This window comes from Nonomuraea maritima (assembly GCF_900100395.1).
Classification (GTDB): domain Bacteria; phylum Actinomycetota; class Actinomycetes; order Streptosporangiales; family Streptosporangiaceae; genus Nonomuraea; species Nonomuraea maritima.
The window spans coordinates 1-57671 of the sequence record NZ_FNFB01000016.1; the positions used below are offsets into that span (position 1 = coordinate 1).

The 57671-nt window shown below is 70.5% G+C and carries 43 protein-coding genes and 1 tRNA gene (1 of these 44 running past the window's edge); 30 read left to right on the forward strand and 14 right to left on the reverse strand.

Features of this window, described 5'->3' with window-relative positions; translation table 11 throughout:
- Positions 1 to 129 precede the first annotated feature (129 nt).
- The 9 genes from BLR04_RS23555 (at position 130) to trpA (ending at position 9236) form a co-directional block, all read left to right on the forward strand.
- The gene (locus BLR04_RS23555; protein WP_176903262.1) at positions 130 to 1944 is read left to right on the forward strand and encodes an ABC transporter ATP-binding protein; all 1815 of its coding nucleotides are present in this window, start codon (positions 130 to 132) and stop codon (positions 1942 to 1944) included.
- The gene (locus tag BLR04_RS23560) at positions 1941 to 3722 is read left to right on the forward strand and encodes an ABC transporter ATP-binding protein (RefSeq protein ID WP_090769116.1); all 1782 of its coding nucleotides are present in this window, start codon (positions 1941 to 1943) and stop codon (positions 3720 to 3722) included. The genes BLR04_RS23555 and BLR04_RS23560 overlap by 4 nt, the downstream gene beginning before the upstream one ends.
- Positions 3723 to 3864: 142 nt before the next feature.
- Positions 3865 to 4212 (forward strand): phosphoribosyl-AMP cyclohydrolase, encoded by a 348-nt coding sequence (gene hisI / locus BLR04_RS23565; RefSeq protein ID WP_090769118.1) that lies wholly within the window; start codon positions 3865 to 3867, stop codon positions 4210 to 4212.
- A 17-nt stretch (positions 4213 to 4229) separates the two neighbouring features.
- Positions 4230 to 4817, forward strand: coding sequence for a Trp biosynthesis-associated membrane protein (locus BLR04_RS23570; protein WP_176903252.1), 588 nt, complete (start codon positions 4230 to 4232; stop codon positions 4815 to 4817).
- Between the two features lie 110 nt (positions 4818 to 4927).
- Positions 4928 to 5605: a DUF4190 domain-containing protein gene (locus tag BLR04_RS40830; protein WP_176903253.1), complete on the forward strand. Its 678-nt coding sequence runs from the start codon at positions 4928 to 4930 to the stop codon at positions 5603 to 5605.
- A gap of 31 nt (positions 5606 to 5636) precedes the next feature.
- Positions 5637 to 6062 carry a DUF2752 domain-containing protein gene (locus tag BLR04_RS23580; protein WP_090769122.1) on the forward strand — a complete coding sequence of 142 codons (426 nt, stop codon included), beginning with the start codon at positions 5637 to 5639 and terminating at the stop codon, positions 6060 to 6062.
- 143 nt (positions 6063 to 6205) lie between these two features.
- Positions 6206 to 7045 (forward strand): indole-3-glycerol phosphate synthase TrpC, encoded by an 840-nt coding sequence (gene trpC, locus BLR04_RS23585; RefSeq protein WP_090769124.1) that lies wholly within the window; start codon positions 6206 to 6208, stop codon positions 7043 to 7045.
- 23 nt (positions 7046 to 7068) lie between these two features.
- A complete protein-coding gene (trpB, locus tag BLR04_RS23590) occupies positions 7069 to 8289 on the forward strand; it encodes a tryptophan synthase subunit beta (protein ID WP_393492370.1) in 1221 nt (406 codons plus the stop codon).
- Between the two features lie 152 nt (positions 8290 to 8441).
- Entirely contained in the window at positions 8442 to 9236 is a 795-nt protein-coding gene (trpA, locus tag BLR04_RS23595) for a tryptophan synthase subunit alpha (RefSeq protein WP_090769126.1), read from the forward strand.
- Between the two features lie 12 nt (positions 9237 to 9248).
- Here trpA and BLR04_RS23600 read toward each other — a convergent pair whose 3' ends face one another.
- Positions 9249 to 9803, reverse strand: a complete 555-nt coding sequence (locus BLR04_RS23600) for a TetR/AcrR family transcriptional regulator (protein ID WP_176903254.1) — start codon at positions 9801 to 9803, stop codon at positions 9249 to 9251.
- A 246-nt stretch (positions 9804 to 10049) separates the two neighbouring features.
- On the opposite strand from BLR04_RS23600, the gene BLR04_RS23605 reads away from it, so the two are divergent.
- The 7 genes from BLR04_RS23605 (at position 10050) to BLR04_RS23630 (ending at position 16080) form a co-directional block, all read left to right on the forward strand.
- Positions 10050 to 10523 (forward strand): MauE/DoxX family redox-associated membrane protein, encoded by a 474-nt coding sequence (locus BLR04_RS23605; RefSeq protein WP_245740434.1) that lies wholly within the window; start codon positions 10050 to 10052, stop codon positions 10521 to 10523.
- Positions 10520 to 11287, forward strand: a complete 768-nt coding sequence (locus BLR04_RS23610) for a DsbA family protein (RefSeq protein WP_245740435.1) — start codon at positions 10520 to 10522, stop codon at positions 11285 to 11287. The genes BLR04_RS23605 and BLR04_RS23610 overlap by 4 nt, the downstream gene beginning before the upstream one ends.
- 27 nt (positions 11288 to 11314) lie before the next feature.
- Positions 11315 to 12397 (forward strand): prolipoprotein diacylglyceryl transferase, encoded by a 1083-nt coding sequence (lgt, locus tag BLR04_RS23615; protein WP_090769133.1) that lies wholly within the window; start codon positions 11315 to 11317, stop codon positions 12395 to 12397.
- Entirely contained in the window at positions 12397 to 12564 is a 168-nt protein-coding gene (locus BLR04_RS40835) for a hypothetical protein (RefSeq protein ID WP_176903255.1), read from the forward strand. The genes lgt and BLR04_RS40835 overlap by 1 nt, the downstream gene beginning before the upstream one ends.
- Before the next feature lie 314 nt (positions 12565 to 12878).
- Positions 12879 to 14516 (forward strand): hypothetical protein, encoded by a 1638-nt coding sequence (locus tag BLR04_RS23620; RefSeq protein WP_090769135.1) that lies wholly within the window; start codon positions 12879 to 12881, stop codon positions 14514 to 14516.
- A gap of 25 nt (positions 14517 to 14541) precedes the next feature.
- A complete protein-coding gene (locus BLR04_RS23625; protein ID WP_218129129.1) occupies positions 14542 to 15042 on the forward strand; it encodes a hypothetical protein in 501 nt (166 codons plus the stop codon).
- Between the two features lie 447 nt (positions 15043 to 15489).
- Positions 15490 to 16080 (forward strand): hypothetical protein, encoded by a 591-nt coding sequence (locus BLR04_RS23630; RefSeq protein WP_143022160.1) that lies wholly within the window; start codon positions 15490 to 15492, stop codon positions 16078 to 16080.
- Between the two features lie 240 nt (positions 16081 to 16320).
- Here BLR04_RS23630 and BLR04_RS23635 read toward each other — a convergent pair whose 3' ends face one another.
- Positions 16321 to 17865: a bis-aminopropyl spermidine synthase family protein gene (locus tag BLR04_RS23635; protein ID WP_090769139.1), complete on the reverse strand. Its 1545-nt coding sequence runs from the start codon at positions 17863 to 17865 to the stop codon at positions 16321 to 16323.
- Between the two features lie 251 nt (positions 17866 to 18116).
- On the opposite strand from BLR04_RS23635, the gene gltB reads away from it, so the two are divergent.
- The 6 genes from gltB to pyk all read left to right on the forward strand — a co-directional run bounded on the left by gltB (position 18117) and on the right by pyk (position 29959).
- Entirely contained in the window at positions 18117 to 22622 is a 4506-nt protein-coding gene (gltB, locus tag BLR04_RS23640) for a glutamate synthase large subunit (protein ID WP_176903256.1), read from the forward strand.
- Between the two features lie 13 nt (positions 22623 to 22635).
- Complete coding sequence (locus BLR04_RS23645; RefSeq protein WP_090769141.1) at positions 22636 to 24105, forward strand: glutamate synthase subunit beta; 1470 nt, start codon at positions 22636 to 22638, stop codon at positions 24103 to 24105.
- Between the two features lie 100 nt (positions 24106 to 24205).
- Positions 24206 to 24787, forward strand: a complete 582-nt coding sequence (locus tag BLR04_RS23650; protein WP_176903257.1) for a TetR/AcrR family transcriptional regulator — start codon at positions 24206 to 24208, stop codon at positions 24785 to 24787.
- 144 nt (positions 24788 to 24931) lie between these two features.
- Positions 24932 to 26338 (forward strand): MDR family MFS transporter, encoded by a 1407-nt coding sequence (locus tag BLR04_RS23655; RefSeq protein WP_176903258.1) that lies wholly within the window; start codon positions 24932 to 24934, stop codon positions 26336 to 26338.
- Between the two features lie 214 nt (positions 26339 to 26552).
- Positions 26553 to 28178, forward strand: coding sequence for a S8 family serine peptidase (locus BLR04_RS23660; RefSeq protein WP_245740436.1), 1626 nt, complete (start codon positions 26553 to 26555; stop codon positions 28176 to 28178).
- A gap of 350 nt (positions 28179 to 28528) precedes the next feature.
- Positions 28529 to 29959: a pyruvate kinase gene (pyk, locus tag BLR04_RS23665; RefSeq protein WP_090769149.1), complete on the forward strand. Its 1431-nt coding sequence runs from the start codon at positions 28529 to 28531 to the stop codon at positions 29957 to 29959.
- A gap of 572 nt (positions 29960 to 30531) precedes the next feature.
- Here pyk and dapD read toward each other — a convergent pair.
- The 3 genes from dapD to BLR04_RS23680 form a co-directional block, all read right to left on the reverse strand.
- A complete protein-coding gene (gene dapD, locus BLR04_RS23670; RefSeq protein ID WP_090769151.1) occupies positions 30532 to 31494 on the reverse strand; it encodes a 2,3,4,5-tetrahydropyridine-2,6-dicarboxylate N-succinyltransferase in 963 nt (320 codons plus the stop codon).
- Between the two features lie 25 nt (positions 31495 to 31519).
- Positions 31520 to 31942 (reverse strand): pyridoxamine 5'-phosphate oxidase family protein, encoded by a 423-nt coding sequence (locus BLR04_RS23675; protein WP_090769153.1) that lies wholly within the window; start codon positions 31940 to 31942, stop codon positions 31520 to 31522.
- A 279-nt stretch (positions 31943 to 32221) separates the two neighbouring features.
- A tRNA-Leu gene (locus BLR04_RS23680) sits at positions 32222 to 32295 on the reverse strand.
- 112 nt (positions 32296 to 32407) lie between these two features.
- On the opposite strand from BLR04_RS23680, the gene BLR04_RS23685 reads away from it, so the two are divergent.
- Together BLR04_RS23685 and BLR04_RS23690 are read left to right on the forward strand one after the other, a co-directional pair.
- Positions 32408 to 32992, forward strand: a complete 585-nt coding sequence (locus BLR04_RS23685; protein ID WP_281191618.1) for an ANTAR domain-containing response regulator — start codon at positions 32408 to 32410, stop codon at positions 32990 to 32992.
- Between the two features lie 795 nt (positions 32993 to 33787).
- Complete coding sequence (locus BLR04_RS23690; protein WP_090769157.1) at positions 33788 to 35077, forward strand: ABC transporter substrate-binding protein; 1290 nt, start codon at positions 33788 to 33790, stop codon at positions 35075 to 35077.
- Positions 35078 to 35080: 3 nt separating this feature from the next.
- Here BLR04_RS23690 and BLR04_RS23695 read toward each other — a convergent pair whose 3' ends face one another.
- Positions 35081 to 35587 carry a hypothetical protein gene (locus BLR04_RS23695; RefSeq protein ID WP_090769159.1) on the reverse strand — a complete coding sequence of 169 codons (507 nt, stop codon included), beginning with the start codon at positions 35585 to 35587 and terminating at the stop codon, positions 35081 to 35083.
- Between the two features lie 536 nt (positions 35588 to 36123).
- On the opposite strand from BLR04_RS23695, the gene BLR04_RS23700 reads away from it, so the two are divergent.
- On the forward strand, positions 36124 to 37419 hold the full coding sequence (locus BLR04_RS23700) for an ABC transporter substrate-binding protein (RefSeq protein ID WP_090769162.1): 1296 nt from the start codon (positions 36124 to 36126) through the stop codon (positions 37417 to 37419).
- A 78-nt stretch (positions 37420 to 37497) separates the two neighbouring features.
- Here BLR04_RS23700 and BLR04_RS23705 read toward each other — a convergent pair whose 3' ends face one another.
- From BLR04_RS23705 to BLR04_RS23730, 6 genes are all read right to left on the reverse strand, one after another.
- Complete coding sequence (locus tag BLR04_RS23705) at positions 37498 to 37902, reverse strand: hypothetical protein (protein WP_143022161.1); 405 nt, start codon at positions 37900 to 37902, stop codon at positions 37498 to 37500.
- 67 nt (positions 37903 to 37969) lie between these two features.
- Complete coding sequence (locus BLR04_RS23710) at positions 37970 to 38764, reverse strand: ABC transporter ATP-binding protein (RefSeq protein WP_090769166.1); 795 nt, start codon at positions 38762 to 38764, stop codon at positions 37970 to 37972.
- Positions 38761 to 39639: an ABC transporter ATP-binding protein gene (locus BLR04_RS23715; protein ID WP_245740457.1), complete on the reverse strand. Its 879-nt coding sequence runs from the start codon at positions 39637 to 39639 to the stop codon at positions 38761 to 38763. The genes BLR04_RS23710 and BLR04_RS23715 overlap by 4 nt, the downstream gene beginning before the upstream one ends.
- Positions 39640 to 39688: 49 nt before the next feature.
- A complete protein-coding gene (locus tag BLR04_RS23720) occupies positions 39689 to 40687 on the reverse strand; it encodes a branched-chain amino acid ABC transporter permease (RefSeq protein ID WP_090769170.1) in 999 nt (332 codons plus the stop codon).
- 16 nt (positions 40688 to 40703) lie between these two features.
- Positions 40704 to 41846, reverse strand: a complete 1143-nt coding sequence (locus tag BLR04_RS23725) for a branched-chain amino acid ABC transporter permease (protein ID WP_245740437.1) — start codon at positions 41844 to 41846, stop codon at positions 40704 to 40706.
- Positions 41847 to 42394: 548 nt separating this feature from the next.
- Positions 42395 to 42739: a PaaI family thioesterase gene (locus tag BLR04_RS23730; protein WP_090769362.1), complete on the reverse strand. Its 345-nt coding sequence runs from the start codon at positions 42737 to 42739 to the stop codon at positions 42395 to 42397.
- A 131-nt stretch (positions 42740 to 42870) separates the two neighbouring features.
- Between BLR04_RS23730 and polA the strand changes: the two genes are divergently transcribed.
- Both polA and rpsA read left to right on the forward strand, forming a co-directional pair.
- Complete coding sequence (gene polA / locus BLR04_RS23735; protein ID WP_090769176.1) at positions 42871 to 45561, forward strand: DNA polymerase I; 2691 nt, start codon at positions 42871 to 42873, stop codon at positions 45559 to 45561.
- 928 nt (positions 45562 to 46489) lie between these two features.
- A complete protein-coding gene (gene rpsA / locus BLR04_RS23740) occupies positions 46490 to 47974 on the forward strand; it encodes a 30S ribosomal protein S1 (RefSeq protein ID WP_090769178.1) in 1485 nt (494 codons plus the stop codon).
- A 550-nt stretch (positions 47975 to 48524) separates the two neighbouring features.
- Here rpsA and BLR04_RS23745 read toward each other — a convergent pair.
- Positions 48525 to 49553, reverse strand: a complete 1029-nt coding sequence (locus tag BLR04_RS23745; RefSeq protein WP_090769180.1) for a hypothetical protein — start codon at positions 49551 to 49553, stop codon at positions 48525 to 48527.
- A gap of 81 nt (positions 49554 to 49634) precedes the next feature.
- Here BLR04_RS23745 and BLR04_RS23750 point away from each other — a divergent pair, with 81 nt between their 5' ends.
- Genes BLR04_RS23750 through coaE form a run of 3 tightly spaced genes read left to right on the forward strand, consistent with a single transcriptional unit; the run spans position 49635 to position 52264 of the window.
- Entirely contained in the window at positions 49635 to 51161 is a 1527-nt protein-coding gene (locus BLR04_RS23750) for an alpha/beta hydrolase (RefSeq protein ID WP_143022162.1), read from the forward strand.
- A 16-nt stretch (positions 51162 to 51177) separates the two neighbouring features.
- Positions 51178 to 51645 carry a GNAT family N-acetyltransferase gene (locus BLR04_RS23755; protein ID WP_090769364.1) on the forward strand — a complete coding sequence of 156 codons (468 nt, stop codon included), beginning with the start codon at positions 51178 to 51180 and terminating at the stop codon, positions 51643 to 51645.
- 16 nt (positions 51646 to 51661) lie between these two features.
- Positions 51662 to 52264: a dephospho-CoA kinase gene (gene coaE / locus BLR04_RS23760; protein WP_090769183.1), complete on the forward strand. Its 603-nt coding sequence runs from the start codon at positions 51662 to 51664 to the stop codon at positions 52262 to 52264.
- Positions 52265 to 52279: 15 nt separating this feature from the next.
- Here the strand turns inward: coaE and BLR04_RS23765 are convergent, their stop codons facing one another.
- Positions 52280 to 57671: the 3' portion of a WD40 domain-containing protein gene (locus BLR04_RS23765; RefSeq protein ID WP_090769185.1), read on the reverse strand. It continues 182 nt past the right edge of the window; only the last 5392 of its 5574 coding nucleotides appear in the window; its start codon lies off the right edge, out of view — the gene reads right to left on this strand; the stop codon is at positions 52280 to 52282.

The window sequence follows — 57671 nt, forward strand, 5'->3', positions numbered from 1 at the left end:
CCAGGACTCGATGTCCAGGAACCCAGAGTGCTCACCTGTCAGCGGCTACCACCAGGAGTCTGCCGGATGGCTTACTCCCAGAACTGATTAGGAACCGATCGCGTGGCGACCAAGGTCACCTCGGCCGTGATGCGTCAAGGGCTCCGCGTCCTTGGGGTGGCCATCAGGACGGAAAAGGCGGTGTTCGCGCTGGCCGTCCTGTCCAGCGCCGTCTATGGCGGCATGACCGTCGCCTCGGCGTGGGCGCTGGGCTGGGCCACGCAGAACGTGGTGCTGCCCACCTTCGCCGACGGACGGGTCGCCGCGGGCGCCGTGTGGACCGGCGCACTGCTGATCTTCGGCACGGCCCTGCTCAAGGCCGTCGGCGTGGCCGGGCGGCGCATCCTCGCCGGGCTCCTGCAGTACCGGATGCAGGCCAGGTCACGGCGTGACGTGACCAAGCAGTACCTGCGGCTGCCGCTCTCGTGGCACCACCGGCACCCGACAGGGCAGCTGCTGTCGAACGCCAGCGCCGACGCGGAGGCGGCCTGGGCGCCGCTCGCCCCGTTACCGATGGCTGTGGGCGTGATCGTCATGCTGATCACCGCGGCGGTCGCGATGCTGCTCACCGACCTGGTGCTCGCCCTCGTCGGGTTCCTCATCTTCCCGGCCATCGCCGTGCTCAACCTGGTCTACCAGCGCCGGCTGAGCCCGCTCGCCACCCGCGCCCAGCAGCTGCGGGCCGAGGTCAGCGAGATCGCGCACGAGTCCTTCGACGGCGCGCTCGTCGTCAAGACGCTCGGCAGGGAAGACCTCGAGACCGAGCGGTTCATGCGGCGCGCCCACGAGCTGCGCGACGCCAACATCGCCGTGGGGCGCGTGCGCGGGCTGTTCGACCCGCTCCTGGAGGCGCTGCCGACGCTGGGCGTGCTCGCGGTGCTGGCCATGGGCGGCCTGCGCCTGTCCACGGCCGCGATCGACGCGGGCGACCTGGTGCAGGTGGCGTACCTGTTCACGCTGCTCGCCTTCCCGATCAGGGCGCTCGGCTGGGTGCTGGCCGAACTGCCGCGCAGCGTCGTGGGCTGGCAGCGGGTGCAGGCCGTGCTGGACGCGACCGGCTCGATGGAGTTCGGCTCGGAGAACCTCACCTCGCCCTCTCCTGCGGCGCTGGAGGTGCGGGGCGTCTCGTACGCCTACGGCGAGGCCGAGGTGCTGCACGACGTCAGCTTCGACGTGCCGGCCGGGCGCACCGTCGCCGTCGTCGGGCCCACCGGCTCCGGCAAGTCGACCCTGGTGCAGCTGCTCGCCCGCCTCGTCGATCCGACGTCAGGGCAGGTGCTGCTCGACGGCGTCGACGTGCGGGAGGTCGCCTACGGCGGCATCGCCGAGTCGGTCGCGCTCGTGCCGCAGCAGACGTTCCTCTTCGACGACACCGTGCGCGGCAACGTCGCGCTCGGAGCCGACGCCGCCGACGAGGACGTGTGGGCGGCCCTGCGCCTGGCCCAGGCCGACGGGTTCGTGGCCGGGCAGCCCGCGGGCCTCGACACGCGGGTCGGCGAGCGCGGCGCCACCCTGTCCGGTGGCCAGCGCCAGCGCCTCGCGCTGGCCCGCGCCGTCGTCCGCCGCCCGCGCCTGCTCATCCTGGACGACGCCACCTCCAGCGTCGACCCCCAGGTCGAGGCCAAGATCCTGTACGGCCTGCGCGACGCGGCCGAGGCGTCCACCGTCGTGGTCGTCGCCTACCGGATGGCCACCATCGCCCTGGCCGACGAGGTCGTCTACCTCGACCGGGGGCGGGTCGTCGACCGCGGCAGGCACGAGGAGCTCATCGAGCGCTGCGCCGGCTACCGCAACCTGGTGACCGCGTACGAGCGGGAGGAGGCCGAACGCGCCGCCATCGAAACCGAGCCGGTCACCGGCCCGGTGAAGGACACCCCCCTGGACGAGGAAGAGGTCAGCGCATGACGGCGCAGAGCATCCGGCGCGACGCCGAACGGTCGGCGCTGGGCACCATCAGGTACGGCCTGTCGCTCACGCCCGAGTTCCGCAAGGGGCTGGCCGGCACGCTGCTCCTCGCCGTCGTCGCCACCATCGGCAAGATCATCGTGCCGATCGCGGTCCAGCAGGTGATCGACACCGGGCTCAAGACCGGCGTCCCCGACCTGCCGTACATCACGACCGCGGTGTCGATCTGCGCCGCCGCGGTCGTGCTCACCGCGCTCGCCGCCTACCTGATGAACGTGCGCCTGTACAAGGCCACCGAGTCCTCGCTCGCGAGCCTGCGCGTCCGCGGGTTCCGGCATGTCCACGACCTGTCGGTGCTCACCCAGAACAGCGAGCGCCGCGGCGCGCTGGTCTCCCGCGTCACCAACGACATCGACCAGATCAGCAACTTCATGCAATGGGGCGGGCTGATGATCATCGTGTCGCTGGGGCAGGTGATCGTGGCGACCGTGCTCATGGTGGTCTACTCCTGGCAGCTCACCCTGCTGGTGTGGGCCTGCTTCGTCCCGCTGATGATCGCGCTGCCGCGCTTCCAGCGGCTGCTGTCGCGGGCGTACACCATCGTGCGCGAGCGCACCGGCGACATGCTCGCCGCGGTCAGCGAGTCCGTCGTGGGCGCGGCCGTCATCAGGGCGTACGCCTCCGAGCGCCGTACCGCGGAGCGCATCGACAAGGCCGTGAACGCCAACCGCAGCGCCCAGATCAGGGCGCAGACGATCGTCGGCTTCGTCTTCCCGCTCACGGAGATCGTGGCGGCCCTCGCCATCGCCGGCATCGTGCTGCTCGGCGTGCAGCTGGGCCTGTCGGGCGGCATCAGCCAGGGGGAGCTCGTCGCGTTCCTGTTCCTCGTGACGCTGTTCATCTCGCCGCTGCAGACCGCGACCGAGGTGCTGAACGAGGCCCAGAACGCCGTCGCCGGCTGGCGGCGCATCCTCGGCGTCATCGACACCCCGCCGGACGTGCGCGACCCCGGCGAGAGCGGAGTGGACCTGCCCAGGGGGCCCATCTCGGTCGCGTTCGAGGAGGTCGGCTTCTCCTACCCCGGCGGCGCGCCCGTCCTGCACGACATCACGGTGGAGATCCCGCCGCGCACCCGCCTCGCCGTGGTGGGGGAGACCGGCTCGGGCAAGACCACGTTCGCCAAGCTCCTGACCCGGCTGATGGACCCGGTCGGCGGACGCGTCACCGTCGACGGCCACGACCTGCGTGACGTGCGCTTCTCGTGCCTGCGCGAGCGCATCGTCATGGTGCCGCAGGACGGGTTCCTGTTCGACGGCACGCTCGCCGACAACGTCCGGTACGGCAAGCCGTCGGCGACCGACGCCGAGATCGAGCTGGCGATGACCGAGCTGGGCCTGGCCGACTGGGTGGAGGGGCTTCCCGCCGGGCTGGCGACGCCGGTCGGGCAGCGCGGCGAGTCGCTGTCGGCGGGCGAGCGCCAGCTCGTGGCGCTGGCCCGCGCCTACCTCGCCGACCCTGACCTGCTGCTGCTCGACGAGGCCACCTCCGCGGTCGACCCCGCCACCGAGGTACGGCTCGCGCGCGCACTCGAGGGCGTCACGCGGGGGCGCACCGCGGTCTCGATCGCGCACCGGCTGTCGACCGCGGAGAACGCCGACGAGGTGCTGGTGTTCGACGCCGGACGCCTCGTCCAGCGTGGCCCGCACGCGCAGCTGGTCGCCGAGCCCGGCGTCTACGCCGACCTGCACGCCTCGTGGGTGTCGGCCGCCCGCACATGACCCGCCGGCCGGGCGGCGGCACGAGCCGCCCGGCCCGGCACCCCGCGACCCACCGCGGCGGTGGCGCAGGCTGTTGACCCGACACCCCGCGACCCACCGCGGCGGTGGCGCGGGCGAGGGGAGGTGCTGGTTGAATGGCGGCATGTCCCTTGACCCCGAGATCGCCGCACGGCTGAAGCGCAGTCCCGACGGCCTGGTGCCCGCCATCGCCCAGCAGTACGACACCGGTGAGGTGCTCATGCTGGCCTGGATGGACGACGAGGCGCTGCACCGGACGCTCACCACCGGCCGGGCCACCTACTGGTCGCGCAGCCGCCAGGAGTACTGGGTGAAGGGCGCCTCCTCCGGCAACGTCCAGCACGTCAAGTCCGTGGCCCTCGACTGCGACGCCGACACCGTCCTGGTGCAGGTCGACCAGCTCGGCGGCGCGTGCCACACCGGCGACCGCACCTGCTTCGACGCCGGACGCCTCGAGATCACGCTCGGCTAGGCGACCGAATGGAGAACGTGAAGACCCGGACCGGACGCCGGGAGCTGTGGGTCTGGACGGCCGCGACCGCTCTCGGAGGCGTGCTCGTCCTCGCCGCCTCCGGCCAGGCGTGGGTGCGGATCCTGCAGGGCGGCGGCTCTGGCGCGGAGGCGCCCACCGGCGGCGCACTCGGCCCGGCGCTGACGCCCGTGGCGCTTGCCGGGCTGGCCGGAGTGGTGGCCGTGCTCGCCACCAAGGGCGTGGGACGCCGGATCGTCGGCGCGCTGCTGGCCCTGTGCGGCGCCGGCGCCGGCGCGGCGATCCGATCCGCGCTCGACACCGGCACCGTCACCGGCTGGCTGAGCGAGCAGAACGCCGTCCACGCCATGACCGCCCCGCGCTGGGAGATCGCCTTCCTCTGGCCGTCCGTCGCGGCCGCGGGCGCGCTGCTGCTGTTCGCCGGCGGTGTGGTCGCGATCGTCCGCGGCGCCGCGTGGGCGGGCATGTCGGCACGCTACGAACGCGACCCCGGCAAGGCCGCCCAGCGGGAGAGCTCGCAGGTCACCGGCGACCGGGAGCTGTGGGACGCGCTCGACCGGGGCGACGATCCCACCGACGCGCGCTGAGAACGCGATGGTGACGAAATCTCCACGGTTCTGATTCCTTGTCGGCTCGGCAAACCTTTTCTCAATAAGCTGCCGTTGCAACACGCCACGACCATTTGAGGAGCCTGCTCATGAGCTACGGGGATCAGGGCGGTAACGGCGGCTACGGCGGCCGGCCACCCGGCGGAGGATACGGTCAGCAGCCACCCAGCCAAGGCGGTGGCCAGCAGCAGCCCGACTATGGGCAGCAGCCTCAGAGCGGCGGTTACGGTCAGCAGCCCGGTTATGGCCAGCAGCCCGGCTACGGTCAGCAGCCCGGTTATGGTCAGCAGCCTGGTTATGGTCAGCAGCCGCAGAGTGGCGGCGGCTATGGTCAGCAGCCCTCCAGCAGCGGTGGCTACGGCGAGCAGCCGTCCAGTTACCCGAAGGATCTCGGCTACGGCCAGATGCCCCAGAGCGGCGGTTACGGCGCCCAGCCCGCCGGCTACGACCAGTACGGCCAGCCCTACGGGGCCTACGGCGCGCCGCAGTCAAGGCCCACCAACGGCATGGCGGTGACGTCGCTCGTCCTCGGCATCATCGGCCTGGTCTTCTGCGGCCTCACCAGCATCCCGGGCGTCATCTTCGGCCACGTCGCGCTCAACAGGGTCAAGCGCACGGGCGAGGAAGGGCACGGCATGGCCGTGGCCGGGCTCATCACCTCCTACATCACGGTCGTGATCTGGGTCCTGACCTGGTTGATCTTCGGTGGGCTGATCCTGACCATGATGGGCATCGCCTCGCAGGTGCCCACCTACAGCACGTCATGAGCCCGCACGGGCTCGGGCGGATACTGAGACCATGACATCTGTGACGACCGGACGGCGCGGCGGAAACCGCCTGCGGGCCCTGCTCGCGCCGCTCGGAGTGGCGGCCGGCACAGGCGCGCTGTTCGCGTTCGTCGGCGCGGTCGACCCCAACCAGCCGGGCCACTACCCGACCTGCCCGTTCCTGTGGGCCACCGGTCTGTACTGCCCCGGCTGCGGCACGCTGCGCACCATCCACGCGCTCTCCCACCTCGACCCGCTCGCCGCGCTCGGGCTCAACCCGCTGATCGTGGTCATGGTCCCCGTCCTGGTGTTCTGGTGGGGCAGGTGGGTCGCGTACGCCTGGAGAGGCCGTAGCGCGCCGCTTCCGCACCCCGCGTGGCTGTGGGTGTTCATCGGGGTGGTCATGGTCTACTGGGTGGTTCGTAACCTGCCTTTCGGGGCGTTCCTCGCGCCGTAAGTCCTTTTCCGCCGGGTGGTCGGGAGGGGACCGGCGGCGGGCGGGCGCACGAAGGCCGATAGCATGCAGGGCATAGGCCGAGAGCGGACGCGACGCGAACTCTCGAGCCGCCCCCAGATGCCGACCGGAGGGACCTCAAGGGCGTGAGTGAGCGGACGGATGGGCCGAGTGTCCTCGACGACATCCTCGACGGGGTGCGCGCCGACCTCGCCGCACGTCAGCAGGCTGTCTCCATCGACGAGCTGAAGCAGCGGGCCGAGCGGGCGCAGGCGCCCCGTGACGCCATGGCCGCGCTCGGCGGCGACCGGGTCTCGGTGATCGCCGAGGTCAAGCGCTCGAGCCCGTCGAAGGGGGCGCTCGCGGCCATCGCCGACCCGGCGGCCCTCGCGGCCGACTACGAGGCGGGCGGCGCCCACGTCATCAGCGTGCTGACCGAGCGGCGCAAGTTCGGCGGCAGCCTCGACGACCTTTCCGCGGTCCGTGCCCGGGTCGACATCCCGATCCTGCGCAAGGACTTCGTCCTCACCTCCTACCAGCTGTGGGAGGCCCGCGCGCACGGCGCCGACCTGGTGCTGCTCATGGTCGTCTGCCTGGAGCAGGAGGCGCTGGTGTCCCTGATCGAGCGGGCCGAGTCGATCGGGCTGACCCCGCTGGTCGAGGTGCACACCGAGGAAGAGCTCGAGCGGGCGCTGGCCGCCAACGCGCGGGTCATCGGGGTCAACGCGCGCAACCTGAGGACACTTGAGGTCGACCGCGAGGTCTTCACGAAGATCGCGCCGAAGATCCCGGATAATGTCATCAAAATCGCCGAGTCGGGTGTGCGTGGCCCGCACGACCTGCTCGCCTACGCCCGGGGCGGCGCCGACGCCGTCCTGGTGGGCGAGAGCCTGGTGACCGGCAAGGACCCGCGCAAGGCAGTGGAGGCGTTGGTGACCGCCGGCGCTCATCCGTCGACGCGCCCCGACCACTCAGCAGAGGGATAGCAGTGGCAACTGAAGGCACCATCCTGACCGCCGCCGACCTGGCGGGCAACGGCGTGCACGGCGACGACCCCGACGTGCACGGCAAGTTCGGCATCTTCGGCGGCCGATACGTGCCCGAGGCGCTCATCCCGGCGCTCGACGAGGTCGCCGCGGTCTACGAGAAGGCGAAGAACGACCCGGAGTTCGTCCGCGAGTTCGACCATCTGCTGCGCACGTACGCGGGCCGGCCCACCACGCTGACGGACGTGCCGCGCTTCAGCGAGCACGCCGGCGGGGCCAGGATCGTGCTCAAGCGCGAGGACCTCACCCACACCGGCGCCCACAAGATCAACAACGTGCTGGGCCAGGCGCTGCTCACCAAGCGGCTGGGCAAGAAGCGGGTGATCGCCGAGACCGGCGCCGGCCAGCACGGTGTGGCCACCGCCACCGCCGCGGCCCTGCTCGGCCTCGAGTGCGTCATCTACATGGGCGCGGTCGACTGCGAGCGTCAGGCGCTCAACGTGGCCAGGATGAAGCTGCTCGGCGCGACCGTGGTGCCGGTCACCAACGGCTCCCAGACGCTGAAGGACGCCATCAACGAGGCCTTCCGCGACTGGGTCACCAACGTCGACTCCACCCACTACCTGTTCGGCACGGTCGCCGGGCCGCACCCGTTCCCCGAGATCGTGCGCGACTTCGCGCGCATCATCGGCGTCGAGGCCCGCCGCCAGATGCTCGACCTGGCCGGCAAGCTGCCCGACGCGGTGTGCGCGGCGGTCGGCGGCGGCAGCAACGCGATCGGCGTCTTCCACGCCTTCATCGGCGACGAGGGCGTCCAGCTGCACGGTTACGAGGCCGCCGGGCACGGCCTGGAGAGCGGCGAGCACGCGCTCACGCTGACCGCCGGCTCGGTCGGCGTCCTGCACGGCTCGCGCACCTACGTGCTGCAGGACGACGAGGGCCAGACCATCGAGTCGCACTCGATCTCCGCCGGTCTCGACTACCCGGGCGTCGGCCCCGAGCACGCCTGGCTGAAGGACTCCGGTCGCGCCACCTACCACGGCATCACCGACGACGAGGCGATGGCCGCGTTCTCGCTGCTGGCCCGTACGGAGGGCATCATCCCGGCCATCGAGTCCTCGCACGCCCTGGCGGGCGCGCTCAAGCTCGGCCGCGAGCTCGGCCCCGAGGCGACCATCCTGGTCAACCTGTCCGGGCGCGGCGACAAGGACATGGGCACGGCGATGAAATACTTCAACCTCTGACACCGCGTGACGCCCGCGGCCGCGCCGCCTGACGGAGCGCCGTCGCCGGACGGTGCAGCGGGGGAGCGAAGCCACCACAGCGACGGCTCCGGGCCGGCCGCACGGCCGTGGGTACGCACCCTGGTGAGACTCGACCTTCGAAACGGACAGACATGACGACTCTTCAGACGGTCTTCGCCAAGGCGAAGGCGGACAACCGCGCCGCGCTCGTCGGCTACCTGCCCGCGGGCTTCCCGTCCAAGGACGGCGCCGTCGCCGCCGCCGCGGCGCTGGTGGAGGCCGGCTGCGACGTCATCGAGATCGGCCTGCCCTACTCCGACCCGCTGATGGACGGGCCGACGATCCAGGACGCCGTGCACCGCTCGCTGTCCAACGGCACGCGGATCGCCGACGTCCTGCGGACGGTCGAGGGCGTCGCCGCCACGGGCGCCGCCACGCTCGTCATGACGTACTGGAACCCGATCGACAAGTACGGCGCCGACCGGTTCGCGCGCGACCTCGCCAACGCGGGCGGCGTGGGCACCATCACGCCCGACCTGACGCCCGAGGAGTCCGGGCCGTGGCGCACCGCCTCGGCCGACGCGGGCATCGACACGGTGTTCCTGGTGGCGCCGAGCTCGACCGAGGAGCGCATCAAGGCGGTCGTCGAGTGCTGCACGGGCTTCGTGTACGCCGCCTCGCTCATGGGTGTCACGGGCGCCAGGGAGAGCGTCAACGTCGCGGCCGAGGGCCTGGTCGAGCGCATCCGCGCGCACACCGATCTGCCGGTGTGCGTCGGCCTCGGCGTCGGTACGGGTGCCCAGGCCGCCGAGGTCGCCGCCTACGCCGACGGTGTCATCGTGGGGTCGGCGTTCATCCGTCGCATCCTCGACGCGCCCGACGGGGCCGCGGGCCGGGCGTCCATCTCGGTCCTGGCCAGGGACATGGCGCAGGGCGTCCGCCGCTAGCGTGCGGCGGGCTCACCGCCGGAACGTGTCCGCGGGTGCGTGGCCCGTGGCGCGGGCGTAGAGCGCGGCCAGCTCGTCGGCGTAGGCGTCGAGGTCGGTGCCGGGGCTCGCGTCGAGGAGGAGCGGCAGGCCGTCCAGCGTCCGATGGATCGCCATCGCCATCACCCGGGTGTCGAAGGCGGCGAACTCGCCGCCGTCCCGGCCGCGGGCCAGCAGCCGCTCGAGAAGTGACGACCCGGCAGGACTCTCCGGCCGCCGATGGTGGTGAATCTCCGTGGCCGCGCGCATCTCGGCCGGGTGTTCCTTGACGTACGCGACCGTCGAGCGGATGTAGGAGTCCAGCGCCTCGCGCGCGGTCGTCGCGCCGCCGACCCGTCGTTCCAGGTAGATCGCCAGGTCGCCGTGGACGGTGGCGATCACCTGACTCATCAGCTCGTCCTTGCTGTCGAAGTGGTACGAGATGAGCCTGGTGCTGCTGAGGCGCGCCCGTTCGGCTATCCGGGCGAAGGAGGCCTGGTGGTATCCGAGCTCGGCGATCGTGGCGATCGTGGCCTTCACGATCTGCATCCGTCTGGCGGAACCCGTGATCGTACCCTCCTTCTTTACCTGCATGGGTAACTTTTACCTCAGGTAGGTAAATGGGGCAATCCTTCGAGTGGGAAGGTGAAAGCCGGCTTAGCCGGCGCTTATCCGGCGCGTGGTCGGATGATGTTCCGGGTACTGTGCGCTTCTCGGCGCAGAGACAGAGGAGAGACACTCGTGACCGCGTCACCGTTCCTGTTGTCACGGAAAGCGACAGTGACGATACCCTGGGTGACGACCGTCGCCCGGCTCGTCCTGGGTGGAGTGCTGATCGTCGCTGGTGGGCTGAAGATCGGCAATCCCGCTGACTCCGTCGTGGCGGTCAAGGCCTATCAGCTGCTGCCCGACTCGATCGCCATCGCGGTGGGTTACGCCCTTCCGATCCTGGAGATCGTCGTCGGCCTGCTGTTGGTCGTCGGTCTGCTGACCAGGGTGGCTGGAGTGATCGCCGGTCTGCTCATGTTCGCGTTCGTCTTCGGCATCGCCTGGGCGTGGGCGAACGGCCTGCGGATCGACTGCGGCTGCTTCGGCGGCGGCGGCCAGCTGGGCGCGGGACAGGAGCCGACGTACCTGCTCGACATCGTGCGCGACTTCGGCCTGATGCTGCTGGGCGTGTGGGCCGTGAGTTTCCCGCCGGGCCGGTTCGCGCTCGACGGAGCCCTCGGCATCGAGGGTGGCGCTCGTGATGACGAGGAGGATCAGTGAACACCAAGGGCGGACGGACGAACACCATGCCGAAGTCGGCACGCGAGAAGATCAAGGAACAGCAGGCCGCCGCTCGTGCCCGTGATCGGCGCAAGCGCATGGTGACCTACGTGACCGCAGGCGTGGTCGCGGTGGCCGCGGTCGGGGCCGGTTGGTGGTACTCGGCGATGAACTCCAAGTCGGAGCAGGCCGCCGCCCAGCTCGCGCCGGTCACCATACAGCCCGACGGCAGCATCGCGATGGCCCAGGCCGGCGTGAATTCGCCCGTGGTCGACATCTACGAGGACTTCCAGTGTCCCGCCTGCCAGGAGCTGGAGCGGGTCAGCGGGCCGACGTTCAAGAACCTCGCCCTGGAGGGCAAGGCCAAGGTCGTCTACCACCCGATCACGATCTTCTCGCAGGAGCCGACCCGGTCCAACTCCCTGCGCGCCGCCAACGCGGCCCGCTGCATCACCGAGGGCAAGCAGTGGATGGCCTTCCACGACCTGCTCTTCCGCAACCAGCCGGTCGAGACCGAGACCGGTTTCACGCCCGACCAGCTGAAGGAATGGGGCAAGGAGGCCGGGGTCACCGCACCCGACTTCGACGCCTGCGTCACCGGCGAGAAGAACCGCGCCGCGCAGGACGCGTACAGCCAGAGGGTCATCGCCGATCAGAAGATCGATCACACGCCCACAGTGAAACTGAACGGTACGGAAATAGACAATGGGGTAGTCTTCAGCCCGCGGCAGCTGCGCGATGAGATTACCAAGGCGGCCAAGTAGTCTCCGCTTCCGCTAATGTCACCTGACATGCCCCTTGCCTCGATTCCCAGCCCTTCCCAGGGCGTCTGGTATCTCGGAATCATCCCTATCCGGGCTTATGCACTGTGCATCGTGCTCGGCGTCGTCGTCGCCGTCTGGCTGAGCGAACGGCGCTGGCGCGCTCGCGGTGGCCAGGCGGGGACGATCATCGACATCGCGGTTCCCGCGGTCATCTTCGGTCTGATCGGCGGCCGTCTCTACCACGTCATCACCGACTGGCAGACCTACTTCGGCAGCCGTGCGATCAAGCAGCCGTACCAGGCGCTGTTCATCTGGGAGGGCGGCCTCGGCATCTGGGGGGCGGTCGCGCTCGGCGCCGTCGGCGTGTGGTGGGCCGCGCGCAAGCGCGGCCTGTCCATGAGCGCGATCGCCGACACGGTCGCGCCCGGCATCGCCTTCGCCCAGGCCATCGGCCGCTGGGGCAACTGGTTCAACCAGGAGCTGTACGGCGCGCCCACGACGCTGCCGTGGGGTCTGGAGATCGACGTCAACCACGGGGGCGAGCCCGGCGTCCTGTACCACCCGACGTTCCTGTACGAGTCCATCTGGAACGTCATCCTCGGGTTCGCGCTCATCCTCGTGGGCCGGCGTTTCGCGCTGCGCCACGGGCGGCTGTTCGCCCTCTACGTCGCCGGTTACACGTTCGGCCGCTTCTGGATCGAGGGGCTGCGCATCGACCCGGTGGGCGGGGTCGACCACGCGGTCGAGTTCCTGTCGCTGCGGCTCAACCAGTGGACGGCGATCGTGCTGTTCGTCCTCGCGCTGGTCTACTTCTTCGCCACCCGGAACAAGTCGGGTGAGGAGATCGTGCTGCCGCCGTCCGACCCGTCGCAGGACTCCGGGGCGGCGGTCGATCCGGCGCACCCGTCCGGCCAGGCAGATTCCGGCACGGCTGAGTCCTCCGACGGTTCCGAGGCGGGTCCGTCCGAGGGAGGGTCTTCCTCGGACGGCTCCGAAGGCGGTGAGCCGCGATCCGCCGGCTCGGATGATGCGGCGTCGCAGGCGGGCGACGAGCGGGCGGTCTCGGCGTCCGATGCCGCAGGAGCCGTGACGAAGGAGAAGAACTCCTGATGCGTGGTCGCGCGGAGGCCCTTCACCGCCGCCGCGACGTCACCGGGGGCCTGTCCGGGCTCTCGGTGGTCGGCGCGCTGTCCGGTGCGGTGGGTCGTTCGGTGCGGGCCTTCGCGCTCGGCACCTCGGCAGAAGTCTGGGGTCCGATCCGGACGCCGGGCCTGTGATGGCCCGCAGAAGGAGCGCACCAGGTCCCGGCGGCCGCCCGTCCAGGGGGGCCGCGGGCAGCAACAACCGTGGCGACGACCGGGCCGCCCCGGGCACTGACAGCGGCGCCTGGCCGCCTCCCGCAGAAGGCTTCGACGCCTGGCGATCGCACGCCGGACCGGGCGCGCCCGAGGGTGACGGCCGATCCCCGAGCGTCGCCGACGGCGCCGGGTTCTCCGGCGGCGAGCACGATGCGCCCGGCGCGGGCCGGCGTGGGCGCTCGGCCGGTGGACGTGGCCGGCGGGCGGGGCATACCCGTGGACGTCCCGAGCCCATGACGGGCGCCGGTGACGGCGACTGGCAGGCGCCGGGTGACGAGAGCCTGTTCGCCGACAACCGTGACCGTGGCACTCGCCCGGCGTCCCCGCCCGACAGCGGTGGCTGGGGCGCGGCACAGCCGACGAGCGGCGCCTGGGAAAGCGCTCACCCGGCGAGCGGGGAAGACGCGCGCCCGGCGAGCGGCGGTTGGGACGTTGCCGAATCGCGCGGCGGGCGGCGGCGCGCGCGTACGGCCGACATGCCCCCTGAGGGCGCGGGCCGGCAGTCGGCGGGCCCGGACAGCGGGGCGTGGCGGCAGGACAGAGCCGACGGAGGACGCCGGCGGCAGGACCGCGCAGCGGGCAGCCGCCGTGGAGACGACCGCCCGGCGGAGGCGTATGCCGAGGGGCAGGAGGCGCATCCCGGCTCGTGGGGTCCTGCCGACAACGGCGGGCCCGACAACTGGGCCCAGGCCGACAACTCCGGCACCGCCCGGTCCGAGCGAACGTCCCGGCGCGGCCGTCGTGGCAGGGGCGAGGGGGCCACGCGGGCGGCTCACACGGACGGGTTCGAGGACGTAGGAACCGCGCGGGCGGCTCGTACCGACGGGTTCGAGGTCGCGGGGCGCGCACGGGCGGCCGGGACCGATGGGTTCGAGGCGGTAGGACAGGCGCGGCGGGCTCGTACCGATGGGTTCGAGGCTGCCGGGCACGCGCGGGCGGCCGGGACCGATGGGTTCGAGGCGGTTGTCGCCGGTGAGGGCGGGGACGGGTTCGACGCGTATCCCCGGGTCGGCGGGCCCGCCAGGGCCGAGGCGGCGTCGCGGGAGATGGCGGCGCAGGCGGCCGGCGGCGGGAGCCGTAAGCGGCGGCGTCCGCCACCATCCGACTGGCAGTTCCCCTTGCTCACCGGCATGGGGCTGCGTCCGGAACAGCAGCGGGTGATCGTCATCGTCGCCATGGTCGTCGTGGTGCTCGCGGGCGGCGTGGGTCTCGTGGCGGCCATCAACTCGATCGGCAGCTACACGCCCGCAGAACGGTCCGGCGCGACCGTGCTCACCCCGAACGAGGCGCTGCCGCAGGTGTTCCACGGCTGGGACTCGCCCGAGCTGTTCGCGCCGCTCAGCGAGCGTGCCAAGGACGGCAAGCCGCTCACCGACAAGGAAGTGTTCGGGCAGACCGAGCTGCCGGTCGCCAAGAAGCTCAAGCTCAAGCTCGTCGCCAAGAAGCTCGACGCCGAGTGCGCCGCCGCGCTGCTGGGCGAATCCCTGATCGAGCAGGTGGACGACGCCGGCTGCACGCAGGCCGCGCGGGGGCTGTACGTGAGCTCCGACCGCCGCTACGTCGGGCAGTACACCCTGCTGAACCTCAAGGACAGCGAGTCGGCCGCGGAACTCGTCGACGCGTTGGAGATCCAGTACCGCGGTGGATGGACCCGGCCCCTGAAGTCGACCAAGGCGGTCTTCCCGGCGGGCGGCTACTCCGAGGCGGGCGGCTACGCCCTCGGACACTACGTCGGCCTGGTGTGGCTCGGCAGGGCCGACGGCACCGAGCCCGACGCCAAGGACGACTTCGTCTCGCTGACCCTGGCGCTGCGCGGCGCCGAGAAGGCCATTTATCGCCGCGTCGTCTCCATCACCGGGCCGTCCTCCTGACGCGTGCGTCCGACGGGCTGATCACGTGACGGGCCTCGGTGTCCGGTTCCTGGATCGGCGCGAACGGAAGTACGGGTACGACGTCATCGACGAGGTGCTGGTGCGCTGTCCTCGGTGTGACGGGTGCGCTGCCGTCCTGGCGCATCCGACCACCCTTGAGGAGGCCGAGGCCGCTTCCACCGTGAGGGGTCTCCGCCGACGCCTGCGCCGCAGGGAGTGCGGCTACCGCAAGGACGAGACGGTCGGCTCCGCTGTCGTCGGCGGTCCTGTCGACCCCTTCTTCCGGCGACCGGTTCGGTTGCAGGAGGGGTGCCGCGGACGAGTGCTGTGGGCGTACGACGTCCGGCACCTCGACCTCCTGGAGCGCTACGTGGCCGCGAAGCCGCGCGAACGTGGAGAGCTTGCGCATGGGGCTCCGGCGAGCCTGGTCGAACGCCTGCCCACGTGGCTCACGACCGCCAAGAACCGAACCGAAATCTTGCGGACGATCGTGTGCCTGCGCCCGACGCTGCCCGCTGACGGATAGCGGGGGGCACGAGCTGTCTTCCCCGACTTCTGAGGACGCCGGAGTCGCCGAGGCCGAGCGGCAGGGCCGTCGGCACGGCGGCATCGGTGCGTCTGAGGTCACGGTGATCACTTGTGGGAGATCCGGTGGTGGACCGCTACCGCTGGGTGGCCCGCTCCCTGTGGGCGGGCCGCATCGATGGGTGGGGCGCTCCAGGTGGATGGCCTGCTTCCGGTGGGTGGGTCGTACGATCAGCGCGAGGGAGCCCGGGGGTTGGGCTTCACACGCGGGCGGGGTTGGTGGGCTGGTGGTGCTTTGCCGCTCGATGCCCCTTCTCGGCGGGCGCGGTTGTGCTGGGGTGCCGGCAGCACGCGGACTGTCGGTGCGGCAGCGTAGGTTGTCACTGGTCGGGGGGCCGGTGTCGCGCCGGTCGTCGGTGGATGTCGTGAGTTCGAGGGGTGCTGTTTGATGTCCCGTCGTGTGGTGCTGCCCGCAGTGACGGCCGTAGTGGTGGTGATCGCCGCCGTGGCGGGGTGGCTCTGGCTGCGCAAGGAGGAGCCACGGCCGGCCATGTTCCACGCCGAGTCGACGTCCGCCTTCTACGCGACCATCGCGACCCGGCAGGCCGACGCCGCGCCGCTGACCGTCCAGGAGGTCCTCACGCCGGCCGCGCGTGCTCTGGGCAAGCTGACCCTCGACGCCACGGCGCAGTTCGACGACTGCGACGACGCTCTGCAGGGCCTCTCGGCCGACGGGTGCACGCAGGCGCTGCGTGCCACGTACAAGGGGGAGGGCATGGCGGGGCAGTTCGTCATCTTCAACCTCGGTGACGGGAAGGCGGCGGACGCGCTGGTGGCGGGCCTGAGCAAGGACGGGTTCGTCCGGCAGGGCATCCCGTTCGACGCGGCGAGCAGCCAGGCGCAGGTCCGCGCGATGGGCCACTACGTGACCGTGAGCTGGGTCGGCGGGACGGCCTCCGCCGACGACCTGGTCCAGGCGCTCGTCGCACTCGACGGCCTCGGCCAGGTGGTCCAGACCCGCGTGGTCGCCGCCGGCTGAAGCCCACCCGCCGCCCGAAGCCCCAACCGGCTGCGGTGCCCGGTGACGGTCACAGCCGGCTGTCGGGCCGTGAGGGCCACAACGGGCTGCGGGTCGGGTCCGGGTCACCCCTTGCTGTGGAGTCTCGGAGGCGAGAGAGCGCTATCCCGCATGTCCTCTGAGCGCGCCATCTGCGGAGGTGTCGCGTTGCGGGTGTTCTGCGGGTGTGTTGCCCGTGGGGGTGTTACCGGTGGTGAGGCCTTAGGTGGTTGAGGTGAGGGCGGTGGTTGTGGTCGTGATGGCGTCGGGGAGGGCGGCCAGGCGGTGGAGGGGGGCTTCCAGCGGGGTCAGGTCGTCGGACCAGTCGGCGGCGCTGCGGATCAGGGCGCGGGCGTCGTTCTTGGTCAGCGTTGAGCCCTGGGCGCGGGCGACCGCGATGAGGGCCTCGCGCCAGGTGTTGGCCAGCTTGGCGTGCCCGTTGTCGAAGATGCGGCGCAGAACGGCGGCCGCCTCGCCGTCGGGTTGCGGCAGGCGTACGGCATCGAGGACGCCGTCGCCGGGGCGCAGGTCGTACACGCTGGACAGGATCGGCGGCAACGGCGGGACGTCGGAGAGCAGGACGCGGACGTGGGCGGCGCGGGTCGCGAGGAGCAGGCGGGGGAGCGCGGCCTCGAGGCCGGGAGGGACGGCCACGGCGACGCGCTCGGGCGCGGCGGCGTGCGGCTTGGCGAGCCACGTCGACACCTTGACCCGCGGCTGGGTGAACTCCTTGGGCCACTCGCCCACCAGAAGGTCGGGTGCGAAGCCGGACAGCGCCCTGGCCGGCACCGACAGCGGGCCGGCGGCGCTCTCGACCGACTGGGGGCCCTGGGTGTAGATCGCGGTGGCCTGGCGGCTGAGGCGCGACTGCACGGCCGGAGCGGTCTTGGAGGTGGGGCGCAGGATGTACAGGTCGGCGGCCGAGCCGATGGCCTCCGCTCCGAAATACCGGTTGAAGTCGGGGTAGATCGCCTCGTTGAGCAGGTTGAGCTGCGACAGCTCCTGTTGCACCTTCAGGGCCAGCATCGGGGTGCGCTCGCTCGCGCCGTACGCCAGCAGCACCCGTCCGTCGTGCTTCAGCCCCTCCAGGGCGCGCGCCACGAACAGGCCGATGCCCTCCGGCGTGTACGGCGGGTCGGTGAGCGCCAGGTCATGGTCGCGCGCGGACGGCGGCAGGCCCAGCCGTAGGTCGGCCCAGCGCGTGCGGACCCCGAGCCGCTGCTCGTCGATGTAGGCGAGGATGCGCTCGTCGACGTCGACCACCGTGACGTCGGCCTCGGGATGGACGAGCTTGACGGCCAGCGAGGTCAGGTCGTGGTCGCCCACGCACAGCAGCCGCGCGCCCGGCAGCCAGAACCTGGCGCCGAGCAGCAGCGCGCGCCGCAGCACCGTCTCGGGCGTGGCGGAGACGTGGTCGAGCACGTGACGGGCCCGAGGGGCCTTCGCGATCAGGTCGGTGAGACGGTCGAGGACGTGGCCGTAGTGGGGCACCAGGTGGGCCACCGGGTCTTCCGGCGGTGGGGCGACGGCCAGGAGGTGCTGGTAGGCGGGCGTGTGGACGAGCGGCATCAGGAACCGGGCGCCGTCGTGCTCGAGGGGCAGCTCGCGCAGGAGTGACTCGATGGTGCGCCGGGACGTGGCGCTCTCCCTGACGAGGTCGGCGAGTGTCCACCACTGGCCGTCGCTCAGCAGGGCCAGGGCGTGCCGCAACCGCCTGCTGTCGACTCCGGCTTCGGCGAGCAGCCGCTCGACCCCCTCATGTTCCATGGTCGAACCCTATCGATCGGCGCGCTGACCTCGTCCATGGGCGTCGGTGGCGGGGAATTCAGCGGGCCTGTTCCGAGTTCTGGGATAGGGGAGTTCGCATGCTGGGATCACGCGAATGTTCGCAATGTGGACGTGGCGGGCACCATTCCGGCAGGGTGCGGTAATCTCTACGCACACATATATGCAGCAGGGCCAACGTCGTCCCCGCCTGTACAGCAGTTGATGACAGCGATGACGACGGGAGGGATTCAATGCCTGCTGCCCACCTCGGTCTCCCCGAGCCTCAGGGCCTGTACCACCCCGCCAACGAGCATGACGCCTGCGGTGTCGCCATGGTGGCCGACGTCGCCGGGCGACGTGACCACGGGATCCTGGTGAAGGCGCTGACGGCGCTGTGCAATCTCGACCACAGGGGTGCCAAGGGTAGCGAGCCGGACACCGGCGACGGCGCCGGCATCCTGACGCAGATCCCCGATGCGTTCTACCGCGCGATCGTGCCGTTCGCGCTGCCCGCCGCCGGCTCGTACGCGACCGGCATCGCCTTCCTGCCCGCCGATGACGAGACTAGGGCCGCCGCGGTCCGGCAGGTCGAGCAGATCGCGGCCGAGGAAGGGCTCGCGGTGCTCGGCTGGCGCGAGGTGCCGGTCGACCGGGAACTGCCGGGGCCGAGCGCCCGGGCCGCCATGCCGCACTTCGCCCAGCTGTTCGTGTCGGACCCCGGTGGACGCGACGGGCTCGAACTCGACCGGCTCGCCTTCTGCCTGCGCAAGCGCGCGGAGCACGAGGCGAAGGTGTACTTCCCCTCACTGTCGGCGCGGACGGTCGTCTACAAGGGCATGCTCACCCCCGAGCAGGTCGAGCCGTTCTTCCCCGACCTGAGCGACGAGCGCTACGACACCGCGATCGCGCTGGTGCACTCGCGTTTCTCCACCAACACCTTCCCCAGCTGGCCGCTGGCGCACCCGTACCGCTACATCGCGCACAACGGTGAGATCAACACCGTCAAGGGCAACCGCAACTGGATGCGGGCCCGCGAGGCGATGCTGCAGTCCGCCCACATCCCGGGCGATATTTCACGACTTTTCCCCATCTGTGACCCGGATGGCAGCGACACCGCCAGCTTCGACGAGGCTCTCGAGCTGCTCCACATGGGCGGCCGGAGCCTGCCGCACGCCGTGCTCATGATGATCCCGGAGGCGTGGGAGAACCACACCGAGATGGATCCCGCCCGGCGCGCGTTCTACGAGTTCCACTCCACGATGATGGAGGCCTGGGACGGCCCCGCGTCGATCACCTTCACCGACGGCACCCTCGCCGGCGCCGTTCTCGACCGCAACGGCCTGCGGCCGGGTCGCTTCTGGGTGACCGCCGACGGCCTCGTCGTGCTCGCCTCCGAGGCGGGCGTGCTCGACATCAAGCCCGAGGACGTCGTCCGCAAGGGCCGCCTGCAGCCGGGCCGGATGTTCCTCATCGACACCGCCCGCGGCAAGATCATCGAGGACGACGAGATCAAGGCCGAGCTGGCGGCAGAGCTGCCGTACGGCGACTGGCTGCACGCCGGGCTGGTGCGCTTCGAGGAGCTGCCCGCCCGCCAGCGTGAGATCCCCACGCACGAGGCTCTCGTCAAGCGCCAGCAGACCTTCGGCTACACCGAGGAAGAGCTGCGCATCATCCTGTCGCCGATGGCGAAGACCGGTGTCGAGCCGATCGGCTCCATGGGCACCGACACGCCCGTCGCCGTGCTGAGCGAGAAGCCGCGGCTGCTGTACGACTACTTCACCCAGCTGTTCGCGCAGGTCACGAACCCGCCGCTGGACGCCATCCGCGAGGAGCTGGTGACGTCGCTGGCCAGCACGCTCGGGCCGGAGGGCAACCTGCTCGAGCCGGGTCCTTCGTCGTGCCGGCAGCTCGTGCTGCCCTACCCGGTGCTCGACAACGAAGAGCTCGCCAAGATCATCCACATCAACGACGAGCACGATCTGCCGGGCTTCCACCCGTACGTGATCAGTGGTCTGTACGAGGTGGCGGGCGGCGGCGAGGCGTTGCTGCACCGGCTGGAGGAGATCAGGGCCGAGGCGTCGCGGGCGATCGCCGACGGGGCGCGCGTCATCGTGCTGTCGGACCGCGGCTCGTCCGAGTCGCTGGCACCGATCCCGGCGCTGCTGCTCACCGGCGCGGTGCACCACCACCTGATCCAGGAGAAGACCCGCACCAAGATCGGTCTGGTGATCGAGACCGGTGAGGCGCGCGAGTGCCACCACATGGCGCTGCTCATCGGCTACGGCGCCGCCGCGATCAACCCGTACCTCGCCATCGAGACGATCGAGGACCTGGTCGACGCCGGCACGCTGAAGCTCGACAAGCGCAAGGCCGTGCGCAACCTGATCAAGGCGTACGGCAAGGGCGTCATCAAGGTCATGTCCAAGATGGGCGTGTCGACGGTGGCCTCCTACACCGGCGCGCAGATCTTCGAGGCGCTGGGCCTGAGCCAGGAGGTCATCGACTCCTGCTTCGCCGGCACCACCTCGCGCCTCGGCGGCGTCGGCTTCGACGTGCTGGCGCAGGAGGTCGCGCAGCGGCACCGCCACGCCTACCCGCGCGTGGACAACCCGCACCGCGGGCTCAAGGTCGGCGGCGAGTACCAGTGGCGGCGCGAGGGCGAGCCGCACCTGTTCAACCCCGAGACGGTCTTCAAGCTGCAGCACGCCACCAGGACCCGCCGCTACGAGATCTTCAAGGAGTACACGAACCTCGTCGACTCGCAGGCGGAGCAGCTGATGACCCTGCGCGGGCTGTTCAGGCTGCGCAAGGGCACGCCGATCCCGATCGAGGAGGTCGAGCCGGTCTCCGAGATCGTCAAGCGGTTCTCCACCGGCGCGATGTCGTACGGCTCGATCTCGGTCGAGGCGCACGAGACGATCGCCATCGCGATGAACCGGCTGGGCGGCAAGTCCAACACCGGCGAGGGCGGCGAGAACCCGGAGCGGCTCCGCGACCCTGAGCGCCGCAGCGCCATCAAGCAGGTGGCCTCGGGCCGGTTCGGCGTCACCTCCGAGTACCTGGTCAACGCGGCCGACGTGCAGATCAAGATGGCGCAGGGCGCCAAGCCCGGCGAGGGCGGCCAGCTGCCCGGCCACAAGGTCTACCCGTGGATCGCCAAGACCCGGCACTCCACGCCCGGCGTCGGCCTCATCTCGCCGCCGCCGCACCACGACATCTACTCGATCGAGGACCTCGCCCAGCTCATCCACGACCTGAAGAACGCGAACCCGGAGGCCAGGGTCCACGTGAAGCTCGTGGCCGAGGTCGGCGTCGGCACCGTCGCCGCCGGCGTGTCGAAGGCGCACGCCGACGTGGTGCTCATCTCCGGCCACGACGGCGGCACCGGCGCCTCGCCGCTGACGTCGCTCAAGCACGCGGGCGCGCCGTGGGAGCTCGGCCTGGCCGAGACCCAGCAGACGCTGCTGCTGAACGGCCTGCGCGACCGCATCGTCGTCCAGGTGGACGGTCAGCTGAAGACCGGTCGCGACGTCGTCATCGCGGCGCTGCTCGGCGCCGAGGAGTACGGTTTCGCCACCGCTCCGCTGGTCGTGTCCGGCTGCGTCATGATGCGGGTCTGCCACCTCGACACCTGCCCGGTCGGCGTGGCCACGCAGAACCCCGAGCTGCGCAAGCGCTTCTCCGGCAAGCCCGAGTTCGTGGTCAACTTCTTCGAGTTCATCGCCGAGGAGATCCGCGAATACCTGGCCGAGCTGGGCTTCCGCTCGCTCGACGAGGCGATCGGCCACGTCGAGATGCTGGACGTCACCGCGGCCGAGGACCACTGGAAGGCCGGCGGCCTCGACCTGTCGCCGATCCTGCACCAGCCCGAGCTGCAGGCGGGTGCGGCGCTGCGCCGGATCACCAGCCAGGACCACGGGCTCGACCAGGCGCTCGACAACACGCTGATCCAGCTGGCGGAGGGCGCGCTCAACGCGGGCGACCCGGTCACGCTGGAGCTGCCGATCCGCAACGTCAACCGCACGGTCGGCACCATGCTCGGCTACGAGGTGACCAAGCGGTACGGCGGTCAGGGCCTGCCCGACAACACCATCGACATCTCGTTCACCGGTTCGGCGGGCAACTCGTTCGGCGCGTTCGTGCCGCGCGGCATCACGCTGCGGCTGACCGGCGACGCGAACGACTACGTCGGCAAGGGCCTGTCGGGCGGCCGCATCTCCGTGCGTCCGCACGAGTCGGCCCCGCTCGACGGGCAGATCATCGCCGGCAACGTGGCCCTGTACGGCGCCACCTCCGGCGAGGTGTTCGTCCGCGGTGTCGTGGGCGAGCGGTTCTGCGTGCGCAACTCCGGAGCCACGGCGGTCGTCGAGGGCGTGGGCGACCACGGCTGCGAGTACATGACCGGCGGCAGGGTCGTGGTGCTCGGCTCGACCGGGCGCAACTTCGCGGCCGGCATGTCGGGCGGCGTCGCGTACCTGCTCGACCCGAGGCCCGAGCGGGTCAACCGCGAGATGGTGGCCATCGAGCCGCTCACCGAGCAGGACGCCGAGTTCCTCAAGGAAGCCGTGGAGAAGCACTTCGCGGAGACCGGATCGACGGTCGCCAAGCAGCTGCTGGCCGACTGGAACGGGGCGCTGGACCGGTTCGGCAAGGTCATGCCGACCGACTACAAGAGGGTGCTGGAGGCCGCCGAGGCCGCCCGCATCGAAGGCAGGGACATCGACGAGGCCGTCATGGCGGCCGCGGTGCAGGGCTAAGGGAGGCGTACCGATGGCTGACCCCAAGGGTTTTCTCACGCACGACCGGGAACTGCCGGCACGCCGCCCCGTCGACGTGCGGATCGGTGACTGGCGCGAGGTCTACCATGACTTCTCGGCGGAGAAGCTGACCAAGCAGGCGGCTCGCTGCATGGACTGCGGCATCCCGTTCTGCCACAACGGCTGCCCGCTGGGCAATCTGATCCCCGAGTGGAACGACCTCGTCTACCGCACCGACTGGCGCGAGGCGATCGAGCGGCTGCACGCCACCAACAACTTCCCGGAGTTCACCGGGAGGCTGTGCCCCGCCCCGTGCGAGGCGGCGTGCGTGCTCGGCATCAATTCCGACCCGGTGGCGATCAAGCAGGTCGAGGTCGAGATCATCGACCGGGCGTTCGACGAGGGCTGGGTGACCCCGCAGCCCGCGGCCGTCAGGACCGGCAAGCGGGTCGCGGTCGTCGGCTCCGGCCCCGCCGGGCTGGCCGCCGCCCAGCAGCTCACCCGGGCCGGGCACGACGTGGTGGTGTTCGAGCGGGCCGACCGCATCGGCGGGCTGCTGCGCTACGGCATCCCCGAGTTCAAGATGGAGAAGCGCCACATCGAGCGCCGCCTGGAGCAGATGCGGGCCGAGGGCACCGAGTTCCGTACCGGCGTCAACGTGGGCGTCGACATCACGGCCGCCGAGCTGCGTGCGGAGTTCGACGCCGTGGTGCTGGCGGGCGGCGCCACGCAGTGGCGCGACCTGCCGGTGGCGGGGCGCGAGCTCAAGGGCGTCCATCAGGCGATGGAGTACCTTCCGCTGGCCAACAAGGTCCAGGAGGGTGACCTCGACAGCTCGCCGATCTCGGCCGAGGGCAAGCACGTCGTGGTGATCGGCGGCGGCGACACCGGCGCCGACTGCATCGGCACGGCGATCCGGCAGGGCGCGGCGTCCGTGACCCAGCTGGAGATCATGCCGATGCCGTCCCGTACGCGGCCGGACGGCCAGCCGTGGCCGACGTACCCGACGCTGTTCAAGATGGAGAGCGCCCACGAGGAGCTCGCCGACCGCGGCGGGCAGCGCGTGTACGCGGCCTCCACCACCGCGTTCGTCGGCGACGACGAGGGCAACGTGCGGGCGCTGCGGCTCGTCGACGTCGAGGGGCCGCAGAAGGGGTTCCAGCCGATCCCGGGCACCGAGCGGGAGATCCCGGCCGACCTGGTGACGCTGTCCATGGGCTTCGTCGGGCCGGAGAAGGGCGCGCTGCTGCAGGACCTGGCCGGTGACGGCTTCTACGACGCCAGGGGCAACGTGGCGCGCGACAAGGCGTACATGTCGAAGGTGGACGGCGTGTTCGTGGCCGGTGACATGGGCCGCGGGCAGTCGCTCATCGTGTGGGCCATCGCCGAGGGGCGCGCCGCTGCTTCAGGCGTCGACCGGTTCCTCACGGGGGACACGGCTCTGCCGTACCCGATCCTGCCGACGGCTCGCCCGCTGGTCTGACCTGCGTTCACGGAGCGCCCGCCCTTGGTGGCGGGCGCTCTTCTTTTTGCAGGACGTGCAGGACTTGCAGACTGTGCAAATTATGCATACAGTGCAAGGCATGGAGAGTCCGCAGGAGCGGCGCGAGCGTCGCCGGGCCGAGAAGCGGCAGGCCATCAGGATGGCCGCTGTCAAGATCGCGCTCGACGACGGGCTCGAGGCCGCCACCGTGGAGGCGATCAGCGCGGCGGCCGACATCTCGCCGCGCACGTTCTTCAACTACTTCGCCTCCAAGGAGGAGGCGCTCGTCATGGAGCCGGTCTGGCGTCCCGACGAGCTCCTTGAACTGCTCGAGCGCCGCCCCGGCGACGAGCCGGTGTTCCAGTCGCTCCAGGCCGTCATCCGTACCGTCGCGGTACGGGTGCGCCAGGCGTGGCAGGACATGAAACCCTTCGGCGAGCTGCGCCGGCGTCATCCCGAGCTGGCGGCGAGGGCCGCGGCGGTCGACGAGACGAAGGTCATCGAGACGATCTTCGAGGCCGTCAGGGCCCGGCCGGGCGTGACCGGCCGGATGCACGCCAGGCTGCTCATCATCGGCTCCTTCGGCGCGTTGATCTCGGCCGTCCAGGAGTCGCTGGAGACCGGCGAGGCGCTGGAAGATCTGCTCGACGAGGCGTTCACGCTGCTCGAGAACGGACTCTGAGCCACATCAAGAAAAGCGGCGACCGGGGTGGCACCCCCGATCGCCGCGAGTTCCTCCTGCCCTCTGCGAAAGGAAGCAAGGAGTCATCTCATGGTAGCGACACAAGCGCAGCCGTCCGCCCCAGGGCGATCACTGTGGGTGAGCATGGGCTCACTCCTCCTCGCCATGTTCCTGGCCGCCCTCGACCAGACCGTCGTCTCCACCGCCATGCCCACCATCGTCGGCGAGCTGCACGGCCTCGAGAGCATGTCGTGGCTCGTCACCGCGTTCGCCCTGGCCTCGGGCATCGCCACGCCGCTGTTCGGCAAGCTCAGCGACATGTACGGCCGCCGCACCCTCTACCTGGCGGCCATCGTCCTGTTCGTCGCCGGCTCGGCCCTGTGCGCGGTCGCGCAGTCGATGGGCCAGCTCATCGCCTTCCGCGCCTTCCAGGGCGTCGGCGCAGGCGGCCTCATGGTGCTGACCATGACCATCGCCGCCGACCTGGCCACACCCCGCGAACGCGCCCGTTTCCAGGGCCTCTTCGGCGGGGTCTTCGGGCTGGCGTCCATCGCCGGGCCGCTCGTCGGCGGCTACCTCACCGAGCACATCTCCTGGCGCTGGATCTTCTTCGTCAACCTGCCGCTCGGCGCCGTCGCTTTGGCCGTGGCCTTCACCGTGCTGAAACTGCCGCGCCGTACCTCGCCGCACCGCATCGACTGGCTCGGGGCCGCGCTGCTCGCCGGGCTGCTGACCTGCCTGACCCTGTTCGCCTCGTGGGGCGGTAGCGTCCACCCGTGGTCCTCGCCGGTCGTCGTCGGGCTAGGGGTGGGCGCGGTGCTGCTTGGGGTGCTGTTCGTCCTGGTCGAGCGGACGGCGGCCGAGCCGATTCTGCCGCTGCGCCTGTTCCGTTCGGCGTCCTTCACCATCCCCGTCGTCACGGTCGTGCTGATGGCCACCGCGATGCTCGGCCTGGCGACCTTCCTGCCCATGTTCCTGCAGCTCGCGCGCGGAGTCGGTGCGTCCGAGTCGGGGCTGCTGCTGCTTCCGCTCGTCGGCGGCATGATCGTGGCCTCCACGCTCGGCGGGCAGATCGTGACCAAGCTCGGGCGTTACAAGTGGCTCATCGTGGGCGGCGCGGTGAGCGCCGGGGTGGCCGGGGTCCTGTTCGCCACCATGGGCCTGCACACCAGCGCGTTCGTGTCCGGGACGTACATGGTGCTGTGCGGGCTCGGACTCGGCGTGATGGGGCAGAACCTGCTGCTGGCCGTGCAGACCACCACACCGGAGACCGACCGGGGCACGGCCACGTCGGTCGTCACCTTTGCGAGGGGCGTCGGCGGCGCCGTGGGCGTGGCCGTGCTGGGCGGCGTCTTCGCCGGCGGGCTCGCGCCGGGACAGGCCGCGCTGACTCCCGCCGCCGTCCAGGCGCTGCCCGAGGCCGCGCGACAGGCGACGCAGCTGGCCTTCGCCGACGCGATCACCGGGGTGTTCGCCTGGACCGGGCCGATCATGCTGGTGGCCGCCGTCCTGCTGGCCTGGCTGCCCGACGTACGCCTGCGGCACGACTGACGGCGGCTCTGACCTATATCCGCGCGCCGCGCGCGGATATAGGTCAACATCGTCCTGTATTGGCCGAAATTCCATGGCTAAGTTGCTTCACTCGCCGAGTGTCGGGAACATGTCAGCTCTGCGGCATATTGGGGTTGATGGGGGAACTATGCGGCGGGATGTCTCGTGCTTGGCGGCGTTGGCCGCCTTTTTCGTTGTCGGCGCCTGTACGTCGGTGGCCCCTCGGGAGTCACCGGCGGGGCAGCCCACGACCGCCGCCAGTGAGCCCACCGCCACGATCAGCACCGCCACCGCCAGCGCCCGGCAGGCCGAGTACCTGGTCTTCTACGCCGACGGCAAGCAGCGTGAGGCCGAGAACGCCGTAGCGCGGGCCGGCGGCACCGTGGTGTCGGTCGACTCCCGGCTCGGCTACCTCATGGCCAAGGCGGGCACCGCCGCGTTCCCCGAGAACGCCGGCGCGGACCCGTCCGTCGTGGGTGTCTCTCCCGACCGGCGCATCGGCGCCGCCACGGTCACCCCCACCGCCGGCCGTCCTGCCGCCGCGCACCGCGCGTCCGGGAAGCAGGCCCGCACCGAACCCCTGGCGGGACGCCAGTGGGACATGCGGATGATCGGCGCCGACCGGGCCAACCTCAAGGTCCCCGGCTCCAGGCAGGTGCTGGTCGGCGTCATCGACACCGGCGTGGACGGCAAGCACCCCGACATCGCCCCCAACTTCAACCGCGAGCTGAGCCGCAACTTCGTCATCGACCGGCCCACGGACGACCGCGGCGAGACCCTCGACGGCCCCTGCGAGGTCAGCAGCTGCATCGACCCCGTGGACGTGGACGACGACGGCCACGGCACCCATGTGGCCAGCACGATCGCCTCCCCGATCAACGGGATCGGCATCGCAGGCGTCGCGCCCGGCGTGCAGATCGTCAACATCCGGGCCGGCCAGGACTCCGGGTTCTTCTTCCTCAAGCCCAGCCTCGACGCCCTCACGTACGCCGGCGACATCGGCGTGGACGTCGTGAACATGAGCTTCTTCGTCGACCCGTGGCTGTTCAACTGCCCCGACAACGCCTCCGACAGCAAGAAACAGCAGCTGGAGCAACGCGCCGTCATCGTCGGCATGCAGCGCGCCCTCGACTACGCCCGCGCGCGCGGGGTCACGCTCGTGTCGGCCCTCGGCAACGGCGCCACCGACCTCGGCCACCCCACGGTCGACCGGCAGAGCCCCGGCTACCCGAAGGGCTCGGAGAGGGTGCGCCGGGTCGACAACTCCTGCCTCAACGTCCCGGCCGAGTCGCGCGGCGTCATCTCGGTCGCCGCCGTCGGCCCTACCGGCCGCAAGGCGATCTACAGCGACTACGGGCTGGAGCAGACCGACGTGGCGGCGCCCGGCGGTGACTCGCTGGACGGTCCTGGCGGCGCGAGCCCCACCCGTGGCATCCTCGCCGCCGCCCCCGAGCACGTGCTGCGCGCGGCCGGCCGGATCGACGCCTCGGGCAAGCCCAGGGGCCCCGACGTGGTCAGGGACTGCACGGGCGGCTCCTGCTCGTACTACCAGTACCTGGAAGGCACCTCGATGGCCGCGCCGCACGCCACCGGCGTCGCCGCCATCCTCATCAGCCGCTTCGGCAAACCGGGGAAGGGCGGCCTCAACCTCGCCCCGGCCACGGTCGAGAACCTGCTCTTCCGGACCGCGGCCCCCAGGTCGTGCCCGTCGCCGCGCAACTTCGTGTACCGCTCGTACGGTCGGAACGTCACGCACGACTGCCGCGGCGGGACGGACGACAACGGTTTCTACGGTCACGGCATCGTGGACGCGTGGAAGGCGGCCACCGTCGAACCGTGATGTATCGCCTGCCGGCGGACATGGCGGCGCTGTCACACCTGTTTTTCCTGGTCCACCTGGTCGTGGGTGGGTTCCTGGTGTGGCGAAGGCGGCGTACGATCGGGAGACGTCTCGCCTTCGCGGCCCGGGGGTCGCCCACGTCGAGGACTGACGACGGCACTCCGCCGGGCTGACGGGGGCCGCCGCCGAGCGGATCAGTCGACCGCTGCCACAGGGGGCGCCATCCAGCCGGAGGAGTACGCGAACGTGACACGGATGGGAAGTTCCGTTCGCGTTCTGTTCTCCTACGTCGGATACGTTCTCCGGCATCAGTGACTGGCAAGTGGTCTGTACCAATTAAGGTAGGAGTCGTGACTCGTCGCGCGAAAATCGTCTGCACGCTAGGCCCCGCCACATCCTCCAAAGAACGGCTCCGCGATCTCATCGCGGCCGGCATGGACGTGGCACGGTTCAACCTCAGTCATGGCACCCATGACCTGCACAAGGAGATCTACGACCGTGTCAGGGAGGTAGCGGCCGATCTCGGCCGCGGCGTAGGCGTTCTCGCCGACCTGCAGGGCCCCAAGATCCGCGTCGGCACCTTCGAGGAGGGGCCGGTCCGGCTGGGCTTCGGTGACGTCTTCACCATCACCACCGAAGACGTGCCGGGTGACCGCGAGCAGGTCTCCACCACCTACAAGGGCCTGCCGAACGACGTCCGCCCCGGTGACACGATCCTCGTCGACGACGGCCGTCTCGTTCTCGAGGCGACCCGCGTCGACGGCGAGCGCATCATCACCCGCGTCGTCATCGGCGGCATGATCTCCAACAACAAGGGCCTCAACCTGCCGGGCGTCAACGTCAGCGCCCCCGCCCTGACCGACAAGGACGAAGCCGACCTGCGCTGGGCCCTGCGCACCGGCTTCGACATGATCGCCCTGTCGTTCGTCCGCCGCCCGTCCGACGCCGACGTGGTGCGCAACATCATGGAGCAGGAGGCCGTGCGCCTCCCGCTGCTCGCCAAGATCGAGAAGCCGCAGGCGGTCGACCGGCTCCCCGAGATCGTCGACGCGTTCGACGGCGTCATGGTGGCCCGCGGCGACCTCGGCGTCGAGCTGCCGCTCGAAGAGGTGCCGATCGTCCAGCGGCGCATCATCGAGCTGTGCCGCGAGAAGGCCCACCCGGTCATCGTCGCGACCCAGATGCTCGACTCGATGATGAACTCCCCGCGCCCCACCCGCGCCGAGACGTCCGACGTGGCCTACGCGGTCATGGACGGCGCCGACGCCGTGATGCTGTCGGGCGAGACCTCCGTGGGCAACTACCCGATCGAATCCGTCTCCACGATGGACCGCATCGCCTGCGCCGCCGAGAAGTCGTCCCTGCAGGCCACCCACACGCTCGACCGCATGCCGGAGACCACCGGCGGCGCCATCGCGCGTGCCGCGGCCGAGGTGGGGGCGATCGTCGGGGCCAAGGCGCTCGTGGCGTTCACGATGTCGGGCGAGACCGCGCGGCGGCTGGCCCGCTACCGCTCGCCGATCCCGCTGCTGGCCTTCACCTCGTCGCCGCACGTGCGCGGTCAGCTGTCGCTGACGTGGGGCGTGGAGACGTTCCACGTGCCGTTCGTGCACCACACCGACGACATGGTGCGCCAGGTGGAGGCGTCGCTGCTGTCGCTGGGGCGGCTGGAGAAGGGCGACAAGGTGGTCATCGTGGCCGGCTCGCCTCCCGGCACGCACGGCTCGACCAACGCGCTGCGCGTCCACACGATCGGCTCCGCCGTCTCGCACGCGCACTGACAACCTTTTTCCTTACGCTCCGCCGTGGCCGACCACCCGCCGTAGGTTGCTGGTGGCCTTCCAGGAAACGCCCGCTGACCCTTCACCAGCGGGCCACCGCAACGCGAGCGCCCTGTGGGCCCTTTCCGTGGCCCACAGGGGCTGTGTGGCCACCACACCTGAGCCCACCGCAGAACCGCCCAACGGTCCCGTCCCCCGGGTCAGTAATTTATGCCCCGGAGGTACACGGGCCGGCAGCTCCCAGACCGCTCGTTGACGGGTACGGCGCTTGCAAGGTCGGTGATTTTCTGGCGTTCGATCGCCGACAGGTGGGGCGCTTTCAGGAGCGGTCGTGACGGATCCGGCGTTTCCAAGGTCCGCCGTTCGCGGGCGGCAGCTCAAGGCCGGGCGTTGACGGCTCTGGCGCTCTCTGGGGCGGTTGGTCGCGGGGTTGGGTGCTCTCAGGGGCGGACATCGCATGTCGGCTGCCTAGGGCTCGCCCCGCCACACGGGTCGTCCCCGTAGGGCCGGTAAGTCCGTTGGCGTGCAGGACTCAGGGCCCGCCCCGACACGGGCGGGCCCCGGAGCGGGTGTCAGTTGGCGTGCAGGGCGGCGTTCAACTCGATGGTGTTGCCCTTGCGCGGGACTGCCTCCACCGCGCCCGTCTGGGAGTTGCGCCGCAGGAGGATCCCGTCGGAGCCCGACAGTTCTGCCGCCTTGACGATCGTGCCGTCGGGCAGGGTGACCTTCGTGCCGGCGGTCACGTACAGACCCGCCTCGACCACGCAGTCGTCGCCGAGCGAGATGCCGATGCCGGCGTTCGCGCCGAGCAGGCAGCGCTCGCCGATCGAGATGACCTGCTTGCCGCCGCCCGACAGCGTGCCCATGATCGAGGCGCCGCCGCCGACGTCGGAGCCGTCACCGACGACCACCCCGGCCGACACCCGGCCCTCGATCATCGAGGCGCCCAGCGTACCGGCGTTGAAGTTGACGAAGCCCTCGTGCATCACCGTCGTGCCGCTGGCCAGGTGGGCGCCGAGGCGCACCCGGTCGGCGTCGGCGATCCGCACGCCCGACGGCATGACGTAGTCGACCATCCGCGGGAACTTGTCGACCCCGTACACCGTCACCAGGCCCTTGGCGCGCAGCCGCAGCCGGGTGCGCTCGAAGTCGGGCACCGGGCAGGGGCCGAAGTTCGTCCACACGACGTTGGCGAGCAGGCCGAACACGCCGTCGAGGTTGACGCCGTGCGGCCGCACCAGACGCGCCGAGATCAGGTGAAGGCGCAGGTAGACGTCGTGGGCGTCGACGGGAGCCTCGGAGAGCTTGGCGATGCCGGTGCGTACCGCCACCACCTCCACGCCCCGCGCGATGTCGGGGCCGGTGAGCTCGGCCAGTTCGCCCGCCTCCTCGGCGGAGAGCCGCTGCGTGCCCGCGACGGGCGCGTCGCCCAGCTCAGGAGCCGGGAACCAGGTGTCGAGAACGGTGCCGTCGGCGGCTACAGTGGCGAGGCCGACGCCGAAGGCGCCGGTCGAGGTGGGATCGATAGCAGTCACGGGCCCAAAAATACCGTTCCGCGGCTCACGCGACGGCGCCCAGGTCGGCCGACAGCCAGTGTTCGGGCCGCATCCGGAACGTCACGAGCACCTTGAGGTCGGAACCGTGGACGTAGCCGCTGACGGCGTCGGGCGGCAGGTAGCGACTGGAGATGCGGGTCAGCTCCTCAAGCGTCGACGGGTTCGAACGCACGACGGGCCCCTCCACCGACACGTACCGGTAGGTCGGGCTGGTGCGTTGCACCAGGATGGAAAGCCGCCCGGCCTTCGCGATCAGCTGCGCCTTGAGGGAGTCGCCGTCCGTCAGGAACCTGATCTCGCCTCCGGGGCTGTAGTCGTACCAGACCGGCACGGTCAGCGGCGCCCGGCCAGGGCCTGCGTCGACCGCCAGGCTCGCGATGTGCGCCTCCGCCAGGAACGCCTCCCGGACCGCCGTGCTCAAGGCCATCTCGCCCCACCTCGCTGTCCACTTGATCGTGAACGGGCTATTCCCGGTGGGAGCCGTCCCGAAAAGTCATCGTGGTCGTCCCTGCCTCGGGGGTGCAGCGGCTCTACCGGTCAGGACAGGCCCGGCTCGGCAGGCGGTCGGGTGCGGCGAAGAGCCTCCGGACGTTCGGCTCGGCGGGGGAGTGACCGTGCGGGGTGCGCTTGGGAGGTGGGGGAACTTTTGCTCGTACGCGACAAGGCGAAAGCCGCCCGGCTGGAGGAGCCGAACGGCTTGTGACGGTGCCCCGGGTGGGATTCGAACCCACACTGTGCGGGTTTTGAATCCGCTTTCTCTCCCAGTTGGAATACCGGGGCATGTCCGAAGTCTCCGGACGTATGGGTAACGCGTGATCGAAGCTTAGCCCAATGCGGGCCCAGACCGACACGGCGTGGCTCCAATCTACCGGACGTCTGTACTCTTCTGCTCGTGAGTACGCAGCGGCGAGTAGTGATCGCGGAAGACGAAGCCCTGATCCGGCTTGACCTCAAGGAGATGCTCCAGGAGGACGGCTACGTCGTCGTGGGCGAGGCCGGTGACGGTGAGCAGGCGATCAGGCTGGCCGCCGACCTGAGACCCGACCTCGTGATCCTCGACGTCAAGATGCCCGTGCTCGACGGCATCTCGGCGGCGGAACGCATCGTGGCCGACCGGATCGCCCCGTGCCTCATCCTGACCGCTTTCTCCCAGCGCGAACTGGTCGAACGGGCGCGCGACGCGGGGGCGATGGCCTACCTGGTCAAGCCGTTCACGAAGGCCGACCTGGTGCCGGCCATCGAGATGGCGGTGAGCCGGCACGAGGAGATGGTCGCTCTGGCGGCCGAGGTGTCGAGCCTGTCGGAGCGTCTGGAGACCAGGAAGCTGGTCGAGCGGGCCAAGGGCAAGCTGATGGCCCAGCACGGCTGGACGGAGCCGCAGGCGTTCCGATGGATCCAGAAGGCGTCGATGGACCGGCGGCTGAGCATGCGCGAAGTGGCCCAGATCGTCATCGACGACACAGGCGAACGCTCCTGACCCAGAACCAGCCAGGCGCTCACGCCTGACACGAGCGTCCCTGCTCCTGGCTGCCCAGGACTCGTCGAGCGCCCACTCCGGACGGCGTCTCGCGCTGCCCACCGGCCCGCTGGGCGGGTCCAGAAGCGGTGGCCGGTGCCGAGGAGGTGTGGGGCGGTCGCCGTCGACGCGATGGAGGCCGCGCAGCAGGCCGCCGGCACGCGGTGCCGACGCCTCAGCAGCACGAGGTGGTGGCACGTGGGCAGGCCACCCGCGCGTTGTACGGCTTCCAGCCGTCCGGCTCGCTGTGGGCGGAGGTGTCAGAGCACCGTCTGGGGAACAGTGGCGGCCGCGTGGGGTTTCCCGTTGGTACGGCATGGGACGTCAGGCCGGAAGAGTGCAGGTCTTGCTGGGGCGCTGCGGTCACTTCAGGGGGCCGCACCGGCCTTTCCGCGTGTGCTCCGCGTGTGCTCAGCGTGTGCTCCGCGGCGCGCGTCTTCGAGTGCGGTGACTCGGCTGCGGTGGGCCGACCGTGGTGGGCTGAGCGCGGTGACGCGACCGTGGTGGGGTAACCGGAAGTGATTCGACTGGGTGAACCGGCGCGGGGGCGTGCGGGTGGAAATGTGGTTGGTGGTTTTGTGAAGTGTCCACATTCTGGGATTTTCGGTCGTTTTCAGGGAAATTTGGCGCCAAGCGGTAACAAATCGGCATAAATGACAGTCCGGAACTCCCCTCCGCTTCCCCATGCAGGCAAGCTGAGCTCGGGAAACACGGCGATGGTGCTCGTTCCGTCGCCGAGATAGGGGAGTCTCTTTCATGATTCGGATTGCTCCAGCGGGGCGCGTCCTGGCCGTCGCGGCCGCGGCGAGCCTGGCACTGGCGGCCTGCGGCAGTGGCGACACAGCCGCGCAGCAGACCGGCTCCGCACCGGCGTCGGCGCCCGCGTCGGCGGAGAAGGGCGACGGCGTTCTCACGCTGGGCACGCTGCTCCCTCAGACCGGTTCGCTGGCCTACCTCGGCCCGCCCGAGTTCGCGGGTGCGGACCTGGCCGTCAAGGAGATCAACGAGGCCGGCGGCGTGCTGGGCAAGCCCGTCACGAAGTACGACACCGACTCGGGTGACACGACGACCAACATCGCCTCGCAGTCGGTCGACAAGCTGCTCGGACAGAAGGCGGACGCGATCATCGGCGCGGCGTCCTCGTCGGTGTCGCAGTCGGTCATCGACAAGATCACGGGTGCGGGCGTGGTGCAGTTCTCGCCGGCCAACACCTCCGACGAGTTCACCACGATCCAGGACCGCGGGCTGTACTTCCGTACCGCTCCGCCGGACAAGCTGCAGGGCCGGGTGCTCGGCGACGTCGTGGTGGGGGACGGCAACGACACCGTCGCGCTCATGGCCATGCAGGACTCGTACGGCTCCGGCCTGGCCGACCAGGTGAAGTCGACGGTCGAGTCGGCGGGCGGGAGCATCGTGGCGCGGGTCGACTACGACCCGAAGGCGGCCGACTTCTCCGCCGACGTCGCCAAGATCAAGGCCGCCAACCCCAAGGGCATCGTCCTGGTCGGCTTCGAGGAGACCGCCAAGGTCATCGCCGAGCTGGTCAAGCAGGGCCTGTCGGCCGACAAGGTGAAGTGGTACATGGTGGACGGCAACATGTCGAACACCAACTACGCGAAGATGCCCAAGGGCACGCTCAACGGGGTCAAGGGCTCCATCCCCGGCGCCGAGGCCCCTGACGAGTTCCGCGCGCGGCTCGCGAAGGTCGCCCCCGACCTCGACGACTACACCTACGCCGCGGAGTCGTACGACGCCACCAACCTCATCGCGCTGGCTGCCGAGGCCGCCAAGGACGACTCCGGCCGCTCGATCGCGTCCAAGCTGGCCGAGGTCAGCAAGGGCGGGGAGAAGTGCAAGAGCTTCAAGGAGTGCGTCGACCTGCTGAAGGCCGGCAAGGACATCGACTACGACGGCGTCAGCGGTCCTGTCGAGTTCGACGACAACGGTGACCCGGCCGTCGCCACGATCGGCATCTACCAGTACGGCGAGGACAACACCTACCCGGGCAAGGCGCTGGAGTACCGTACCGGCAACATCCAGGGCTGACGCTCAGCCGCCCAGGCCGCAGGCCCGCTGCGCGTAGCGGATCAACCGGTCCTGTACCGGCTTGGGCGGCATCACGATCACCACGCGCACCTCACCCCCGTCCAGGCTCGCCCGCACAGGGAACATGAACGCCTTCTTGGCCTCGCCGAAGGAGTGCCCGTCGCAGCGGGAGGGGGTGAGCCGCACCGGCACCTCGAGTCGCTGCGCCCCGGCGGGCAGCACGCCCGGGGGATCGTCCGCCACGCGGACGTCGTAGTGGCTCGTCGCGCCCACCTCGCGAAGCTCCAGCTCGCCAGGCCCGCGGCGGGTCACGACCAGGACGGCGTGCATGACCGCGTCCTTCCCGGTGCCCGTCTCCGTCCACTCCTCGCCGAACGCGATGCTCGCGGTCTGCTCGACGAGGAACTGCGAGCACTCGTCGCGCAGCAGCCTGGCCAGCAGCGGGTCGGGGTGCGGCAGCTCGAACACGACCCTGTGCGGCTGCCCGGACCCCGTGTCGACGTGCGCCACGACGGTGGCAGGTCGCAGTTCGGGCAGGCGGCCGGGCGTGCAGTTCGCGGCGCCGTACGGAATGGGAATGTCTGTACGCTCTGTCCGCCCAATGACGGTATTGACCTGTTTAGCGGCAATTGTGGCGAAGGACGGAGTGACGAGCTGGACGTCGGCGAAACGCACCCATGTTTCGGTCGTATTTCGGACAGCTACCTGGAGGCGGTGGACGGGCTCGTCAGAACGCCATTGGCCCAGGGACACCGAAACCCCAGCGGGCGGATCGGTGGGCGGTGGGGAAGTGTCCGGGGTCGTGGCGCAAGCCGCGATGAGGGCAACCGTTGCCACGAGAGCGAGGATGCGCTTCACTCGTTGCACATTAAGCGCCCATATCGCGGTCCGTAAGTTGAGGACTGATTACGACTCCGCATCCAAGTGCCGACAGTTCCTGCGCGGATCTAGTTGAGGCGCATGGCGATTGCATACGTTTCCGTCATTCGATCGGGAACGCTCGGCGGTGCTGACGGATCCCGGCCTGGAAATGAAGGAGACACTTCATGATCCGCATTGCTCCCGTGGGGCGGGCGCTGGCTGTCGTGGCTGCCACGAGCCTTGCCCTGACAGCCTGCAGTGGTGGCGGCGGCGACACCGCCACGCAGGCTTCACAGAGTGCCGCGCCGGAGTCCTCGGCGCCCGCCGCCAAGGGTGACGGCACGCTGACCCTCGGAACGCTGCTCCCCCAGACCGGTTCGCTGGCCTACCTCGGCCCGCCCGAGTTCGCGGGTGTGGACCTCGCTCTCAAGGAGATCAACGAGGCTGGTGGCGTGCTGGGCAAGCCCGTCACGAAGTACGACACCGACTCGGGTGACACGACGACCAACATCGCCTCGCAGTCGGTCGACAAGCTGCTGGCGCAGAAGGCCGACGCGATCATCGGCGCGGCGTCCTCGTCGGTGTCGGAGTCGGTCATCGACAAGATCACGGGTGCGGGCGTCGTGCACTTCTCGCCGGCCAACACCTCCGACAAGTTCACCACCATCGCCGACAAGGGCCTGTACTTCCGTACGGCTCCGCCGGACCAGCTGCAGGGCCGCGTCCTCGGTGACCTCGTCATCGCCGACGGCAACGACACGGTTGCCATCATGGCGATGCAGGACTCGTACGGCACCGGCCTCGGCGACCAGGTTCAGAAGACCGTCACCGACGCCGGTGGCCAGGTGGTCGTCCGGGTCGACTACGACCCCAAGGCCGCCGACTTCTCCGCCGACATCGCCAAGATCAAGGCTGCCAACCCCAAGGGCATCGTCCTGATCGGCTTCGAGGAGACCGCCAAGGTCATCGGTGAGCTGGTCAAGCAGGGCATGCCGGCCAGCAAGCACAAGTGGTACATGGTCGACGGCAACATGTCGAACGACAACTTCAAGGGCATGCCGAAGGGCACGCTCGACGGCGTGAAGGGCACCTACCCGGGCGCCGCGGCCTCGGACGAGTTCCGTGAGAAGCTTCTCGAGGTCAACAAGGACCTCGCCGACTTCACCTACGCCCCCGAGTCCTACGACGCGACCAACCTGATCGCCCTCGCGGCCGAGGCCGCCAAGAGCGACGCGGGCGTCGACATCGCGGCCAAGCTGGCCGAGGTCAGCAAGGGCGGCGAGAAGTGCACCAACTTCAAGGAGTGCGTCGACCTGCTGAAGGCCGGCAAGGACATCGACTACGACGGCGTCAGCGGTCCGGTCGAGTTCAACGACGCCGGTGACCCGGCCGTCGCCACGATCGGCATCTACCAGTACGGCCCGGACAACACGTACCCGGTCAAGGCGCTGGAGTACCGCACGGGCAACATCGGCGGCTGACGATCCACCGCTCGCACAGCTGAACTGAAAGGAAAGGGCCCGGCCGTCACGGCCGGGCCCTTTCGGCTGCCCAGGGGGTCAGTCCCGGCAGCCCGCCACGATCCGGCCGGCGGCGCCGCGGTACTGCTTGAGCAGCTCCACCTGCCGTTCGCGCGGCACGTCACTGCGGGCCAGGCCCGCAGTGGCCGCTCTGACGTCCTGTACGGCCCCGTGCAGCTCCGCGGGCAGCCGGTCGCCGAACTCCAGCGTGATGCCGCGTACCTCCGCGACACGGCCCAGCACGGCGTCCTGGAAGTCCTGCCGTTCCTCCTGGCCTTCCGGCTCCAGCAGGAGGTCCGCGTACCCGATGATGCTGACCACGCGGTCGCAGGGGCTGTCGGTGGGATCGCCGCCGGTGCTGTACTTCACCGCGGAGGAGGCGTCGTCCTGGCAGGCGGCCAGGAGAAGGGGCAGGGCGAGCGCAACTGTCACCAGACGTTTCACATGGACATGAAACAACGGAGGAGGGGCTCCGCGGGAGCCCCTCCTCCGTTGTCGTGCGATCCGCGCGCTACGCCTTGGCGAGCGTGCCGAGGTACAGCTCGATCACCTTGGGGTCGTTGGCGAGCTGCTTGCCGGTGCCGCTGTAGGCGTTACGGCCCTGGTCGAGGACGTAACCGCGGTGGCAGATCTGCAGGCAGCGCCGGGCGTTCTGCTCCACCATGATCACGGTCACGCCCGCCTTGTTGATCTGCTGGGCCTGGATGAAGACCAGGTCCTGCAGCTTCGGCGACAGACCCGCCGACGGCTCGTCCAGCAGCAGCACCGACGGCTCGGTCATGAGGGCCCGCGCCATCGCCACCATCTGCCGCTCACCGCCCGACAGGGAGCCGGCGCGCTGCTTGCGCCGCTCCTTGAGCGCGGGGAACAGCTCCGCCACGAACTCGAAGCGCTCCTTGAACTTCCCCGGCACCTGGAAGGCACCCATCTCGAGGTTCTCCTCGATGGTGAGGCTGGGGAAGACGTTGTTCGTCTGCGGCACGTAGCCGACGCCGCGGGAGACCAGCGAGTGGGCCTTCATGTTCGTGATGTCCTCACCCTTGAGCAGCACCGTGCCGCTCCGGATGGTGACCAGCCCGAACATGGCCTTGAGCAGCGTCGACTTGCCGGCGCCGTTCGGGCCGATGATGCCGATCAGCTCGCCCTGCTTCACGTAGAGGTCGGCGCCGTTGAGGATGTTGACGCCCGGCAGGTAGCCCGCGATCAGCTCGTCGCAGCGCAGCACCGCGTCGGCGGCGCCCTCCAGATGGGCGCTGCGGTCGGTGACGGCCTGCTTCGACTGGACCGGTTCTTCTGCGGCGGTCACTTCTGGGTCTCCTCTTCGATCTCGGCCTCCAGCTCGGCCTCGGCGTCCTGCAGCTGGGCCTGCAGCTCGCTGTCGGACAGCGGGGCGTCGTGGTGGGCGCCCAGGTAGGCGTCGACCACCCGCTCGTCGGACATGATCGTCGAGGGCGGGCCCTCGGCGATGACCGTGCCCTGAGCCATGACGATCACCCAGTCGCTGATGTCGCGGACCATGTCCATGTCGTGCTCCACGAAGAGCACCGTCATGCCCTGCTCGCGCAGGTCCTTGACGTGGCCGAGCAGCGACTGCGTCAGCGCCGGGTTCACACCGGCCATCGGCTCGTCGAGCATGACCAGCTCGGGTTCCACCATGAGCGCGCGGGCCATCTCGAGGAGCTTGCGCTGGCCGCCGGACAGGGATCCGGCGAAGTCCTCGCGCTTGGCGTCGAGCTTGAAGCGCCGCAGCAGGTCGTCCGCCCGCTCCGTGATCTCGTCCTCCTGGCCCGTCCAGAAGGCGGGGACCAGGGCACGCCAGAAGTTCTCGCCCTTCTGGCGCTGCGCGCCCAGGCGCATGTTCTCGATCACGGTCAGCCGGGACAGCGCCTTGGTGAGCTGGAACGTGCGCACCATGCCGTTCCTGGCGACCTTGTGCGGCGGGACACCGTTCATGGCGCGGCCGTTGAACGTCCACGACCCGGAGTCGGCCGTGTCGAACCCGGTGAGCTGGTTGAAGAACGTGGTCTTACCCGCACCGTTGGGGCCGATCAGCGCGGTGATCGCGCCCCGCTGGATCTCGACGTGCTCGACGTCGACCGCGGTGAGACCGCCGAAGCGGCGCACCACGTTGTCGACCACGAGGATCGGGTCGGGCTTGGGCACGCCGGGCTCGCGCGGCATGTCCTTGAAGACGGCCGTGGCCGCGGCCTTGCGGTCGTTGGCCGTGGTTTCAGCGTGCATCGATTGCGATCTCCCTCTTGTCGCCGAAGATGCCCTGTGGCCGGAAGACGAGCAACAGGATGAGGCCGAGACCGACGAAGACGTACCGCAGGGCGCCGGCCTGGTTGGCGTCGATGAACGTGATGACGCCGGCGGCGACCGCCTCGCTCAGGGTGCCGTTCAGCAGCACGAGCAGCACCCAGAAGAGCATGGAGCCGACGACCGGGCCGAACACGCGGGCCGCGCCGCCCAGGATGACCATCGTGTACAGGTAGAACGTGGTCTCCGTGCCGAAGACGTCCGGCTGTACCGAGCCGTAGGCCAGGCCGTAGATGAAGCCGCCGAGGCAGCCGATGACACCGCCCAGGACGAGCGACTGCATCTTGTACGAGAAGACGTTCTTGCCGAGGCTGCGCACGGCGTCCTCGTCCTCGCGGATGGCCTTGAGCACGCGGCCCCACGGGCTCTTCATCACCAGGTAGACGATGAGGCAGCACACCGCGATGAGCACCCAGCCGACGAGCATGACCCACAGCTGCCAGTGCGCGAAGAACAGCGGGATCGGCCCGAGGTTGAAGCCGTAGTCGCCGGGCGGGAAGGGGTTGAGCTCCTGGAAGCCGGTGCCGAAGCCGCGCCGGCCGTCGGAGCCGCCGAAGATGTCCTTGAACGCCACCGAGCGGAACACCAGGCGGATGATCTCCGCGCCGGCGATCGTGACGATGGCCAGGTAGTCGGCCCGCAGGTGCAGCGTCGGGATGCCGAGGAGCAGCGCCAGGACGGCCGCCGCGACGAGGCCGACGATGATGCCCACCCAGAACGGCAGGCCCATGACGGTGACCGTCACGGCCAGGCCGTAGCCGGCCACGGCCATGAACGCCGCCTGGCCGAAGTTGAGCAGGCCGGTGTAGCCGAAGTGGATGTTGATGCCGATCGCGGCGAGCGCGTACAGCACCGTCTCCACGCCGACGGCCGACTTGATGGTGGTGCTGAGAATCGTGATCCAGTCCATTGTGACCCTCCCCCGATCAGCCGATTCGCTCGCGGCGGCCCAGGATGCCCTGGGGCCGGACGAGGAGCACGATGATGAGCACCGCGAGAGCGCCGACGCTCTTGAGCTCCGGCGGCACCCACAGCGTGGACACCTGGATGAACAGGCCCACGACGAGCGAGCCGACCAACGCGCCGAACGCGGTGCCGAGACCGCCGAGCGTCACGCCGGCGAAGATGAGCAGCAGGATGTCCTGGCCCATCGTGTACTTGAGGTTCTGGGAGAGACCCAGCATGACACCGGCCAGCGCGGCGATGGCGGCGCCCGCCGTCCAGACGATCCTGATCACGCCGTCGACGTTGATGCCGGACGACGCCGCGAGCGCGGGGTTGTCGGCCACGGCCCGGGCCGCCTTGCCGGTACGGGTGCGCGTCAGCGCGATGCCGACCACGATCAGCACGGCCAGCTCGATGCCCATGGCGACGAGGTTCTTGGGCGCCGCGGAGATCGGGCCGATCTCGATGCCGGGCTGCGCGGTGTACTGCGCGAAGGACTCGGTCTGGGCGCTGAAGAAGATCAGGAAGATGTAGCGCAGGAAGATGGCCACACCGATCGAGATGATCATCATGGCGATGGTGCCGGTACCCCGCTTGCGCAGCTGCCCCCAGAAGAACCGGTCCTGACCGTAGCCGAGTGCGCCGGCCAGGATCACGCCGGCGACCGCTGCCGGGATCAGATGGAGCCCGAAACCCACGTTGAACATGTACGTGAGGATCGCGCCGAGCGTGACGAGCTCGCCGTGGGCGAAGTTGGTCAGGCCGGTCGTGCCGTAGATGAGCGACAGGCCGAGGGCGGCCAGCGCGATGATCAGACCGAGGTTCAGGCCCTCGAAGGTCAGCTGGGCGGCCTGGGCCCAGAACGTGCTCTGGCCGGCGCCGCTGTCACCCTGCTGCTGGCCCGCTGCGCCCTTGGCCTGCAGGGCGTACAGGACGCTGGAGCAGTTGCCCTCGTAGACCGTCGGCGTGCGGACGTTGTTGCCACCGCGGATCTCGACGTTCTGGGGCAGGGTGGCGGTGTCCAGGGTGACCTTGAATCTTCCTGGTTGCTCGACCTGCACGTCCCAGGCGCCTTGAGCGTTGGTGGTGACCTCTTCGACGGGTTGTCCGCTCTCGGTGGTCACGGCGATCTTTGCGCCGTTCACTGGCTGGCCTTGGAAAGTGAGTGTGCCCCTCAACCCCTGGCAGTCGGCGGGACCCGCGTGAGCGGGGCCGGCGAGCAGGAAGACGAGTCCACCCAAGAAGGCCGTGAACGCGATCACGGCTCTGCGCAATGGTGCTCCCTCAACTAGGTCAAGGCGGGGCTGTGCCCCACCATCTCGACGCGCGCGCATCGCAGGCACAACTGGGATGCAATGGCGGGAGCTTATTCCGGGTACGCCCGTTTCAGTATCGTTCGTCACCAATTAGTGACATGTGTGTGTCACGGATGTGAGCAAACAACGAAGCAGGTCAGGGCGTGATTCTGCGGATGCGCCGAAGGCCTCGAATAACGGGTCGCTAACAATCGCGGAGAAATGCGAAAGAGCCCGCGGGTCGGCCTTTGGGGCCGTGCAGGGCCTTCCCCGGCCGTACACGTTTTCTACTGGGCCACCCCGCGGGCTCTGCTCCGGCACCACCGTAGCGATTGACGGGGGTGGCGCGCAAAGGGTCGCGGTAAGTGATCGCTGTGTCAGCGGTCGCGGAGCATACAGGTGAGACGCGAGGTGCAAATGCGTCGGCCCTGCTCATCGGTAATTTCAATGTCGTACGTCGCCAGCGTCCGCCCGCCGTGCAGCCGCGTCGCGACGCCCGTCACATGACCGTCGGAAGCCGAGCGGTGGTGGGTGGCGTTCAGTTCGATGCCCATGGCGATCCGGTCGGGACCCGCGTGCAGGGCCGCCCCCACCGAGCCGAGCGTCTCGGCCAGCACCGCCGAGGCCCCGCCGTGCAGGATTCCGTACGGCTGGGTGTTCCCCGCGACGGGCATCCGGCCCACGACCCGCTCGGGGCCGGCCTCGAGCAACTCGATGCCCATGCGGTCGGCGAGGGTGTCACGGCTCAGTTCGCCGAACACCGAGAGGTCCACGGGGTTGGTCTGCGTCAAGGGGACGCCTCCAGTCTTCCGAGCTCAGGTTTTCTGTCGGACAGGCAGACTAGGCTGCGGGTGTGCCGAAGAGTGAAGTGACCCCCAACCGCCCATGCCTGTTGCTGCTCGACGGGCATTCGCTGGCCTACCGCGCCTTTTACGCGCTGAAAGACGCCAACCTGATGACCTCCGACGGTCAGCACACCGAGGCGGTCTACGGGTTCACGTCGATGCTGACCAACGTCCTGCGCGACGAGCAGCCGACCCACGTGGCGGTCGCCTTCGACCGGTCCGAGCCGACGTTCCGCCACGAGGAGTACGCCGACTACAAGGCCAACCGCAGCGAGACGCCGGAAGACTTCCGCGGCCAGATGCAGCTCATCTACGAGCTGCTCGACATCCTGCGGATCCCGCACCTGTCCAAGGCAGGCTTCGAGGCCGACGACGTCATCGCCACGCTCGCCACCCGCGCCGCCGCCGAGGGCATGAGCGTGCTGATCGTCACCGGCGACCGCGACGCCCTGCAGTTGGTCAACGAGAACATCACCGTCCTGATGACCCGGCGCGGCATCAGCGACATGACCCGTTTCACGCCCGATGCCGTCCAGGAGAAGTACGGTCTCACCCCCGAGCAGTACCCCGACTTCGCCGCCCTGCGCGGCGACCCCAGCGACAACCTGCTGAGCATCCCCGGCGTGGGGGAGAAGACCGCCGCCAAGTGGGTGCGCGAATACGGCTCGCTGACCGCCCTCGTCGACCGGGTCGACGAGGTCAAGGGCAAGGTCGGCGACAAGCTGCGCGAGCACGTCGCCCAGGTGCTGATGAACCGCCGGCTCACCGAGCTGCTGCGCGACGTCGCGGTCGAGGCCGAGCTCGAAGACCTGCGGCAGGGCACGTGGGATCGCGAAGAGGTCAACAAGCTGTTCGACACCCTGCAGATCCGCGGCGAGCTGCGTGAGCGGGTGTTCAAGGTGCTCGGCACCGGCGAGCAGGAGCCCGACCAGGGCTTCGAGGTCGAGACCGTGCTGCTCGGCCCCGACCGGGTCGCCGGCTGGCTGGCCGCGCTGCCCGAGGGCCGGGCCGGGCTCGCCTTCAAGGGCGTCTACGGCAGCGGCTCGGGCCGCATCGAGGCCCTCGCCATCGCCTCGCCCGACGGCACGGCCGCCCACATCGACCCGGTCAAGCTCACCGAGGCCGACGAGGTGGCGCTGCGGGCCTGGCTCGGCGACGACACCAAGCCCAAGGCCGTCCACGACGCCAAGGGGCCGATGCTGGCGCTGTGGGCGCAGGGCATGGAGCTGCGCGGCCTGGGCTGCGACACCGCGCTGGCCGCCTACCTCGCCATGCCGGGCCAGCGCACGTTCGCCCTCGAAGATCTCGCCAGGCGCTACCTCCAGCGCGACCTGCGCGCCGAGGAGGAGCCCAACGGGCAGGCCGCGCTCTTCGGCGACGACGAGGACGCCCCGGCGAAAGACCTCGCGCTGCGCGCCCACGCCGTACGCGAGCTGGCCGAGGCCCTCGAGACCTTCCTCGCCGGGCGCGGCGGCACCCAGCTGCTCAGCGACGTCGAGCTGCCGCTGCTGTCGGTGCTGGCCGAGATGGAGCGGGCCGGCATCGCCGTCGACAGCGAATACCTCACCGGGCTGGAGGCCGAGTTCGGGGCGGCGGTCAAGCAGGCCGTCGAAGAGGCCCACCGGTCGGTCGGCGAGCAGTTCAACCTGGGCTCGCCTAAGCAACTGCAGGAGATCTTGTTCAGCCGGCTCAACCTGCCCAAGACCAAGAAGATCAAGACCGGCTACAGCACCGACGCCGACCAGCTCGCCTGGCTCGCCACCCAGACCGAGCACGAACTCCCCACGATCATGCTCCGCCACCGCGACCAGCAGAAGCTGCGCACCACGGTCGAGGGCCTGATCAAGGAGATCGCCGACGACGGGCGCATCCACACGACGTTCAACCAGATCATCGCCGCCACGGGCCGGCTGTCGTCGGAGAAGCCCAACCTGCAGAACATCCCGATCCGCACCGCCGAGGGCCGCCGCATCCGGCAGGGCTTCGTGGTCGGCGAGGGCTACGAGACGCTGCTGACCGCCGACTACAGCCAGATCGAACTCCGGATCATGGCCCACCTGTCGGGCGACGAGTCGTTGATCGACGCCTTCGCCTCAGGCCACGACTTCCACCAGGCCACCGCGGCGCGGGTGTTCAGCCTGCCGCCCGAGCATATCGACAGCGAGCTGCGGGCGCGCATCAAGGCGATGAACTACGGCCTGGCCTACGGCCTGTCCGACTTCGGGCTGTCCGGGCAGCTGAACATCCCGGTGGCCGAGGCGCGGGCGCTGAAGGAGGAGTACTTCCAGGAGTTCGGCGGCGTACGCGACTTCCTGCAGGCCATCGTCGCCCAGGCCCGCGCCGACGGCTACACCGAGACGATCATGGGCCGTCGCCGCTACCTACCCGACCTCACCAGCGACAACCGCCAGCGTCGCGAGATGGCCGAGCGCATGGCGCTGAACGCGCCGATCCAGGGCTCGGCCGCCGACATCATCAAGGTGGCCATGCTCAACGTCCGGCGCGCGCTGGCCGAGGAGGGGCTGGTGTCGCGGATGCTGCTGCAGGTCCACGACGAGCTGGTGTTCGAGGTGGCGCCCGGCGAGCTGGAGCGGCTCGAGCAGCTCGTACGCGACCAGATGGGCGCGGCCTACCAGCTGCGCGTGCCGCTGGAGGTCTCGGTGGGCATCGGACGCACGTGGGAGGACGCCGGCCACTGACGCGGCCACCTATGCGGCGGAGGCTCATGGCGTAGACGAACGCCCTGGGTCTCCGCCGTGTACCGGTTCCCCCGCGGGAGGCCGCGTACCGGTCCCCGCGGGAGGTCGTCGCAGGGGGAGAGGCGGCCGGCGCCTTGCTGGGGCTGGGGCTGGGGCGCTCGACTGCGGCTTTCGCGGTGGCGCCATCGTGGGTGTCGGCTCGTCACTCTGCTCGTCGCACTGCTTGTCGCTTTGCTCGTCGGCCCCGCCCCACCGACCGGACGCACCAGCGTGTCGCGCGGGCCGTCCCCAGCCCTACTGGGCGCCGCCACCGCCTGGCCCACCCACACCACCCGCTGCCCGGCCTACCGCGCCGCCCGGCCCACCCACATCGCCGGCTGTCCGGCTCGCCTGTAGCCCGCTGTCCGGCCCATTCACATCACCCGCCGCCCGGCCCACTCGTAGTCCGCCGCCTGGCCTATCCACATCACCCGCCGCCCGGCTCGCCCGTAGTCCGCTGTGCGGCCCACTCGCATCCTGTCCTTCAACCCGCTCGGTGCGTGGGTGTGTCTGGGTGGGTGGGGCTCGTCGGGGTGGGGCGTGGGCTTGGGGCGGCGTGAGGGAAGGGTGATGTGTGGGGCTCATGCTGATTCGATGGTCAGGGTGTGAGGGTCTGCGGCGTGGGTGATTAGCGGTGCTGGAGAGGTCACGAGGTAATATCATCGTCAAGCACGGGCCCTGGGCGGTCGGCGGCTGGATGTTATCCAGATTGACCGCAGGGCGATCGTCTCATATGCTGATCGCTGCGCTGTGGGCTCGCGCGCGCCTCAGACGGAGCGGGCTCGCGCTCGGTCACGTCGATGTCGTAACTCCTCGGCTTGATGCGGAAGAGGGCCTGCCGCGCATCCGCCACATCGACATCCTGTCCGCGTTCGGAGCAATTCCACACATGACGTCCAGCACTGAGGCCACCTCGAGCACCCCGCAGGTAGCGGTCAACGACATCGGGTCCGAGGAAGCCTTCCTCGCGGCGATCGACGAGACCATCAAGTACTTCAACGACGGCGACATCGTCGAGGGCACCGTCGTCAAGGTCGATCGAGACGAGGTTCTTCTCGATATCGGCTACAAGACCGAGGGTGTCATCCCCTCGCGCGAGCTTTCCATCAAGCACGATGTCGATCCCGCTGACGTCGTGGAGGTCGGGGAGCACGTCGAAGCCCTTGTTCTCCAGAAGGAGGACAAAGAGGGCCGCCTGATCCTGTCCAAGAAGCGTGCTCAGTACGAGCGCGCCTGGGGCACGATCGAGAAGATCAAGGACGAGGACGGCATCGTCACCGGTACCGTCATCGAGGTCGTCAAGGGTGGTCTCATCCTCGACATCGGCCTCCGCGGCTTCCTGCCGGCGTCCCTGGTGGAGATGCGCCGCGTCCGCGACCTGCAGCCGTATGTCGGCCGCGAGCTCGAGGCGAAGATCATCGAGCTCGACAAGAACCGCAACAACGTGGTTCTGTCGCGCCGCGCCTGGCTCGAGCAGACGCAGTCCGAGGTTCGCCAGACGTTCCTCAACACCCTGCAGAAGGGTCAGGTCCGCAAGGGCGTCGTCTCCTCGATCGTCAACTTCGGCGCCTTCGTCGACCTCGGTGGGGTCGACGGCCTGGTCCACGTGTCCGAGCTTTCCTGGAAGCACATCGACCACCCGTCCGAGGTTGTCGAGGTCGGCCAGGAGGTCACGGTCGAGGTCCTCGACGTCGACATGGAGCGCGAGCGCGTCTCCCTGTCGCTCAAGGCCACGCAGGAAGACCCGTGGCAGCAGTTCGCCCGTACCCACCAGATCGGCCAGGTCGTGCCGGGCCGCGTCACCAAGCTGGTGCCGTTCGGTGCGTTCGTCCGGGTCGAGGAGGGCATCGAGGGCCTGGTCCACATCTCCGAGCTGGCCGAGCGCCACGTCGAGATCCCGGAGCAGGTCGTCCAGGTCGGCGACGAGATCTTCGTCAAGATCATCGACATCGACCTCGACCGTCGTCGCATCAGCCTCTCGCTGAAGCAGGCCAACGAGGGCGTCGGCACCGAGGTCGAGTTCGACCCGACGCTGTACGGCATGGCGGCCACGTACGACGACCAGGGCAACTACATCTACCCCGAGGGCTTCGACTCTGAGACGGGTGAGTGGCTCGAGGGCTTCGACAAGCAGCGCGAGGAGTGGGAGCGGCAGTACGCCGAGGCCCAGCAGCGCTACGAGGCGCACCGCAAGCAGATCGAGGAGGCCCGCAAGGCCGAGGCGGAGGCCGGCGAGGCCGCTCCCTCGTCCTACAGCGGCGAGACGCAGCCCCAGCAGGGCGGCTCCTCCTCGTCGGCTCCGGCCAGCGGCGCGCTCGCCTCTGACGAGGCGCTCGCGGCCCTTCGTGAGAAGCTCGCGGGCGGCCAGAGCTGAGCTCCTAGCTCATGATCGCCTGAGGCGCAGTTCCACCGGAAAGGCCCCGCACGGACACCCCGTGCGGGGCCTTTCCGCATGCTCCGGGTGCTTCGCACGCGGCGTGGACGCAAGACGCTCCGGGGCCTGGGAGTCCTCGTGATCGCTACCGGTTGTGGGGGCGACGTCTGTTGTCTCATCGGTGTGTGGATCTGTCGGCCCAGCGATGGGCTGCCGGCGCGTCGGGTGGTTGGCCGTCGGGTTCTGCGCGGGCGGTGTCGGGGAGCGGTTGATCATGGGGCGGGGGTGGGTGGTGGGTCGCATTCGTGGTTTTCCCGGGCGATTCGCCGTCGCGGACGAAAGTTTTACGTGAGGGTCTTTGCAACTCTGTGACCTGCGCAGGAAGCCCTTGGAAGACTTGCCCGCGGCGCTGCCGGTAGCGACTCCCAGGGGCGATGTAGTGACGATGGTTCAGCGGGTCATTCCGGCGACGGCCGCCCTCACGGCCGTGCTCGCCGCGTCCGTCCATGGTGTGCGTGCCGCGGAGGCGGCGCCGCCACCCCCGCCCCCGTCAGGGCGCGCACCGGGGTGGCACGGGCTCCGCTCCGCCGTACCTGAGCTCGGCTTCGGCGCGCCCGTCGTCGCTCCGGGCTGGACGGTCGTGGGCCGAGTGGACGAGCGGCCAGGAACGGGCGTCCACGGCGGCCGGGGCGCGAGGCCGGAAGGGAGGCGCGCCGGGGTGGACCGGGCGTCGTCCGACGAGCCGCGAGCCCGGGACGGCAGTGTCGCGGGCACGGGGAGGTCCGGTGCGGCCGCTGAGCCCCGCAGGCCCTTGAGCACGCCCACGACGGAGGCCCCGACGGGTGCTGGTGCCAGTGGTGGGTTGCTCCTGGGATCCGGGGGTTCCGGCGACGGCGCCGGGCAGCCTCCGCGTGAGGGCGTTGATGGCGGCTCCGGATGGCTCTTCGGGCGAGGGGGCGCTGGTGGCGGTGCCGGGCTCTCCGGGCGTGAGGGTGGTGGTGGCGGGCAGTTCTTCGGGCGTGAGGGCGCTGGTGGTGGTGCCGGGCTCTCCGGGCGTGAAGGTGGTGGTGCCGGGCAGCTCTTCGGGCGTGAGGGCGCTGGTGGTGGTGCCGGGCTCCCCGGGCGTGAGGGTGGTGGTGCCGGGTGGCTCCTCGGGCGTGAGGGGGCTGAGGGTGGTACCGGGCTGCCGCTCGGGCGTGAGGGCGCCGGCGCTTTCGTCACCGGGGCCGATCCAACAGAAGCTGAGGACACCGGGCGAGGCGCTGCGGGAAGTGGCGAGGGTGGCGGCGGTGCCGGTGGCCACGGCATGAACCCTGGTGTCGCCACTGATGTCGGCGGCGGTGCCTTGGGTGGCATTGACGCTCGTGTTCGTTTGGGTGCGGTCGGTCGCGCTGAGGTCCCTCATGATGGTGGAGCCGAGGTCGGTGTCGGACGCGATGCCGGTGGCGGCGAGTCCGGTGTCGGTGGCCGTGATGTCGATGGGGCTGTCACCGCTGTTGATGCCCGTGGTCTGGATGGGGCCGGTGCGGACGGCCGTACTGAGAGCGGCTTCGCCGGCCTGGGTGACATTCGGGGGCATGGCGGTCCTGGCGGGGAAGAGGGTCGCGCCGATTCCGACGGTACTGGGGCTGTTGTCGGGGGGCTGCTGGGGGACGGGGCGGTGTCGCGTGGGCCCAGCGCGGTGGTGCAGGGGCGAAGTGGGGTGCTGTGGCGGGACTGCGGTGACGGGCTGCAGTGCGGGACGTTGTCCGTGCCCGTCGACTGGGGACGGCCGGGCGGGATCCGTACCGAGGTGAATCTGGCACGGATGCCCGCCCGTGACCCCTACCGCAGCCTCGGCGCGCTCGTCGTCAACACCGGGGCGGCGTCCACCGTCCAGGACGTGCGGGCGCGGCCCGACACCGTGGAGGAGCTCACCCGGTGGTTCGACGTCGTGCTGATGGAGCCGCGCGGTGTCGGGGAGCGGGGCGGCGGTGGGGCGGTCCGGTGTTCGGTGCCGCCGCCCGACCCGCGGCTTCTCCAGCTCACCTCTCGGCGGGCCTCATGGCGTTCCTACGCCCGTAAGAACGCCGCGTACGGCAGGAGCTGCCGGATCGCCGCCGGGCCCGCCTACGGCGGCCTGACGGTCCGGCAGGCGGCGTACGACCTCGACGCCCTGCGGGCGGCGCTGGGTGAGCAGCGGCTGCGGTACTTCGGCAGCGGCGACGGCGGGGTGTACGGGCAGGCGTACCTGGAGCGGTTCCCCCGCAGGGTGGAGCGGATGTACCTGGAGGGCGTCCCCGACGTCGGCGAGGCTTCTCCGGAACGGCGGATGGCGGACCGCGCGCACGCGGCGGAGCGGCGGCTCGCGTACTTCCGCGACTGGTGCCGTGACCGCCTCGGGTGCCCTCTCGACGACGACGCCTTCCGGGTGCTCGACGACCTCTACGAGCGGGCGCCCCTGCCCGCCGGGCCCGGTCGAAGGCTGGACGCGCGCGGGGTGGCCGCCGCCGTGTATGCCGGGCTCGACCCGCAGCGCTGGCCCGAGCTGGCCCGGGCCCTGTCCCAGGCCGAGCAGGGCGACGCCGGCGCCCTGTCCGCCCTGACGGCCGTCCCGGTGCGGCCGGCGGCGCTGCCGACCCAGGAAGCGCCACCCCCGCTGTGGCCGGGCGCGACGGGACCGGACGAGGCGGGGTCGAGCGCGACACGGTTGGGCGCGGTGGGGCCGGAGCCGGTTCCTGGTGTGGGTGGGGTGGTGACGCGGGCGGCGAGGTGCGGGGAGTTCGCGGCCGCCGTACCCGACTATCGGGTGTTTCTCGAGATGGAGAAGCGGCTGCGGGCCGTTGCGCCACGGGTCGGGTGGCTCGCAGGTCGTGAGGAGGTCGCCCGGTGCCTCGGGCTGCCGGGGCCGGGCGCCATTCGGCCCTTCGCGGTGTCGCGCCTGCCCAAGGGCGCGTCGGTGCTGGTCGGCATCGGACGGCTCGACAGCGTCAGCCCGGCCGGCGGCTCCCAGCGCGTGGCAGCGAGCATCCCCGGCGCGACGGTGCTGCGGCACGGCGACGGCCACGACGCCTACCTGCTGCAGGGGGCCGCGAAGCTGCGGGCCGCCTGCCTGCGCACCCACGTGCACGACTTCCTGGTGAACGGCGTACGGCCCAAGCCGCGTACCTTCTGCCCGGGAGAGCTGGCCGAGGTCGCAGAGCCCTAGATAGGCTGCGGCGGTGGTGATCGAACGGGCCGTCGCGGCCGACGCGGGCGAGATCCTCACCCTGCAGCGGGCCGCGTACGTCAGCGAGGCCCAGCTGTACGGAGACCCGTTCGTCCCGCCCCTCGTCGAGTCGCTGGAACAGATCCGCAAGGTCGTCGAGGACGCGGTCGTGCTGAAGGCGCTCGACGGCGCCCGCATCGTGGGCGCGGTGCGCGGCCGGGTTTCCGGAACGACGTGCCGGGTGGGCCGGCTGGTCGTGGCGCCCGACCGTCAGGGGCAGGGGGTGGGCACGGCCCTGCTCACCGCGCTGCACGAGCAGTTGCCGGAGGCGACCGCGTTCGACCTGTTCACCGGCCACCTGTCCGGCGGCAATCTGCGGCTGTACCGGCGGCTGGGCTACCGCGAGACCCGCCGAGAACGGATGGACGACCACCTGACTCTCGTACATCTGCGGATGAACCCGGCTGAATCGCCGACGGTGTGACGGATAGGCTGCTCGGGTGCTGAAGATTGGGCTGACCGGTGGCATCGGGTCGGGCAAGAGCGAGGTGTCCGGGCGGTTGTCGGCCAAGGGCGCGGTGGTGGTCGACGCCGACGCGATCGCGCGTGAGGTGGTGGAGCCGGGCACGCCTGGGCTGGCCCGCGTGGTGGCCGTGTTCGGCGACGAGGTGCTGCGGCCTGACGGCTCGCTCGACCGGCCGAAGCTCGGCTCGATCGTCTTCGCCGACCCCGAGAAGCTGGCGGCGCTCAACTCGATCGTTCACCCGCTGGTGGGGGAGCGGGTGGCCGAGCTGCAGGCGCAGGCGCCCGACGACGCCATCCTCGTGTACGACGTGCCGCTGCTGGTGGAGAACGACCTGGCGCCGATGTACGACGTGGTCATCGTCGTGGACGCGTCCGACGACGTGCGCATCAGGCGGCTGGCCGAGCACCGCGGCATGTCCGAGGCCGACGCCAAGGCGCGCATCGCCGCCCAGGCGAGCCGGGAGAAGCGGCTCGCCGCCGCCGACATCGTGATCGACAACGAGGGCACGCTGGACGAGCTGGCCGCCCGCGTGGACGAGGTCTGGCAGGACCTGCGCGGACGCGCCGCCCGGGGGTGATGCCCACGTGAGCGCTCAGAAGGGGGAGTCGAGGGGGACCTGGCGGACGCCGGGGAGGTAGGCGTCCAGTTCGCCGAGTTCGAAGCGGGTCATGCCGACCACGTGCCAGAACTGTCCGGCCGGGTCGCCCTGCAACTTGTAGCGTCCGTCAGGCGCCACGGCGGCCCACCCCTCGGCCAGGCCGAGCAGGGTGGCTTGCCGTGAGCCGCCCTCCCAGAGGATCACCAGGCCGTCGTCTCCCGCGCTCGCCAGCAGGTCGGCGTTCGGGCTGAAGGCCACCGACCACACCCGACGGCTGTGCCCCGAGAGCGTGTGGCGCAGCCGTCCCGTGGCGGTGTCCCATACGCGCACCAGCAGGTCGTCACCCCCGGTCGCGAGGCGTTCGCCGGAGGCGTCGAACGCCACGCTCCACAGCCGCCCGCCGTGCCCGTCGAGCGTGTGCGCCAGCCGCGGCTCCCACGGCTGTCCGGTGCGCAGCTCCCACACGAGGGCCTTGCCGTCGTTGCCGGCGCTCGCCAGGTGACGGCCGTCAGGGGAGAAGGCCACCGAGTACACCCGGTCGGTGTGCCCCTCCAGGGTCGCCACCAGGCCGCCGGAGGCGGCGTGCCACACGCGTACCAGCTTGTCGTCGCAGCCGGTCGCCACGTACGTGCCGTCGGGGTTGAACGCGATCGAGCGCACCCGGCCGCGGTGGTCGGCCAGGTTGGCCGCGAGCCGCCCGGTCGGGCGGTACCAGATCCGTACGCTGTCGTCGTCGTTGGCCGTGGCCAGCAGGTCGCCGTCGGGGCTGAACGCCTCCGCCCACACATGGTCGGTCTCGGCGTTCAGCTCGCGCTCGTACTCGCCGGTGGCGGCGTTCCAGAAGTGGACGCCGCCGTCGTTGCTGGCCGTGGCCAGCACCGGCCCGGCGGGGGAGAAGCACGCGGAGATCAGCCGGTCGGCGGTGCCGTGGAGGTCGCGCAGATGCCGAGCCGTACGCGGCTCCCACAGCCGGACCACACCGTCGTTGCCGCTGGTGGCCAGCATCGTGCCGTCGGCGCTGAAGCGCACGCAGGAGATGCGCCGCCCGTGGCCGCGCAGCACCCGCTGGCACTGGCCCGAGCGCGGGTCCCACAGGCGTACGGTGCCGTCGTTGCTGCTCGTCGCCAGCTGCTGCCCGTCGGGGCTGAACGCGAACGGCCACACCGAGCTGCGGTGGCCCGTCAGCTCGACCCGCTGCCCCTCGCCCAGCCGCTGCATCCGTACGACGCCGCCCGAGTCGCCGCTGGCCAGCACCTGCCCGTCGGGGCTGAACGTGACCTGGTAGACGGCCGCGGCATGCGTGGTGTGCACGCCGCGGGCCTCGCCGGACGGCTCCCACAGCCGTACGCTGCCCACGGTGTCGCCGGTCGCGAGCAGCGATCCGTCAGGCGCGAACGTCACGCAGTAGACGCTGCCGAGATGACCGGTCAGCGTGTGGCGCAGGGTCCAGGTGGCGGTGTCCCAGAGCCGTACGGTGCCCGCGGCGTCGCCGGTGGCAAGCAGCCGGCCGTCGGGGCTGTGCACGGCGCGGTAGACGCTGCCGCGGTGGTCGTCCAGCACCTCCTTGACCTGCCCGGAGCCGAGGTCCCAGACGCGGACCATCCCCGCCGCGTCGCCGGTCACCAGCGCCGAGCGGCCGAAGGAGGCCGTGTAGACGGGAGCGCGGTGCCCGGCCAGCTCGTGGACGACCCGCCCCGTGGCGGTCTCCCACACCCGGACCACGCCGTCGGCCCCGCCCGCCGCGATCAGCTCGCCGGAGCGGTCGAAGCGCACCGGCCACACCCCGTCGGGGTGGCCGTGCAGGGTGTGCAGGCGCCGGCCGGTGCGGGCGTCCCACAGCACCACGGCGCCGTCGGCGGCGCCGGAGGCCAGCAGGTCACCGGCGAACGTGACGGCGTACACGCGACCCCGGTGCCCCTGCAGGGTGCGGACGGGCGCGCCGCCGACGCACAGCAGCACGCCGCCGTCCTCGTTGCCGATCGCGATCGTGGCGCCGTCGGGGCTGTAGGCGATCGGTTCAGGCAGGCGGCTGGTCTGGAAGTGGAAGCCGTACGGGACGCTCATGCTCGACGGCGCGAACTCCACCTCGACCGGCTGACCCGGCACCACGGCCGCGCCCGGCAGGTGCGGCAGCGTGCCCGTCACGTCGATCAGCGTGGCCCGGTGCCAGCGCGCGCCCTCCAGCGCGGCGTCGCTGAGGTCGACCCGAGCGAGGCGCGCTCCGGACAGGTCGGCGCCGCGCAGGTCGGCCCCGGCGAGCTGGGCGCCGTCGAGCCGCGCGCCCACCAGCCTGGCGTCGCGCAGCGTGGCGCGCGACAGGTTGGTGCCGGCGAGCGTGGCGTCGGTCAGGTCGGCGCCGGTCAGGTCGACCTCGCGCAGGTCGCGAGCCGACAGGTCCTCGCCCTTGAGGTTGGCACCACGCAGGTCGGCGTGGGACGGGGTGCGCAATCTCGCCGAGACCTTGACCGCGTTCGCCCGTGACATGTCGTCGCCCGGCGGGTCGGCCGCCCACTGCCGCAGGGCGCGTACGTCGGCGAGGTCGCACAGGAACTCCACGGTCAGCGCCGACAGGGGCCCGCGCGACAGCAGGACCGGGTCGTCGAGGGTCGCGGCGATGTGCCGGGCGACCAGCCACTCCATGACCGACGCGTGGATGAACCCGAACATCCCCTCCTCGGTGCGCACCAGCAGGCTGCCCGACCCCATACGGAAGGCGGCGTGGGCGGCCGACAGCCGGCCGTCGGCCAGTCCGGTGAGCGTCTCGCCGATCTCGGTCAGCTCCTCCACGCCGAGCAGCGACTCGCCGTTCTCCCACAGCCGGACGGCGAGCGCGGTCACCGCCTCCCACAGCTCGTCCGTGGTCAGCGTGGGCAGCGCGCCAGGAACCCGGGCCCGGCGCTCCTCGAAGGCCAGCCACGAGCCGAGGATCTCCTCGTACAGCAGGGCCGGGCTGAGGGTGTGGCGGGCGCTGGCCACCGTACGCAGGCGGTCGGCGTCGAGGTCGGCGATGAAGCTCAGCATGCGCGGGTTCTGGGCCAGGGCCAGGAGGTCCTCGATCTCGCCCATGAGCGACATGCGGGCGCTGGCCTCGTTCCCGACGCCGAACCGGTTGGCCAGGTAGGAGCGGATCTGGTCGGGGGTGAAGTTCTCGACGCCGAGCACCCGCCGCTGCGGCAGCACCCCCACCATCTCACCCAGCGAGGTCAGCACCTGGCTGTGCGACTTGAAGTGCTGGGTACGGCTGGCGACCACGATCTTGGCCTTGTCCTCGGCGGCGGCCAGCAGCGTGGCGAGGTGGTCGGCCGCCCTGTCGTACGTCAGCCGGGTCACCAGCTCGTCGAACCCGTCGAACAGCAGCACGATCCGGCCCTGGCGCAGCAGGTAGCGGAACGCCTTGAGGTCGATGAACTCCTCGCCGTGCGCCGCGAGATGCGCCGCCACGAGGGAGTCGACCGAGTGGGCCTTGTCGAGGGCGCGCAGCTCGATCAGGATCGGCGTCAGATGCGGCAGCTCGGCGGGGATACGCCGGGCGAGCTCGCGCAGCGCGAACGTCTTGCCGTGGCCGAAGTCGCCCAGCAGCAGCAGGAAGCGCCCGTGGTCGGTGGCCAGCAGCCGCATCAGCTCGTCGGTCAGGCCGTTCCTGACCTGGCTGCCGGGCCGGTCGAGCTCGCGGTAGCGCTGGGGGACGTACAGCCCGGGCGGGTAGCGGCGGTCGTTCGTCAGCCTGGCCGTCTGCTCGGCGACGTAGCCGCTCAGGTCGAGCAGCCCCTGGAACTCCGTGAAGCTGCGCAGCCGCACGCCCTTGCGCATGAGGTCGTCGCGGATCTCGCGGGAGGCGGGCGGCCCCTGGTAGACCAGCTCCGCGGGCAGGCCCGCGGCGTGGGCCAGCTGCGCGAACCCCGTAGCGGCGGAAGCCGTCAGCTCACCCGCGTGCGCGCCGATCAGGAGCTGGCGGACGAACCCGTCCTCGGGGTGGGTCACCACGAGATGCGAGGGGAACCGGCGGATCCTGGCCCGTTCGTGCCGGGCCTCGCAGACCTCGGTGACGCGGTCGAGCAGCAGCTCGACGGGGCTCGGCGCACGTTCTTCCGGCTTCTGCGCGGGCGGTGCGGCCTGCGGGGCCTCGCCGGTGAAGGTGGTGCGGGCGGCGCGCCAGCGCGACCGTACGCGCTCGGGACGGGCCGCGTCGGGCAGCCAGGTGCGCATGGCGTCGGGGGTGATCTCCACGACGTGGTGGCGTCCGGGGCGCGGCGCGGCGACCAGGCCCTCGCCCGCGGGCCCGTGACCGCTGTGGAAGAGCACGTTGAGCCGGTGGGCGAGGAGCCGCCCGTAGGTGGCGGAGTCGCGCAGCCCGCCCGGCGGGTGCCCGAGCGCGCCCAGCCGCAGCCACCCGCGCTCCTCGTACGGCCGCAGCCGCTCGGCGAACCAGGCCGCCTGCGCCTCGCCGAGCAGCGCGTACGCGTCGCGTTCGAGGTGGCTCATCGCCATCGTCGAGTTGAACCCGGCCACGACGACCCGCAGGTCGGGCAGCTCGAACAGGGTCCACGGCTGCGCCGCGTCGAACAACCGGTCGTCGAGCCCCTGGTAGACCTCGCCGAACGACTTCGCGAAGTGCCGCCACTTGGGCCAGTAGGGCGGCTGCGGGGTCACGTCGTCGGCCTCGCACGTCATGAAATATGCGGCAGCGGCCGGTTTGGTGACGTCGCGCGGGCCGGGTACTAACACCAGCCGGTGCGGCTCCAGCCCGATCAGCATGCGCAGGTCGGTCACGAACTGCGTGGCCTGCCCGAACTGTCCAAGGGTGCCCGACTCGGTCAGGTCGCCGCTGACCACCATGAGATCGGGACGCGGCATGCCCCGGTCGTACATGCCGGTCAGATCTGCCCAGATGCGCGCCTGCATGTCCTCGGGCGTGAACGGCTCGCCGGGGTCGGGCAGCGCCCGGCCGAACCGGGGACCGCCGATGTGCAGCACGCTGACGGACGTGCGTCCCTCGCCGTCGCCGGCCGCGGGCGGGAAGGCAGGGGCGGTCACCGGCGCGCGCCTGGCCCGGCCGCGCAGGTCGGGCGCGGGCAGCGAGGGCGGTGCGGTCGCGGTCCGCGACGTGCCGTCGGGGAACGCGGGCGCGGCCTCCGGCTTGGCCCGGCCCGCCGTCGCCTCGGCGACCTTGCCCAGCAGCAGGGCCCTGGCCTGGCCAGGGTCGGTGACGCCGAGCAGGTCGACCCAGGTGATGGTGGACAGCAGGCCCTCGACGGGGACGTCCTCGAGCCTGATCGTGATCAGCTTGTTGGCCGGGTCGTCGGGGTCGGCGCGCAACGCCGCCTGCCACTCCATCCGTCCGTAACGGGAGGTGAGGTAGGCGCGCGAGAGCACCGCCACGACGATG

Bases quoted from the DNA above. Each gene is read 5' to 3' on its own strand.
- BLR04_RS23555 (WP_176903262.1), top strand. From the start codon at position 130: ATGCGTCAAGGGCTCCGCGTCCTTGGGGTGGCCATCAGGACGGAAAAG.
- BLR04_RS23560 (WP_090769116.1), top strand. From the start codon at position 1,941: ATGACGGCGCAGAGCATCCGGCGCGACGCCGAACGGTCGGCGCTGGGC.
- hisI (WP_090769118.1), top strand. From the start codon at position 3,865: ATGTCCCTTGACCCCGAGATCGCCGCACGGCTGAAGCGCAGTCCCGAC.
- BLR04_RS40830 (WP_176903253.1), top strand. From the start codon at position 4,928: ATGAGCTACGGGGATCAGGGCGGTAACGGCGGCTACGGCGGCCGGCCA.
- BLR04_RS23580 (WP_090769122.1), top strand. From the start codon at position 5,637: ATGACATCTGTGACGACCGGACGGCGCGGCGGAAACCGCCTGCGGGCC.
- trpA (WP_090769126.1), top strand. From the start codon at position 8,442: ATGACGACTCTTCAGACGGTCTTCGCCAAGGCGAAGGCGGACAACCGC.
- BLR04_RS23600 (WP_176903254.1), bottom strand. From the start codon at position 9,803: ATGCAGATCGTGAAGGCCACGATCGCCACGATCGCCGAGCTCGGATAC.
- lgt (WP_090769133.1), top strand. From the start codon at position 11,315: ATGCCCCTTGCCTCGATTCCCAGCCCTTCCCAGGGCGTCTGGTATCTC.
- BLR04_RS40835 (WP_176903255.1), top strand. From the start codon at position 12,397: ATGCGTGGTCGCGCGGAGGCCCTTCACCGCCGCCGCGACGTCACCGGG.
- BLR04_RS23620 (WP_090769135.1), top strand. From the start codon at position 12,879: ATGACGGGCGCCGGTGACGGCGACTGGCAGGCGCCGGGTGACGAGAGC.
- BLR04_RS23630 (WP_143022160.1), top strand. From the start codon at position 15,490: ATGTCCCGTCGTGTGGTGCTGCCCGCAGTGACGGCCGTAGTGGTGGTG.
- BLR04_RS23635 (WP_090769139.1), bottom strand. From the start codon at position 17,865: ATGGAACATGAGGGGGTCGAGCGGCTGCTCGCCGAAGCCGGAGTCGAC.
- gltB (WP_176903256.1), top strand. From the start codon at position 18,117: ATGCCTGCTGCCCACCTCGGTCTCCCCGAGCCTCAGGGCCTGTACCAC.
- BLR04_RS23645 (WP_090769141.1), top strand. From the start codon at position 22,636: ATGGCTGACCCCAAGGGTTTTCTCACGCACGACCGGGAACTGCCGGCA.
- BLR04_RS23650 (WP_176903257.1), top strand. From the start codon at position 24,206: ATGGAGAGTCCGCAGGAGCGGCGCGAGCGTCGCCGGGCCGAGAAGCGG.
- BLR04_RS23655 (WP_176903258.1), top strand. From the start codon at position 24,932: ATGGGCTCACTCCTCCTCGCCATGTTCCTGGCCGCCCTCGACCAGACC.
- BLR04_RS23675 (WP_090769153.1), bottom strand. From the start codon at position 31,942: ATGGCCTTGAGCACGGCGGTCCGGGAGGCGTTCCTGGCGGAGGCGCAC.
- BLR04_RS23690 (WP_090769157.1), top strand. From the start codon at position 33,788: ATGATTCGGATTGCTCCAGCGGGGCGCGTCCTGGCCGTCGCGGCCGCG.
- BLR04_RS23700 (WP_090769162.1), top strand. From the start codon at position 36,124: ATGATCCGCATTGCTCCCGTGGGGCGGGCGCTGGCTGTCGTGGCTGCC.
- BLR04_RS23715 (WP_245740457.1), bottom strand. From the start codon at position 39,639: ATGCCGCGCGAGCCCGGCGTGCCCAAGCCCGACCCGATCCTCGTGGTC.
- BLR04_RS23720 (WP_090769170.1), bottom strand. From the start codon at position 40,687: ATGGACTGGATCACGATTCTCAGCACCACCATCAAGTCGGCCGTCGGC.
- BLR04_RS23730 (WP_090769362.1), bottom strand. From the start codon at position 42,739: ATGGGCATCGAGTTGCTCGAGGCCGGCCCCGAGCGGGTCGTGGGCCGG.
- rpsA (WP_090769178.1), top strand. From the start codon at position 46,490: ATGACGTCCAGCACTGAGGCCACCTCGAGCACCCCGCAGGTAGCGGTC.
- BLR04_RS23745 (WP_090769180.1), bottom strand. From the start codon at position 49,553: ATGCCCCCGAATGTCACCCAGGCCGGCGAAGCCGCTCTCAGTACGGCC.